We start from the raw sequence: 50358 nt of genomic DNA, 5'->3' as shown, positions 1-50358 counted from the left end.
ACCGGCACAATTGATGGTTTTGGGAGCCCACTTGAGGGTGAATTCTGAATTCTGTACCCGTGCCCAGATGGTGCGGTTCGTGCTGGTTTTAACGCTTTCCGGGATCGGGAAGTTATACCAGTGTTCGCCGTTTCCTTTGCCCGCATCTTTCAAATGCTGCTGGAAGACGTTAGCCACAATAGACCCCAGCGGAGTACCGGCGGCAATCGAAGCGCCCTCAAAAAACTCGATCGTAACGGGGGCGTTGGGCGTCGTCCGGTCCCAGGCCCAGCCTGAAAGCGTGCTACAATTGACTTCCTGCGTCAGATACCCATCCAGGTTGGCGGTCGGTATGGTGGCTGTTCCATTGACCGTCAGCGTGACGAGGGTCGTCACCGCCGGGTGCTGGTTATCCGTGGCCGAATACGTGAGCGAATAGGTTCCGGTAGCGGTTGGGGTGCCCGTAATGGTTCGGTTGGCAGCATCGAAATTCAACGTTCCGGGTAGACCCGCCAGCGAATAGGTCAGCGCGTCGCCTTCCGGATCGGTGAAAGCCGTGAGCGCATTGGATGTGTAAAGGACATTGACCGTAGCCGCATTGAGCGAAAGTGTGCCGGGAACCACCGGAGGCTGGTTGCCGGACGGAGCGGCCGCGGTGGTCGCATTGGCCGTGTTGCTGTTGCCTGAACTGTTTGAAGCCGCATCCCGCGCTACCACATGGAAGGCGTAAGCGGTGCTGGGACTCAGCCCCGTAACGGCAAACGTAGTACCCGAGACCAGGTTGGTATTGATTTTTGTCCCACCCTGGTAGACATCATAGCCGGTTACGCCCACATTATCCGACGACGCGTTCCAGTTCAGTTGCAGCGACGTGGCCGTAATGTTGGAAGCGGCCAGACCGGAGGGGGCCGAAGGATTCTGTGTATCCGGCGTCGAAGGCGCATTGTTGGTTACCATAAAAGACCGCTCGACCGGCTGCGCGTATTTGTACTGACCGTTTCCGTGTTGGGTGGCCCGGATCGTTACCCGGCCAATACCGCCCGTTAACCGGACCTGGCCATTTTCGATGACGGCGGGGCCATCGGCTACATACAGGGAAATGGGCAAACCGGAAGTAGCCGAAACCGGGGGCCTGAACGTCGGGGCGGTGGGAGCTTTGTCGCCAATCGGATCAAAGGTGATGGATTGTTGCTGACCCGAACAGTTCAGGTAAACGTATTTGGTGTAGGTTGTTGTCAGACCACCCCCGTCGGTAACGTCCAGAACCAGACCATACCAGTAGCTGGCTTCGCCGTCACAGTCGCCTTCCGTCAGGGTAACCGTTCCGGTTGGGCCGTTGAAAATAGAGACTGAATGCCGGTGGTCATTGTGGTAGAGATAAACGTTCCACTGGTATTTCAACTGGTCCGCCGGGGTCTGGCTGTCCGTCGCCGTCGCATTCAGGTTGATCGTTTGCGGCAGCGAAATCGAGTTGTAGCCGTCGACACTGGTGGTTTGAATGGTTGGGGGCGTGTTATTGAGCGAAATAACCGTCTGCGTGGTGTTGCTTTTGCCCTGCGCATCCGTCACTTTCAGCGAAACGTTGTAGGACTTTTGGCCTCCATTTGTAAAGGTTTTGGCCGGCGGGTTTTTGGTCAGGTCTTTGGAACTGCCATCGCCAAAATTCCATTCATAACTCAGATTGGTTCCTTCGGGATCATACGAATCATTGGCGGAAAAATTAACGACCAGCGGACTGTTGCCAAACGATTTATCCTGAGTGATGACCGCGGTTGGCGGTTGGTTGGAGGTAAAGGCAAACTGACGGACCAGCGATTTTTCGCCCAGCGTAACGTAGTAAATGTTCCGGTCGTAGGGGTTGAACGCCATGCCCACAATCCGCTCCGAGAAGGGCGTGACGGTCATTTTCGTGGCCATTTTAAAAAGGCTTCCCGCTTCCGGATTTTCGTCATGCCCAAATTTGGCACCCGCAATCCAGCCCGTTCCGTAATCGGCAAAGTAATACGTGTCCTGAAATTCTTTCGGGTAATTTCCGCCACCTTCGTGCCAGACTCCACCGATGATGCAGTTTCCTTCGAGCGGCCGTTTGTCGGAGCTAACGACGGTGTTGCCCTGAATGATTTCCGTGTTCTTATTTTCCCGGTACTGAATCCGGGGTTTGATGGGGTTGGCCGGTTTGAAAACTTCCGTTTTCCAATAACCGATCCGACCCTGAGCGTGGCCTTCGTAGTAGGGCCAGCCAAAATTCTGGCCCGGTGCCGACACCACATTCAGCTCTTCCCAGGACGAAAAACCCACATCGCCGACGTAAAGAACGCCCGGATTGCCGCTGGATGGATCAGGGTTACCTGTATTGGGCCGTACCGACATTTTGAAGGCTTGCCGGAATCCGAGCGCATACACGCGGTTCTGGGCCAGTTTCAGGTCCGAACCGGCGCCTTTGTAGAAGGGATTTGAAGGGTAGCCATCTCCGTTTTCCGGGTTGATCCGCAGAATTTTACCGCAAAGTGAAAACAGGGCCTGCGAACGATAAGCACCGATGTTCTCCGTAATTCGATCCGGGCTATAGGTGTTACAGCCACCGTATCCGTCCGAAGGAATGGTTTTGATGATTTTTCGGTCGATAGCCTGTAGATACCAGGTCGTATTGTTACAGCCGATGTCGACCTCCACAAAGCTGGCGGCATCGCCCGTGCCCAGCAGAATACTGCCATCGGTCCCGGTGGTTAGCCCACCGCCGGCGTGCGAAGCGGTAACAATCGGGATCCCGTCCTCCAAGGTTTCACCGATCAGGATTTTCCGGCTGGCCGGATCGGCCTTGTACTCATTGTTGGGATTGACGGTATACCGGACCAGCCGCCCGATGGTTGCGACATTATCGGTTGACTGGTTGGGTTGATAGCCTGGTTTGCCGACATTATCGTACCAGTATATATCGACGGTGTAGTAAACGAAAAACCGGCCATTCGTCAAAAAATCGCGGTCCAGTGTAAACCCCAGCAGGCCATGGTCGCCATACCCCGCTACTTCTTCCTGAATATCCAGAATAACCGTGGCTTTGGTCTCGCCCCTTTTGACCCGGTAGACCAGTCCATACCGGCACGCAACATACAGGTTGCCGGCTTTATCGAAGACCAAATTGGTGGCGGCTTTGAAACTGACAGCGGGATTCGGAGCGGGGGTAACGGAATTAATGTAATCCTTGTCTTCCATATTTATCCCCACTTGCCCGTATCCGATCAGCGACAGGAATACAGACAATATCAGAGCAGCACAGGTACGTGAAGTAAAGGAGTTGAGCATAGAAAGATGAGTTAAAAAATACCAATAGGCACCTCAGGCAGATAGCGGGACGAATAGAAGAATCTTAATATTTTGGAAAGATAGTTAACAAAAATTGGGCCGCAAAACTTGAAGTTACTTTAACTTAGTATCTGGTTATCCATAATCACCTCAATATATTCCTGTTTTAAGTCGGAATTGGCTGTATTAATGGATTTTATAAAGATAAAAGACGGTTTTTTCATGGGTTGCCAAACGATTTAATGGCAGTGCAGTAACATGCTTTAAATTGGATGGTAAAGGACTTTATCCATCCCGAATCGTGTTGTATTTTTACAAACTGCCAAACGCGCCAAACCATTTTTGGCCAGTTTGCGTTTCGCAAACAAACCTTAAAACCGTGGTGGTGTCGCCCGATGGAAACCCGTCGCCAGAATAACTTTATGACGCGTCGCCGGGAGCCCAAGCGCTTCATGCTGTGGCTGTGCATTGCCGCCAGTGTTTTCAGTTTCACCGTTCTGCTGCTGGCTTACATCGCCCGCAAAGTTAGTTCCGACTGGCGTGATGTTCCCCTGCCGACGGTCTTTCTGGCCAGCACGGGCGTTATTCTGGCCAGTAGTCTGACGTTGCACATTGCCAACGGCGCTTTTCGACACGAGCGGTTTACCCAATACCGGCTGTATCTGGGCACGACGCTTTTTCTGGGCACCCTGTTCGTGGTGTTGCAGATCCTGGGTTGGCGTGAATTGATGCTGAAGGGCGTTTATCTGCAAACCACTCCATCCGGGAGCTTCCTCTTTGTGTTGTCCGGGCTGCATCTGCTGCACATTGTGGTGGGCTTAATTTTTCTGTCCATTGCGTTTGCCGAAGCAATGCGCCGAATCCCCTATGTCGAAGCCTTCGTTTACAGCGTTAATCCGCCCAATCTGCTAAAAATCAAGTTGTTTACGCTGTTCTGGCATTTTGTCGACGTGCTTTGGTTGTGTCTTTTCTTATTTTTATTGTATCACCACGGCGTGTAAACTTCCCCAATCCGAAATGAAGTTCGAACGAATCCAGCCGCCAGCCTGTCTCAAAGACTACGTCCGATACTTCTGGGTTCTGGAAAGCAGCGATACCGACCGGGCTCCCAAAACCTTCCTGCCGCTGGCCGACGGTTGTCCGGGTTTGCTGTTTCAGGAGCCCGACCGGGGCGCTTTTTACGGACCGATGCAGCAGAAGTTACCCGGTATTTTTGTCTACGGCCAAACCGTCAATACCATCGAGCTGTATTCGGTCGGTAACGTGCGGATGATCGGCGTCTATTTCCGGCCCGATGCGCTGAACTCCATTTTCGGGCTCAATGCCAGCGAGTTTACCGACACCTGCCTGGATCTGAATGCGTGGGCCGAAGAGCAGGGCGTTTCATTGCTCGAACAACTGGTTGCGATCCGTTCGACATTGGGTAAAATCGAGCGGCTGTCGGCCTACCTGATTGACCAGGTCAAACGGAATACAGTTCGTCCGGATGCCATGATTCCGTATGCCGTGGCCCGGATCATTCAGTCGAAGGGAACGGTTTCACTGAAAGAACTGCAAAAAACCGCCCACCTCTCGGAGCGAAGCTTCGAACGAAAGTTTAACCAGCGGGTGGGGATTTCGCCAAAAGTTTTTTCCCGGGTATGCCGGTTTCAGGCTTCCCTGAGCCAATTTCGGGCCGATGACTTCAACCGGCTTTCAGACATCGCCTTCGATAATTTATATGCTGACCAATCGCATTTTATCCGGTCCTTCAAGGAATTTTCCGGTTTTTCTCCCAATCAATTCCAAAAGCGGTCGTTCGAATTAGTCGAGAATTTTCCCCAGTTGATTCAGTAGTCCCTGTCGGTTTTGTTCTATTTTTCGCTGGTCAGCCGCCCTAGCTTTGTCGAAAAAAAACAAAACGATGAGCAAGGGCATTGAAAATCCAGCGCAGAAGACGCTGGTATTGGGTGGTACAGGCAAGACCGGCAGCCGGGTTGTCCAACGATTAACAGAATGCAGCTGGCCGGTTCGCATCGGTTCGCGTTCGGCGAACCCCGCCTTCGACTGGCTGAATGAAGCCACCTGGGAACCGGTTCTTCAGGGCGTCGATGCGGTTTACATCACATTTCAGCCCGATCTGGCTGTTCCGGGGGCGGTCGCCAGCATTCAATCGTTTGTCAAAACGGCCGTGGAAACCGGCGTTCGGAAGCTCGTACTGCTGTCGGGACGTAGTGAACCGGAAGCCGAAGCCTGTGAACAGATCGTGATGAAGGCCGGGGTCGACTGGACGATTCTGCGGGCTAGCTGGTTTAACCAGAATTTTAGTGAAAGCTACCTGCTCGATCCGATCCTGGCGGGTTATGTCACCCTCCCGGTTGGTAACGTAGCCGAACCGTTCATCGATGTGGACGACATTGCGGAGGTGGCGGTTGCCGCTCTGACGGAAAATGGGCATACCGGCCAGCTTTACGAACTGACCGGACCCCGGTTGCTGACGTTTGAAGAAGCGGTAGGGGAAATTGCCCGGACAACGGGCCGATCCATTCAATATGAGCCTATTTCGATGAGCGCGTATGCGGCCATGCTCAAAGAATACGATATTCCGGAAGCGTTTGTGGCGCTACTGACTTATTTATTCACCGAAGTGCTGGATGGGCGGAATGCCAGCCTGGCCGATGGTGTCGAGCGGGCGCTGGGTCGGAAACCCACCGATTTTTCCGATTACGTTCGCAAAACGGCTATCGCCGGTGTCTGGAATTGATGAATTCGTAATAGATTAAAAATCAAGGTTATGAGGCCGGTTTCCATGAATGAACGGGGTCGTTTATCCCGTAGGGATTGTACAGCGAAGCGTCGGTAGCAACCGATATCATAAATCACCCCCGCGTGCCGTCAGGTATGCGACCAAGCTGCAAATTGTTGCGTGCCTGACGGCACGCGGGGCTTGGAATAACCTAATTTGCTACCGACGCTGCGCGGTTGAACCCCTGACGGGGTTACTAAAAATCACCCTGACAGCGGTCGAAAGACCCTGTCAGGGTGATTTTTAGTAAGAAAAGAACTCCTTCAGCAAAGTCGCAGCGTTACGAATCCGTATTTTTGAAAACCATCAACAGTTTCAATTTGACCTTTTCATCGACCGGGACCATCATTAGAGACGGTTTTTCCACTTTGTAATCGGACAAATTGATGTCGAATTCTCCTTTGATGGTCACCTGCGCATTGTCGTCCTGCCGGGTTCCCAGAATAACGACCGGTTTGGTGACACCGTGGAAGGTTAGATTGCCTTTAACGGTTAGATTCGCCCCCTGCTGCTGCACATCGTTGCTGGTGAAGGTTACCTTGGGATATTTCAACGCTTCCATTTTTTCCAGTGCGTGGGAGTCGCGGTTGGTGTTATCGCTGTCGAAGCTGGAGACTTTGGTGGCAGCCGCGACGCTCTCGATCTTGTTGGCGTCGTCGATCACCATCACGCAGGCCACATCGCGGCTGACGCCTTCAAAACTGTGCATGGGATGCGACATGGCGTAGGTAATCGTCGATTTGGTTCGGTCGGCCATCAGCTTCCGTTTGGCTGGTGCCGGCGCATAGTCCGGTTGGTGAAACGCCACCAGTCCGGCGCTGACGAGCAATACCCAACCCGTCAGCTTCTGGTATGAAAAAGCAGTCATCGTAGTAATCCGGCGTGAAATGAGTGAACTTACTTGAGTTTGATGGCGATGATTGCGGCCGCATACGCTCCAAACGTGGTGTAGGCGGCTGCCCGGTGGTAGGGCTTTAGGTCGGCATTGCTGCTTACTTTACGAGCCAGAATGTTGGTGGCCACCATGCCCGTCAGGTGAACAACGGCCAGGGCACGGTGCAACTTGATCGAACTGAACCCACGTTTCCGGCTGGCGGTAGGCAAACCCGGTGGCGAGGTGAGCGACAGCAATGCTGTGGTGCCATACGAAAAGTTGATGAGCGTCGCCATCGTTTCGTGCTGCTCCTTGATTCGGGAATAGTCCAATCCTTTGGCTTTATAGAGTTTCGAACCCAGAATGCCCTGGGCCACAAATCCGGCCAGTGTGACAAACCCCAGAACCTGGTGGCTCACCAGAAACGTCCGGCGGATTTTCAACTCTTTTTCGCGGCCCTGGGGCGACAGCGGAGCAATGTTGGTGAGCCGAAGCAATCCCTTCGGCCCCCAAAACGCCCGTTGTGTGAAAACCATCTTTTTGGGTAACAACTCCTGTGCATCCGCTGTACTGTCGCCCAGCTCGGCCAGCAGGTCGTTGGCGTCGGTCGGTTTAATGCTGGTATCAGCCGGCGTTTTTACGCGCGTCGAGTCCTGCGCCCAAAGGGGCCAATAGAGAATGGTAAGCAGGCAAACAATCAACAGGTGCTTCATACGTTAGGCTTCAAATACGCGCAGACTGGTACCGGTCAGGGTTGTGCTATACTTTTTCAGGTTAGCCTGATTGTTGACGACTGGAACGGTAACTTTACCGGCGGAATCGTATTCAGAACCGTGGTTGGGACAATAAAAGTTGTCAACGGTAGGACGATACGTCACCAGATTTCCTTCGTGCGTACAGATTTTGGCCAGCGCAACGTAGGTGCCGTTCTTGATCTGGGCAATCAGCACATCGTCTTTATACACAAACTTCTTGGTGGCATCTTTCAGATCGGCATATGTACTGCTATTGAGGTCAATCGTAAAATCAACTTTACCGGTAGGGGTGGGCGTTGGATCCGGATCGTCAGAACCTTTTGAACAGGAGGTCAGTGTTCCCATGCAGTAAAACGCCATCAATGCCGCACTGCTCAATCCCAGGCTCCGAAGGAACTCACTTCGTTTGATTGGTTCTTGTTGGTTGGTCTCCATAAATTAATGAGTAGGTTGTTAATTAATGTACATACAGTATTTACGACTAACGATTTGGCAACCGCAAAAAGTGTTGATCAAAGCCGGTAGCGCAACGAGAAAAATACGCCGGTACTCGTCAACCGGATTTTACCGTAGCCCAGTTTGGACAGCGGGCTTTTCAGGAACGGTTCAATCTGCCAGGAAAACCGGCGCAGCAGGCCCTCGGAACGGAAATTGCGTTCGTAGCCAACCGATACATTCAAATGGCTAAATCGGTGAAAACCGGTGCTGCCTGACCATTCGACATATTTTGCATTACTGGGGATAACACCAGCGGGATAATTGTATTCGTAGTATTCTTTCTGCATGATATACGACGAAACCCCCGAACTAATAAACAACCGTCGCCGGTTGTTCAGCATCACGTCAAACCGCAGATTGACCGGAATGTCGAGAACCGTACACACCGCACCGACACTTTCGTATTTTGGTCCGTACCAGTGAGCCGGTTTGGCGTAGTCCGACGCCGATGCCGTGTATTTTTTGACGGATCGCAGGACGCCACTCTGGATTGTAAACCGTCGTAAAAAGCGGTATTCGGCCATTATGCCCGTTTGAAAATCTCGGGCTCCCTGACGGCTTTTTCCCACAAAATTCAGATCAGGAGCGGCAACGAACCGAACCGATAGCGCGGGATACCCAATGACCGGAATCGCCGGGGCAACGACTCTGGGCCCAACCGGTGGCCGAACGGGTTCCAGATCCAGTTCCGGCAGCGACGGCAAAACCGGTTTTGCCGGTGGCCGGGCTGGGATGGATGACAGGTTCGCCAGCCAATCGAGGGGCTCGCTTTCCAAAACCGGTACCCCGGTTTCCGTTGGCTGTGCCGAAAACGTTTCACCGGGAACCACTGCCGAATAGGCGGGCTTATTCAAGTCAGAAAACGGTTGGGTTTGGCGACTTTTTGACCTGGACGGAACGGCAGCATAGCCAGCATTTTTGGGTAATCGAATTCGGGTCAGCCTTTTGCTTTTGTCTTCAGAAAGAATCGAAACCGTCTGATCTGCGTTCGTTGCGTTATCTGAAACCGTTGCGCCAGTCCGTTTCCGTACCCCGCGGGCCATTTTCTGCGGACGGTTTTTCAGAACAGAACGGTTTTCATTCGTGGGCTTCAGAGATGCCATTTCAATCGCCTTGCTACCGGGCACTTCCGGAACGGGTGGTCGTACCGTAGAACCTGCACCGGTTTCCAGCGTCGACTCCGTCCGGCCCGAAGCGACTTTTTCAGCCGGTTTTTCGGATAGCGTTTTATCACCAGCCGTTGCCGGATTTACTGCGTCAGTGCCTGGTGCCGAGGGTCGTCCGGTTTCCGTTGCCGAAACCGACTCCGCCCGGGTTCCAGTTTTTGACGCGGGTGGTCGCACGTCGTCCGGCTGCACCACCAGCGAAACCGTGGTCAGCAATAGCAATAGCAGCGGCAGGCCCCAATAAATAAACCGGTAGAGAAACCGCGACCGGTCGTCTTCGTCAAGACGTTGGCGCAGGCTGTTCCAGTCGTCAGCATTGTAAGGCGGTTCAAACTCCTCGGCTGACGACCGGAAGAGCTTATCCAGTTCGTCATCGGGAAGTTCTTGCAAACTCGCCATGGCATCTACGTTTTAATAATTGTTTCAATTGTTCACGGGCACGCGCCAGATTTGATTTGGACGTCCCCATCGAGATATTCAACTGACCGGCAATCTCCTCGTGGGTGTAGCCATCAATGGCGTATAAATTAAAAACCATTCGGTAGGCTGGCGTCAGCAACTGGACGACTTCCATCAATTCCTCATAGCTCAGCTGGTCGAGGGCGCTGGCTTCGACGTCTGGTAATTGACCGGCCTGATCGATGTCTTCGTGGTAACGGTGTTTCAGATTCAGCCGGTAATAATCAAGAGCGGTATTGATCATGATCCGGCGCAACCACATCTTGAAAGGTACTTCGGCGCGGTATTGATCCGAGCGGGTAAACACTTTCATAAAGCCATCGTTCAAAATCTCCACAGCCTCGTCCCGGCTATATGAATATCGCACACAAATTCCCATCGCATACCCATAGAACTGCCGGTAAAGCTGCTCCTGGCTTCTGCGATTGCCTTGCTGGCATTCCTTCAAGAGTCCGGCGATATCTGGGGAGGGAACGGTCATACGTCGGTTTTCAATCGTCAATACGATGATCAGCGCAAATGGGTTGCGTCAATCGGTCAAAATAGTGGCGGTCTTCAGTGAGCAGTTCTCATTTCAGATAGATTGGCAGGACAGAGCAAGATACAAAAAAAGCGAGAACTGACTCACCGAAGACCGCAACTAACCGATCAGGGTGCCGGAGCAACCGGGGTGTCTTTATTGATGATGGGCCACACGCCGGGTTGTGGAAAACTGATGCCTTTGTTCAAACCGCGTTTTCCGTTGTCCTGCTGGAAATAGTACAAGGGCCAGCCTTTGAACGTTAACTGCTGGCGTCCGAAAACCGTAATGCTGCCAAACAGCGTTTTATCGATTGTAGAAGGCACTTCTTTCAGCGTTTCTTCATACAAAGGCCAGACGGCGTTGTTGCTGAAGTCGGATTTGGTGAAGTTGTTCTTCATGTTTTTATCGTTTCTGAAACCGTACAGCGTTCGACCCATGCCGTCGGTAAAATAAATCGTTTTACCGGTTCCTTCCTTGTAATCCGCCGTATAGGATTTGCCATTGTGGCCCACCAACTGGGCGTTGGCGATCATGATGGAGTAATTCGGTTTGGCAACAAACCAGATGTTGCTCACGTTTTCGCCTTTCACATCGCCCGATTTTGCGTCATCCTTGAAGTAGTAGAGTGGCCAGCCTTTGTAGGTGGTTTGCTTCGCGCCGTCGGCCCGGGTAAGGGTTCCGAAATCGGTGGCCGTCAAACCGGCAGCCAGTTTGGGGGTTGCGCGGTAAAATACCGGCCAGTTGGTCAAACATCCGCCGGTGCAGGTCGACGCGCCGGTACTGTCGTAGTCATTCGAAAAGAAATAGAGCGTCCGGCCGGTTTCGTCGGTCATCACGTTGCCCAGTGAGGTGCTGGTCAGATTAATGGCGGGTTCCGGGGGCGTTGGGGTGGCTTCGTCCGGATCATTGTCACACGACTGGGTTAACAAACCGACAACAAGCAACAGGGCGGCCACAGGGGTCGCCATCCATCTTGATTTCATAGCAAATAGATAGAAAGATTAGAATTAGAAATGGTACCTGTCGAATCGATTCGATGGCAGTACGACACCAACTGAGAAAGGGTTGCGTGTCCGGTAAAAAAGGGCAAAAAAAAGCCCGTCAGTCATGACGGGCCACACTAAACGATGGGGGTTGTTAACCGACCTGATCGGTAAAATGACTGAGTTCGTGACCCATTTTGTCCCGCTTGGTTCGTAAATACACTTCGTTATGCGGGTTGGGACGAATATCGATGGGGACGGTTTCGACAATTTCGAGACCATAGCCCATCAGTCCCGCCCGTTTTTTGGGATTATTGGAAATCAGGCGGAGCTTGGTGATGCCCAGATCCCGCAGAATTTGCGCACCGACGCCGTAGTCCCGGGCATCCATCGGCAGGCCCAATTCCAGGTTGGCTTCGACGGTATCGCGGCCCATTTCCTGTAGTTTATAGGCTTTCAGTTTGTTCATCAGCCCAATGCCGCGTCCTTCCTGAAACATATAAAGCACCACGCCTTTGCCTTCCTGTTCCACCATTTTCATGGCGGCATGAAGCTGTTCCCCGCAATCGCAGCGGCAGGAACCAAAGATGTCGCCCGTCACACAGGACGAGTGGACGCGCACCAGCACGGGTTCGTTTTTCTCCCAGGTGCCTTTGATCAGGGCCAGGTGTGTGTCGTCGGTGTTGAGTTGTTTGTAGGCAATCAGTTCGAAATCGCCGTACGTTGTGGGCATGTTCACCCCAATTTCGCGTTTGATCAGGCTTTCCTGTTGCAGCCGGTATTCGATCAAATCCTGAATACTGACCAGTCTCATGCCGAATTTGTCGGCCATCGTCCGCAGTTCAGGAAGCCGTGCCATGGTGCCGTCTTCGTTCAGCACCTCGATCAGCACGCCTGCCGGTTGCAAACCCGCGAGTTGGGCGAAATCAATGGCGGCTTCGGTATGTCCCGCCCGGCGGATGACGCCCCCATCGACGGCCCGCAGCGGAAAAATGTGCCCCGGACGGCCCAGATCTTCCGGTTTGGTTTCCGGATCCACCAGCGCACGGATGGTTTTGGCGCGGTCGCTGGCCGAGATGCCCGTGGTGCAGCCATTGCCCAGCAAATCGACGGATACCGTAAACGGCGTCGTATGAACGGAGGTGTTGTTGCCCACCATCATTTCCAGGCCCAGTTCCAGGCAGCGTGCTTCAGTCAGGGGAGCACACATCAAACCGCGGCCTTCCTTGACCATGAAATTGACCATTTCGGGCGTGATTTTCTCCGCAGCGCAGATCATGTCACCCTCATTTTCCCGGTCTTCATCATCCACGACGATAATGATTTTTCCATCGCGAATATCCTGAATCGCGTCTTCAATCCGATCCAGCAGACTCCCGGGATTGGTATTATTATTGCTCATCATAATTTATAGTAAAGACAAAAGAGGAAAGACAGAGATGTGAGATATAGGACAGCCAATCAGCGGTTTACCCCAGCTTTCCGTCTTTCCTCTCTGGTCTTTTCTCTCACGTCTTTATGAACATTGTTCCACAAAGATACGTTCGATACGCTAAATTTGTGTTTTGCGCGTTTTTATCTGAAATAGCACCTGTAGTTACGAAAAAAACTTTACCCTTGTGAGAGCAGTCAGGAAATGGTCAGCCGGTTTGGTAGGAATGGTCCGGCATCAGGTCCGGTTTTTCCTGCTGGGAGCCTGTTTTGTTCTGAGTTTACATACGTTTGCTCAAACAAACGACTGGTGTGCGACGCCCCCTTCTAATGCAGGGAAAGGCAGTTTCAATGTCTCAGCGAAGAAAGGGTGCGCTCCCATGACCGTGACGGTGAGTAATACCACCGGAATTCCGGATAACATTTTTCTCTACGTATACGACTACAAAGGTGGCGATCCGGTGGCCACCAAATCCGGCGTTGCCGCCACGACTTACACCTTTACGAAACCGGGAAAATACAAAATATTGCAGTTAGGCAGTGTCGGGACCGGCTCCGTGGCCTGTCAGGAAATAGAAGTTCTGGATGCCACACCGCCCAATTTTCGGGCCTTTACCTGTTCCGACCGCCGGGTGCTGGTCGATATCGTTAACGATGCGGTGGCCAGCCAGTACGACGAATTTATCATTGACTGGGGGGATGGAAGTTCTCGGCAAACCGTTCAGAAAACCGCCATTTCGGGGCTTATTCACACCTATTCGTCGCAGGCAACCCGGACGATCAACGTGCAGGGCAATTACCGGGACATTTCGTGCGGGGGCATGACCCAACAGTCGGTAACACCCGGCGGCACCATCATGCGACCCACCGTATCCAGCCTGAAAACCACCGGAACCACGGTGACTCTGCAAATTCAGGTGGCGGCTAATCAGGTGGTTGTCGTCCAGAAAAAAAACGCATCGGGTACGTTCGAGAACACCACCACCACCCGAACCGGCAGCGGTTCAGTCAGCATGACCAACGTAACCAGTCACCCGACCTGCTTTAAAGTCGTGTCGCAGGATGGCTGCGGCAACACCGTGGCGTCGGACGAAGTGTGCAGCATCGGGCTGGAGGTGGAAGCGAAAGATCAGCAGAATGCCGTGGTGTGGACGGTTCCCGGAAGTCCGGTCAATTTTCAGAAATATACCGTCTCCAAAAACGATGACGTCTTTCGCACGTTTACCAGCGTCGGCACCAGTTCCGTCACGGATTCGGAAGGGCTGAATTGTAACGAAGAGTACTGTTATCAGGTAACGGCGCTGGTGGGAACGACCGAAATCATTTCCGACCGGAAATGCGTAACGGTTCGCTCGTCGGCCATACCGCCCGCTTTTTCAACGGTGCAGGTATCGGTCAATGGCGATAACCGGGTCGATCTGCGGGGTTTGCCGCCCGTTCCGACTTCGCAGAGTCCGAGCTATAAAATGATCGTTTTCCGTCGGGATAATCCGGGCGGCTCGTTTGTGCAAACCGGCGAGGAAGTCGACCGGAACATTCACCAGGATGGCGGAGTGCAACCCCAGCAGCAGTCGTACTGCTACCAGTTGGTGTATCAGAATGCCTGCGGGGTGTCGTCAGAACCCTCCAAAATGGTCTGCACGATTTTCCTGACTTCCCATTCCGCTTCCACCATCGACTGGACGTCCGATCCGCCGTTCGCGGACGAAGCAATCGACCGCTATATAATTGAAAAAATCGACGACAGCGGAGTGGTTTGGGAAGAAGTGACCGTTGGCTTGCAAACCTCCTACCGGCCTGCTAATGAGCCGGATAGCCAGCGGTTCCGGTTTCGGGTCAAGGCGGTTTCCAAATCCGGTTCCATCAGTTATTCCAATTTCTACACCTTCGTGCAGGCTTCCCGGGTGTTTGTTCCCGATGCGTTCAGCCCCAACGACGACGGCGTCAATGATCTGCTGGAAGTAAAAGGCAGTACGTATCTGGCATCGATTCAGCTAACGGTTTACAACCGCTGGGGGGAGGTCGTGTTTCGTTCCGAAAGTCGCGAAGGATGGGATGGAAAAATCAGTGGTCAGGCTGCTCCGGCCGGAACCTATGCCTATCGGGTCAGTGCAACCGATCAAAACGGTTTGAAAACAGAAAAGACCGGTCAGGTGTTACTGATTCGGTAAACCACAGAGGAAAGACAAAAGAATGTGGAAAGCAGGGCAGACTGTTCATTCCTTGCTACCTTTGTTTAGACAATCCCATTGTGTTGTTGGTTTTCTCTTGTCTAGTCTCTCACTTCTTTTTTTGTAAGTTATGTTCAATATGATGGATATGTTCGGCAAGGTAAAGGAATTTCAGGCCCGTATGAAAGAAGCGCAGGCCAGCCTGAATACCATTACCGAATCGGGAGAATCAGGTGCCGGCATGGTCCGTGTGACCGTTAACGGGCTGAAACAAATTGTGCGGCTGAACATTGACCAGGATTTGATTCGTCCCGACGATCGGGAGATGTTGCAGGATCTGGTTGTGGCGGCCACCAACAAGGCACTCGAAAACGTGGAACCGAAAATCAAGGCTCATCTTCAGAAAGCAACCGAGGGGTTGTTGCCCAATATTCCCGGTTTCGACCTGGGCAACCTGATGTCGTAAGGAATGGACGAGGTTGCCATCGTGATTCTGAATTACAACGGAAAATCCTTTCTTGAGCAGTTTTTACCTTCCGTTCTGACGCACTCGGAAGGTTGCCCGGTTTACGTTGCCGACAATCATTCTACCGACGATTCGCTGGCACTACTGGAGGGGAGATTTCCGTCTGTCCACCTGATCCGTTTGGCGGCCAATTTCGGTTACGCGGGCGGTTATAACGTGGCGTTGACACAGATCGACGCCACCTATCTTCTTTTGCTCAATTCCGACGTGGAAGTCAGTCCGGGCTGGCTGGCACCGCTTGTGGAACGAATGAAAGCCAATCCCCGGATTGCGGCCTGTCAGCCTAAAATCCGCGCCTTCAAGAAACCGCATTTGTTTGAATATGCGGGTGCTGCCGGGGGCTACATCGATTACCTGGGGTATCCGTTTTGCCGGGGCCGCGTGTTCGACACGGTCGAAGAAGACCAGCAGCAGTATGACGATGCACGGGAAATTTTCTGGGCAACGGGGGCGTGTCTGCTCGTTCGATCGGATGTTTTTCTGCGTTTGGGCGGATTTGATCCCCGGTTCTTTGCCCACATGGAAGAGATTGACTGGTGCTGGCGGGCCAAAAATGCCGGTTACCAGATCTGGTATTGTCCCGAGTCCACGGTGTATCACGTCGGGGGCGGAACCCTTCACAAATCCAATCCGCGCAAGACGTTCCTGAATTACCGCAACAGCCTGGCGATGCTTTACAAGAACTTGCCGACAGGCCACGTCTTTCTCAACATCCTGATCCGGTTGGTTTTAGACGGTATATCCGGGGCGAGGCTCCTGATGGCTGGGAACTGGCGGGATACGCTGGCGATTTTGCAGGCTCACTTTACCTTTTACAGTTGGCTACCCTACCTTCGGAAACAACGGAATGCGCTGGCCGATCTGCGCAACAACCGCATCACCCACCCGCAGATTTATCCGCACAGCATCATCTGGCAGTATTTCGTAAAAGGCCGGAAAACCTTTCGGGAACTGTTGGGAGGAAAAGAATACTAACGAATAAGGCAGGGGCGGATCGCTTCTCTTTCTTCCAGCCTCTTTTTTCTGCGTGTTATAACTCCCAGATGGTCGGGTGATTATGCCGCCGGAGGTGTTTGCTCATTTCCATCCAGAAAGCCATAATCAGATATAACACAACGGGCGAACCCAGCGTGAGACACGAGGTGTAGATAAAATAAAGACGAATGCTACTAGCCGAGATGTTCATCTTCTCACCTAGTTTGGTGCAAACGCCAAATGCCTGACTTTCGACGAAATACCTGAGTTTATTCATAGTAGTAACGCTCCTGATAATCAGTGCTTCGCTGGAAATAGAAAAGGGTACCTGTTAAACCCGTTCCGTAGCTTGCTTCGTTTACCAAAGATACGCGGAACCAACTGCATCAACAATTCAAGTAACGAATTGTTTGTGCTACTTATTTAGCGGTAAGCTCATTTCGTACAATTATCTCTTTAAATAAGGCAATTAAAATCAAAAAAAATTGTTTAAAAATTCGTAACAAATTTTGTTACTTTGTGTTTACTAAGGCGTTGTCTTATAAAAGTTACGTTTTTTTTGCTATTCAACAAAGTCAATGCATAGACGGTGTGTTCCATCCGTATCGCCCATTTCGTGTGTTAACCTGGAACCTGTTTGAAGACTTTTGTTAAGAATACTCCAGTCAGTAATGTTTTATTTTTAATTTTTTAAGTTTTATGCAAACAGGTGTTGTCAAATTTTTCAACGAGAGCAAAGGCTACGGGTTCATCGTCGAAGATGATACGAACCGTGACATTTTCGTACACATTACTGGCCTGAATGGTACCACTATTCGGGAAACAGACCGGGTCTCTTTCGAAGTAATCGAAGGGAAAAAGGGCCTTAATGCTGTGAAAGTTAAAAAAATTGAAGGAGCCTATTGAAAAACCACTCCTTTACAAACATAAAAACCCCGATCGGATGACCGGGGTTTTTGTTGTTTAAGGGGAGATGAAAGCGCCTAGACAAGAGAGGAAAGACTAAAATCGTTACCCATCCCCTCTCTCTATTCGCTTCTCTATGTTCTTTCATCTTACTGCCAGAATTCGGATCAGCTTGCTGTTGAAAACCACTTCGTCACCGGCTTTTGCGTGATTCAGTCGGACGCCAATGGGCGAAGCGGCCGAAACCGCGAAGTAATCGGTTCGGTCCACGGTAATTTTTCCGGCGCTGATGGCGATGAAATAATTCCCCTGACTCGTCAGCACCAGACTCCCCGGCTGAACGGCGGAATGGATTTTGCCCGCGTCGATGCGGGCCAGTTCCTGCTCCAGCTTCCGGGCTTCGGCCAGTTGCTGGGCGTGGTGGTCGCGCTCGATCTGCGCCATCGCCCGACCGGTTTCGTATTTATCGCCCGCACTGCTTTTCGACTCCTCGTTGGCCGCCGACTGTGCGGCTTCCATCGCGGTTTTGGCCGTTTCGATGCGCTGCTCTACGTACTGGCGGCAATGGTCAAAAAGCGTTTGTTTGAGGGGGGCGGAATCGATCATCGGCGGTTTTGAATCATTGGCCCGTCCAGCTTTTCACCTGATCCAGCGTCGGCATCGTCACATCCAGTTTCAGTTTCTTCCGCATCCCGCCCAGATCGTTGAAAATCTTGTTGGCATTGGCACCGTTCAGCTGGCTGACGTGCTGAAAACCCATCTTCTGCAAGGCCGGAATCCAGCCCGCCGGAATGCCCAACTGTTCGTAATCGGCATCGGTCGACAGCTCAATTTTCTTCTCAGGACGCATTTGCGGGAAAAACAGCACATCCTGAATCGACGGCTGGTTGGTCATGATCATCGCCAGCCGGTCAATGCCCAAACCGACGCCCGCCGTGGGGGGCATGCCGTATTCGAGCGCGCGCAGAAAATCCTCGTCCATGGCCATCGCTTCCTCATCACCGCGTTTCGCCAGTTCGAGTTGTTCCTCAAACCGGGCGCGCTGGTCGAGCGGATCGTTCAGCTCCGAATAGGCGTTGGCAATTTCTTTTCCGTTGCAAATGGCTTCAAACCGCTCCACCAGACCCGGTTTGCTCCGGTGTTTTTTAGTCAGGGGCGACATTTCGACCGGGTAATCCGTGATGAACGTCGGTTGAATCAGATTGCCCTCCACGGCCTCACCGAACAGTTCGTCGATGAGCTTCGATTTGCCCATCGTGCTATCGGTTTTGATGCCCCGGCCTTCGGCCACAGCCCGCAGTTCGTCTTCGCCCATCGCCGATACATCGACGCCGGTGTATTCCTGAATGGCTTCGAACATGGTGAACCGCTTCCAGGGGCGCTGGAAATTGATGAGTTTGTCGCCCACCGGCAACTCGGTTTTTCCGTGGAGGTCCAGCGCAATCTTCTCGACCATCTCTTCGATCAGATCCATCATCCAGTTGTAGTCTTTGTAGGCGACATACAACTCGACCTGCGTAAACTCCGGATTGTGAAACCGGCTCATGCCTTCGTTGCGGAAATCTTTCGCAAACTCGAACACGCCGTCGTATCCACCCACGATCAACCGCTTCAGATACAGCTCGTTGGCAATCCGCAAATAGAGCGTCATGTCGAGCGTATTGTGGTGCGTCCGGAAGGGCCGGGCCGCTGCGCCACCGTGAATCGGTTGCAGAATCGGGGTTTCCACTTCCAGATAACCGTGGTTGCTCAGAAACGTCCGGATCGAATTGACCAGTTGCGTCCGCTGAACGAAGGCATTCCGAACTTCGGGGTTCACAATCAGATCGACGTACCGCTGCCGGTAGCGTTGCTCCGGGTCCGAGAAGGCGTCATACGTCTGCTTATTGCCCTGTTCGTCAACCACCTCCTTCACTACCGGCAAGGGCCGCAGCGATTTGGTCAGCAGTTTGAACGCCGTTACGTGGATGGAGATTTCACCGGTTTGGGTCGTAAATACATACCCTTGCACGCCGATGATGTCACCAATGTCCAGCAATTTCTTGAAAACCGTATTGTAGAGCGTTTTGTCGTCGTCGGGGCAAAGGTCGTCGCGCCGGAAATACAATTGAATCCGGCCCGTGGCGTCCTGCAACTCCGCGAAGGAAGCCGAACCCATGATGCGGAAACCCATCAATCGGCCGGCAATGGCAATGCTTTTATAGTCGGTTTTGTTGCGTTCGTAGTTTTTATGGATGTCGGCCGCCGTGACGTTGACTTCGAATAATTCGGCAGGATACGGGTCAATGCCCATCCGCATCAGTTCCTCGCGCTTGTTGCGCCGGTTTATCTCCTGTTCGCTCAGTATCATCTTGAAATAAAAAAGATTTGCAAATATAGGGGATTGGAACACGGATTCAGCGGATTGAACCGATTCGAACGGATTACTTTATCCGACTTCAGAACGCATTCCCCGTAAAAATTCACCGCACATCCGAAATCCGTTGGCTGGGAATCAAAATAATTGCTACTATTGTGATATCAAAATACTATCACAAACTGCCATGAATGAAAAGAACCTTACTTCCCTTTCCGGCTATGTTCTGTTGCTCATAGCCCTGATTTTACTCGGTGTTTCGGCCTACGGATTTTTTTTACGCGCGTTTTGGCTTGGTGGTCTTTCCTTCTTTGTTTCCATGGTTCTGATGAGCGGACTCGCCGTGATCAATCCGAAAGAAGCCGTTGTCACCACGTTTTTTGGTGATTATACCGGAACGATGAAGCAAACCGGCCTTCGGTGGGTCAATCCGCTGTACAGCAAGAAAAAAATCAGCCTGCGCGCCCGCAACCTGAACGGCCAAACGCTGAAAGTGAACGATAAAATGGGAAATCCCATCGAAATTGCCGCGGTTGTCGTGTGGCAGGTGGCCGACAGCGCCAAAGCCTTGTTTGAGGTAGACGATTACACGCTGTTTGTGCAGATTCAGTCGGAAGCGGCTGTCCGGCACCTGGCAAGTACCTGTTCGTATGATAGTATGGAAGACGAAGATGCTCCGGTTACGCTCCGCGACAGCACCGGCCAGATCAACATCCTGCTGGAACGGGAACTGAACGAACGGCTGGAACGGGCCGGGGTCGATGTGCTCGAAGCCCGGATTAGCCACCTGGCCTATGCACCCGAAATTGCCGGAGCGATGTTGCAACGCCAGCAGGCCACGGCGGTCGTGTCGGCCCGGAAGCAGATCGTGGAAGGAGCCGTCGGAATGGTTGAAATGGCCCTGGCGCGACTCGCCGAAAAAGGGGTGGTGCACCTGGATGAGGAGCGGAAAGCCGCCATGGTCAGCAACTTACTGGTTGTTTTGTGCGGAGAAAAATCCGTCAGCCCCGTTGTCAATGCCGGAACCCTTTACAATTAAGAGTGATGAGTTAAGAGTTAAGAGTTGGCTGATGCACTTGTTTTCTGCTTGCGTCAGCCAACTCTTAACTCTTAACTCTTAATTCATCACTAAAGAATGGCTGCGGAGAAAAAAGCATTTGTGTTGCGGATCAATCCCGAAACGCTGAAAGAACTCGAGCGCTGGGCGCAGGAAGAGTTTCGCAGTGTGAACGGACAGATCGAGTATATCCTCAATGAAGCGTTGAAAAAACGAAAAAAAAGCTCGCATTCCGATCCCAATCCCGACGCCGATCCGGAGGTGGGTTAAACCCGCAAACCCACTTCCCGAATGCCGTCCAGGGTTAAATTCGGAACAATAGCCGCAAAATCAGCTTCTAAAGTTGGGATAGCGGTCGCCATGCCACCCGTGGCGATGGCGATGCAATTGCCGTTCAATTCGGCCCGGATGCGGTTGAGGAGCGACCGGACCAGGCCTTCGTAGCCCAGGACCACACCCGCCTGAATGGCATGGGCGGTGCTGGTGCCCAGCGCCGATTCGGGCATCACCAGCGGTACTTCGGGCAACTGCGCCGTGGTGGAAAACAGCGAACGTACGGCGGTTTTTAGCCCCGGTGCAATGGCGACGCCGAGCATTTGACCAGCCGCCGAAACCGTCGTGAAGGTTAGCGCCGTTCCGAAATCGACGACGACACAATTCTCTTTGTAACGAATATGAGCCGCCAGCGCGTTGGCTACCAGATCGGTTCCGATGGCGTAGGGCCGCAGAATCTGGAGTGGCAAGGCGTGGTAGATCGCCGGGCCGACCACGACCGGTTCCAGACCAAAAAGCCGGGCAAGCGTGGTTTTCAGCGTTGGGGTAAGTTCCGGCACCACGCTGCTTATGACAATCGACTGAATCGCACTGAGGGGAATATTGGCTTCCAGAAACCACAAACGCAGCAGTCGCTCATACCGGTCGCGCTCAGCCGGAACGGCATCCGTATCGCCAAATGGTCGGTCACTGAGGTGAAAAGCCATGGGTTCTTCGAGCAACGAACGCGTCCGCCAGACGTGTCGCCATTGCTGCTGATCGTATAAACCAAAAACGGTATCGGAATTGCCTGCGTCGACGGCGAGGAACATAGAGGGTATGGTATTTCAGTAGAATTTGCAAAGATAGCACGAAACCCCGTTCTGAAAATGAAGTGTTTGCGCAATGCTGTTATTTTTGACACCGGATTTGCTCAACAATCGTTTTTACTACGAACCGGAATGACACATGGTATGAAAGGCTTCTGTTGGTTAGTGCTGCTGGGCTTGCTGGTAGCGGGCTGTCGGAAAGGCGATCAGGACGTTACGCCGGACAAACCCCTGACCTGGTTCGACACGTTTGCAAAAGCCCTCGATGACTCGCTGAAAACCAAACAGATCGGCTACGGTTTTGTGATTCTGGAAAAAGGTGACGTGCGGGCGTCGGGCCGTGGCGGTTTGAAGTCCCGAACGACGGAATCGGAAGGGGAGAAAGCTTTTACGCTGGATACCAAAACGCACATGGCCAGCATGAGCAAAACCATCACGGCAATGGCTTTTCTGCACCTGGCCGCAGAGAAAGGCCTGAAAACCACCGATAAAATTGCCCCCTACCTGCCGCCGTCCTGGCCGAAAGGCGAGAATATCGATCAGATTACGTTTCGGGATTTGATGACGCACCGCAGTGGCATTATTGGGTTGGGCAACAATTGCGTCAATGGGGCTTTTTCCGAAAACATCTGGTTCGGGTTCAAACAACTCGTGCAGCAGGGCGTCAAAACCGCCAACCGGGGGAATTATTGTTACCAGAACGCTAATTTCGGTTTGTTTCGGGTTCTGATTCCGGGCATTTTAGGCTATTCGTTTACCGGCGACGACAGCATCGACGATCCGCAAACGCAGCAACGGTACATCGACTATGTCCAGAAAAATGTGTTCGAGAAGGTCGGTCTCACCAACATCCTGGCCAACCATCCGCCCGGTGACCCCACTTACACGTATTCCTATTTGAAGACGGGCATAACGGGCTGGAACCCCGGAAATTTTACCAACACCGTCGGGGCGTATGGCTGGTATATGACACCCACCGAAGCCGGTAAATTGTTTGCCACGGTTCTGTCCACTACCGACCAGAGCGTGCTGACCACCGCCTGGAAAGACACCCTGCTGACGCAGCGGCTGGGAACTTATGCCGGTACGATTCCGGGCGGGTCCATCCAGTACCATGATGGATGGTGGTATCTGAAACTGGCTCAATACCAGGGCGTCCGCACGGTTTGGATGACATTTCCCAATCAGGTAACGGCGGTTCTGTTTGTCAATGCGCTGCACCATTCGCGCGGGAATTTTCCGAGCGACGATGGCACCGATATTGTAACCTATCTGAGTCGTGCGTATACGCTGACCCGGCAGATGAAAGGCGGGCGGAAGTCGGCGGCAAAAGTGATTCTGGAGCACGACGAACCACACTGATTCACCCCAAAAAAGGATGGAAATTAACCCGCTTCGTTGTATCTTTACTAATTGATTTTCAGGAGATGAGGATTGCTTTGCCGATTAAATGAACGGCACCCGGTTACCAGGTAAACAATAAATACGAATCTATGTACCCGGCATTGCTAATTGCCAGACAGTTTATAAACAAGGGCGTTGCCGAAGGCCGTCCCCTGACGCCGATGAAGCTGCAGAAGCTCATTTATATGGCGCACGGGCTGCACCTAGCCCGGCACGAAAAACCGCTGATTGCCGAAAAAGTACAGGCGTGGTCGTATGGCCCTGTGATTCCCGACGTCTACACCCGCTTCAAACGGTTTGGGAATAACCCGATTACAACCCCGATTCCGACCAGCGACTGGGACGAAGAACTGGATCCGCAGGCGCAGGATTCCATCAATTTTGCCTGGGACATTGCCAAAGATTACAACGCCATTCAGCTTTCCAACTGGACCCACGTCGAAGGATCACCCTGGTATCAGTCGGTTAGTCGCAGCGGGGATGGCACACTGGAGCAGGAACCCATCGATAACGACTTGATTAAAGACTATTTCACCGAAATTATCAGACGCGATGTCGGAGAATGAAGGCAGCGAAAAGGCGAAAGAGAACTTCCGGAAACTGATCGAATCGTCGTCGACCAACCCACTCAACAGCGGACTTTCCCAAAACGAGTTCGAGCAATATGACAAGGAAGAACGCCGGACGCGTCTGGTAGGGCTGGCGCAGGACATTCAGGAACGGAAGAAATTCGCCCAATGGATTTTCTGGATGGTGGTTTTCTGGCTGGTTGTGATTCTGGGGATCATCATCGCCGAAGGGCTTCATTATCTGGATATTCCACAGGCCGTCACCATCGCCTTGATCGGTTCTACAACGGTTAACGTGACCGCATTTTTTGTGATCGTCACCAAGTATTTATTCCCCGGAAAATAAGGATTATGGTTCTTAAAATGCCTTTGCTGGCCCGATTGCGGGCTTTCATGGCACTAAATGGCGGCAAAAAGAGTAAAGCGAACCGGAACCTTTGCTTTTGGTTATTTAATCCGCCAGTTATGCTTGTCAATACCGCCGTATTCCGGGTTCGTGCCTTCGTATTCTTTCTGCTGCTTTTCGTTAGTCGGATCGCGGTTTCCCAAACCGGCGCTCCGGCGTTTTCCGACGCAAAAAAGAATGGAAAACCGCTCCATCTGTTCATCATCGGGAACAGTTTTTCGGGCAATGCGGCCAAATACCTGCGGGAACTGAGCGAAGAAGGCGGCCATGCGTTAACCCTGGGCCGGGCCGAGTTAGGCGGTTGTTCGCTGCAACGACATTGGGAAATTGCGGAAGCCGCCGAGGCCGATCCAAACGATCCGAAGGGAAAAGCCTACAATGGCAAGTCACTGAAAATGCTGCTGGCGGAGGGCGTCTGGGACGTGGTGACGCTGCAACAATATTCCATGCTGTCGGGCGACGTGGACACCTTCCAGCCTTACGCGAAGAAGCTGGTCGACTACATTCGAAAGCTGCAACCTTCGGCCAAAATTGTGTTTCATCAAACCTGGGCGTATCGCTCCGATGCCGACGGTTTCGGGCAGATTGCCGCCGGAAAACTGGCACAGAGCGAAAAGGAAATGTGGGCGAAATCACGGGCGGCTTATCACACCATCGCCCGCGAACTGGGCGCGTCCGTCATTCCGGTTGGTGATGCGTTCTGGCGGATCAGTTCAGACCCCAACTGGGCGTACCGGAAAGATGCCCAGTATGATTTTGCCAAACCGCAAGCACCCAATTTGCCGAATCAGGACCATTCTTTGCACGTGGGATATAGCTGGAAAGACAACAAACTGGGTTTTGATTCGCACCACGCCAGTACCGCCGGGTGTTATTTGGGGTCGCTGGTCTGGTACGGTTTTCTGTTCCATGAATCACCCGTCGACCTGAAATTCGTTCCCGAAACGGTTCCCGCCGATTTTGCCGCTCACCTGAGAAAAACCGCCTGGTCGACGGTGAAAAAGACGGGCAAGGGTGTTAAAAATTAGAAATTACTCCGCTCATTCTTTTGGTAACCGTCAGGATTTGAACGCGATAGATCAGGATCTCACCCTGAAAAAGAACCGCTTGTAATTCAAAAATTGTATTCTGCATAACAATCCTCGCGGTCATCTAAACGATCGGTACCTTACAGCCCAATCGGCCGTAGAAGTCCGAATCGTGTTCAACTCATAACCTGACGTGCAATGGATATTCGATCAATTACCCGCTATTTGCTGGTGCTGGTTGCTACGTTCTTTATTTTGAACGGGACGTTTGCCTTACTGAATCAGGCTAATTCTTTCCTGAATTTTGCCGGTTTTGTGCTGATCGCATCCTGGATTCTGCTGGTGGCTGGCACAAAAGGTTTTACAAAACTCCCACTTAAAAATCGAAAACACCACAATGGAAACACTCCCTCGTAAACGTCTGGTTACCATCGGTATAACCGTGGTCGTATGCCTGATCCTTTTCTCGTTTATTGGCCGGTTTTACACCCGCATCGATGCCGGACACGTGGGGCTAAAGATTAACATGTCGGGGTCGGATCGGGGGGTGAGCGACATTACGGAAGTGACCGGTTTTGTGTGGTATATTCCCTGGCTGACTAAAATTGAAGAATTCCCGACCTTTACCCAGACGGTCGATTACCAATCTTTTACGGTGAACACCAATGACGGCGCTTCCTTTACGGTGGACCCGACGCTGACGTATCACCCCAATCCGGCGGAGGTTCCCCAGATTTACCGGCAATACCGCCGGCCGTTGCCGCAACTCGAGCAAACCATCATCCGAAACATGGTATTCGATGCTTACCGACTAACCACCAACGAGTTTAAATCCGATAGTCTGGTGGGGCAACGGGCGCGTTTCGAAGCGAAAGTGGAAGCCGAGTTGCGTAAATCGCTCAAGGAAGACGGTTTTATTTACGAACGGTTGACTTCCGCCGTCACCCCACCGCCTTCTCTTCAGGCTGCGATCGATGCCAAAAATACCGCCGTTCAAACGGCCATGGCCCTTCGGAACAAAATTGAGTCGGAAAAAGCCCAGGCCGAAATTGCGATTACCCGCGCAACCGGAGCCGCCCGGGCGCGGCTGATCAATGCGCAGGCTGAATCCGAAGCCAATACCCTGAAACAACGTACGTTAACGCCCATGCTGATTCAGCAGCAATGGATTGAGAAATGGGACGGCAAACTGCCTACCACCTCGACGGGATCGGCCAGTTTGATGCTCGGCATCAAACCCTGAAACGAAGTTTGGTATTCTGCTTGTAAATTGTCCCGTTCATCTAAAGATACCTGGACACCATAATTCCTTTTTATGAATCAAGTTCCTGCTTCCATTCATCGTCTGGCTAAAAAACTATGGGACTACCACCGGCTACACCAGCCCCTCCAGCCTGCCGACGCCATTTTCGTCCTGTGTAGCTACGATAAGCGGGTCGCAGAACGGGGCGCGCAGCTCTGGCTGGACGGCTGGGCTCCGCTCCTGATCTTTTCCGGTGGCCTGGGCGTGATTACCCGAAACCTGTGGACCGAACCTGAAGCGGATCAGTTTGCCGAAATTGCCCGGAACATGGGTGTGCCGGACGAGGCCATGCTGATTGAAAACCAATCCACCAATACCGGGGAGAATGTCCTGTTTACGCAACAACGGCTTGCAGAGCGCAACCTCGACCCAACTCATTTTCTGCTGGTTCAAAAACCGTACATGGAACGCCGGAGCTATGCTACGTTTCGGAAGGTTTGGCCCCAAAAACAGGTGCGCGTTACGTCCCCACAGGCTTCTTACGAAGAATACCTGGAAATGTATTCAAATCCGGAACTGTCGCCGGAGCAGGTGATTCACATCATGGTGGGGGATTTACAACGGATCAGGGAATATCCTCAGAAGGGGTTTCAGATTCCGCAGGAAATACCACAAGACGTCTGGGATGCTTATGAAGCCCTGGTGGCCGCCGGGTATGACCAGCACCTGATTAAAATGTAACGGTTTTCATAGCTGCCCCCATCTCGCCCAATTCGTCAACGCACAAAAAAGGCCACTGATTCATGGAATCAGTGGCCTAAAGTAATGTCAGTTGCCGGGGAAGGATTCGAACCCTCACAAACAGAACCAAAATCTGTCGTCCTACCCTTAGACGACCCGGCAATTGCGAGTGCAAAGATAGCGGTTCTGTATTTAAAAAAGCAAGAAGCCCTGCAAAAAAGTTAAGAGTTAAGAATGAAGAATGAAGAGTTGGCCGACGCACATTTTTAACGCTTAACTCTTAACTCTTAACTTTTAACTAGTTACGCCCTGCGTTTCGGCAGTTGGAATAATTTTCTTCACCAAACCCTGAAGCACTTTACCCGGACCGCATTCCACGAAAACCGTGGTACCATCGGCGCTCATGGCTTCAACCGATTGCGTCCAGCGGACGGGGGCGGTCAATTGCGCGATGAGGTTGGCTTTGATCGTTTCCACATCCGTGGCGGGTTTGGCATTGACGTTCTGGTAAATCGGGCAGCGCGGCTGGCTGAACGGCGTTGTTTGAATGGCCTGCGCCAGTTCTTCGCGGGCCGGTTCCATCAGGGGGGAGTGAAACGCTCCGCCCACCTGCAACGGCAACACCCGTTTGGCACCAGCTTCTTTCAGTTTTTCGCCCGCCATCCGAACGCCCTCAAGCGAACCCGAAATTACGACTTGACCGGGGCAGTTATAATTCGCCGGAATCACCACTTCTTTAAATCCGGACCCGGCGGCCACTTCCAGACAGATCCGTTCGATGGTGGCATCGTCGAGCCCCAGCACAGCGGCCATCGTCGACGGGTTGAGTTCACAGGCTTTCTGCATGGCACTCGCCCGCTGGGCCACCAGCCGCAAACCGTCTTCGAAAGACAGGCCGCCAGCGGCAACCAAAGCCGAAAATTCGCCCAGCGAATGCCCGGCCACCATATCAGGGGCAAAATCCTCGACGGTTTGGGCCAGAATGACGGAGTGCAGAAAAATGGCGGGTTGGGTCACATTCGTTTGTTTCAGCTCCTCATCGGTGCCTTCAAACATAATCTTCGTAATCTCGAAACCCAGAATGTGGTTGGCCTGCTCGAAGAGGTATTTGGCTTTTTCGGATTGCTGGTATAAACCCAGTCCCATTCCGGGGAACTGTGCGCCCTGGCCGGGGAAAATGTATGCTTTTTTCATGATTGAATAAGGTCGTCTTGAATTGTATTTGCAGAGAGTGAAGGATTCAGAGGATTGAACGGTTTGTCAAGTAATCCTCTCATTCTTTTCATCCATGCAATCCAGTTCAGGGCAAAAGTAACAGCCTTCCGGTAATTATTCCAAAAGTCGCGCTTTTACTGCCGGAGCGGGAAGGAATAGGGTAATCGAAAAAGTTCAAAATTAAAAAGAGGGCAGGAGGAATATACGCTGTTCAGAAAGAGTCTATACGTTTTAATGGCTTAAAATAATCCTATTCAGATCGTCGAATAACAAAACAAAATCGGTTTACAACCCGTTAGCCGGAGAAACGGAACAACGACCTTTTATTAATTCCAAATAAGCGTAAAAATACGGGGTTTTTTTGGTTCGAATCGCTTTGTGCTGTAGTTTTGACCTCTACGAATCGGTTAATTTTCAAGCCGCTTTACTAAACAAAAATTTCTTTACACGCTATATGTCTTGGGTAACAACAACACTTTCCAGCACCCTCGGTCGCAAAGTTGTCATGTCGCTGACGGGGCTGTTTTTGTGCTCGTTCCTGATTGTTCATTTGGTTGGGAACCTGCAATTGTTCAAAGGCGACGAAGGCCGGGCCTTCAATGAGTACAGCTACTTTATGACCCACAATCCGATCATAAAGACCATTTCCTACTTACTGTACAGTTCGATCATCGTTCATGCCCTGATGGCGCTGGTGCTGACGCGCCACAACCAGGCTTCGCGCCCCGTTAAGTATGCCTACGCAAAACCGGAAGCCAACAGCCCCTGGACCTCTCGCAACATGGGTATTCTGGGAACGATCATTCTGGTTTTCATCATCATCCACATGCGGACGTTCTGGTACACGATGCATTTCGGGCCGGTGGTGTTAAACGGCGAAACGATTACGGCCGGGAGCATTCCGCAGGTAACGTACGACGGCGAACCCATCAAGGATCTCTACGCCGTAACCGTCTTTGCCTTTTCCTACCTGTGGTATGTCGCGCTGTATGTGGTGTCGATGATCGCCCTGTCGTTTCACCTCGTACACGGTTTTCAAAGTGGTTTCCAGACGCTGGGTCTGCGCCACAAGAAATATTCTCCGCTTATTGAATTTTTGGGTACCTACGGATTTGGGATCGTCATTCCGGCTTTGTTTGCCGCCATGCCGGTTTACATTTATCTGAAAGCGCACCATATTCTTTTTTAATCAGAACAGGGTTTTATCGTACAAGTATTGAACCGTATCTGTCTATGTTAGACGTATTAGAAGAGAAAGAAACCGGGATGAAGCTGGAGTCTAAGGTTCCGGAAGGCCCCCTCGCTGAAAAGTGGGCGAAGCATAAATTTAATCTGAAGCTGGTCAATCCGGCCAACAAACGAAAATACGAGGTCATCGTGGTCGGCACCGGGCTAGCCGGGGCCTCAGCAGCGGCCGCTTTGGCCGAACTGGGCTACAACGTCAAGGCGTTTTGTTTCCAGGACAGCCCCCGTCGGGCGCACAGTATTGCGGCCCAAGGCGGTATCAACGCGGCTAAAAACTACCAGAACGACGGCGACAGCGTTTTCCGGCTGTTCTACGACACCATCAAAGGCGGTGACTACCGCGCCCGCGAAGGCAACGTTCACCGGCTGGCCGAGGTCAGCGTCAGCATCATCGACCAGTGTGTGGCGCAGGGTGTCCCCTTCGCCCGCGAATACGGTGGTGCCCTGGCCAACCGCTCCTTCGGTGGTTCGCAGGTATCCCGGACGTTCTACGCGCGGGGCCAGACCGGGCAGCAGTTGCTGCTGGGTGCCTACAGCGCGCTGAGCCGGCAGGTTGCCAACGGAAAAGTGAAACTGTATCCGCGTACCGAAATGCTCGATCTGGTGATCGAGGGCGGTAAAGCGCGCGGGATCATCACCCGAAATCTGGTTACGGGCAAAATCGAATCGCATTCAGCGCACGCGGTTTTGCTCTGCACCGGGGGCTACGGCAACGTCTTTTACCTGTCGACCAACGCCATGGGTTCCAACGTAACGGCAGCCTGGCGGGCCCACAAAAAGGGAGCCTTGATGGCAAATCCGTGCTTCACCCAGATTCACCCGACCTGTATTCCGGTGAAAGGAAACTACCAGTCGAAACTGACGCTGATGTCGGAATCGCTGCGGAACGACGGCCGGGTTTGGGTGCCGAAAACGAAAGAGATTGCCGAGAAAGTCCGGAAGGGTGAAATCAAGGCGAAAGATATCAAAGAAGAAGACCGCGATTATTTTCTGGAACGCCGGTATCCGTCGTTCGGAAACCTCGTGCCACGCGACGTCGCTTCCCGCAACGCGAAAACCGTCTGCGACGAAGGCCGGGGCGTTGCACCGACGGGTCTGGCGGTTTACCTCGACTTTGCCGATGCCATCAAGCGGGACGGCCGGAAGGTGATTGAGGCCAAATATGGCAACCTGTTCGAGATGTACGAGAAAATCGTGGACGACGATCCGTACGAAACGCCGATGAAAATTTACCCCGCGGTTCACTACACGATGGGCGGTTTGTGGGTCGACTACAACCTGATGACCAACGTTCCGGGCCTCTACGCCCTCGGCGAAGCCAACTTCTCCGACCACGGTGCCAACCGACTGGGTGCTTCGGCGCTGATGCAGGGGCTGGCCGACGGTTATTTCGTTATTCCGTATACCCTGGGCGACTACCTGGCAACGATTGGTCCGGCGGACAAAATCGCGGTCACGCACCCGGTTTTCAAAGAAGCGGAGCAGAAGGTGCAGGACACGATTGCGCGCATGTTGGCCATCAAGGGCGAGAAAACCGCCGAGGAATTCCACCGGCAGTTGGGCCACATCATGTGGGAATACTGTGGAATGGCGCGGAATGCAGAAGGGTTGAAAAAAGCCAAGAAGATGATTCAGGAGTTGAAAAAAGAATTCTGGAGCAATCTGCGCGTCACCGGCACCGATCTGGAACTGAATCCGGCCCTGGAACAGGCTTCACGCGTGGCTGATTTCATCGAACTGGGGGAACTGATGGTCGACGATGCATTGAACCGGAACGAATCCTGCGGAGGACACTTCCGGGAAGAATATTCGACCGAAGACGGTGAAGCCAAGCGTGATGATGAAAATTACACCTATGTAGCCGCCTGGGAATACAAAGGCCCGGGTCAGCCCGAAAAACTGCACAAGGAAGAGCTGAAGTTTGAAACCGTCAAGCTGACACAGCGGAGTTATAAATAAGGATTTAACGTTTGGGGTTTAAGGTTTAAAGATCGATCCGGCAGGTATCCTCTTTAAACCTTGAACCTTAAACCTCAGACATAAAAAGAAATGGATATTGCCTTAAAAGTCTGGAGACAAAAAAATAGCCAAACACCAGGCAAAATGGTGGATTATAAATTGTCGGATATTTCGCCGGATATGTCTTTCCTGGAAATGTTCGACGTGTTGAACGAAGACCTGTCGCACAAAGGCGAAGAACCGGTTGCGTTCGACCATGATTGTCGGGAAGGAATCTGCGGATCCTGTTCCATGTACATCAACGGTCGGCCACACGGTCCGCAAACCGGCACCACAACCTGCCAGTTGCACATGCGGAGCTTCAACGACGGCGACACCATTGTGGTGGAACCCTGGCGGGCGCGGGCTTTTCCGGTTCTGAAAGACCTGATTGTGGATCGCGATGCCTTCGACCGCATTGTGCAGGCTGGCGGTTATGTGTCGGTCAACACGGGTTCGGCCCCGGATGCCAACGAGATTCTGATTCCGCGCGAAGTGGCTGACGAAGCCATGGATGCGGCTCAGTGCATTGGTTGCGGAGCCTGCGTTGCGGCTTGTAAGAATGCGTCGGCGATGTTGTTCGTAGCCGCGAAAGTGTCGCACCTGGCGGTTTTGCCGCAAGGCCAGGCCGAGCACCAATTGCGCGCTGAGCGCATGGTCGCGCAGATGGACGCCGAAGGATTCGGAGCCTGTTCATTCACGGGAGCGTGTTCGGTGGAATGTCCGAAATCAATTTCACTGGATCACATTGCCCGGCTGAACCGCGAATACCTGGGTGCCAAACTGGCTTCGAATAACGTATAGATTTCGATTTAAAAGCAAAATTCAAACGCCCGGCCGTCATGGTCGGGCGTTTTTTGTTACCAATTCAAGTAAATTATAACTTAATATGTGACTTCAGGAGGTATTCTGCGTCTGGATTACATAAGCCACTCGGATGAGTGGACGCAAGTAATTCACCGTAACTAAACACATCGCTCTGAAGTCATGGGAATCCTCGTTACAATTTTAGTGGGTGCCGTTGCCGGCTGGCTGGCCGACCTGGTTTTCAAACGGTTTTCGTTTTCGATCTGGCTCCAGATTTTAATTGGTATCGCCGGCAGTTTTGTCGGCAGTTGGGTGTTGGGCAATGACTTGCAGGTCATGTTCGGCCTGCCCGACCTGCTCGCCCGTATCCTGACGGCTTTCCTGGGAGCGCTGGTGATCCTGGGTATCGTGGCTTTCTTCAAAAGCAGACAGAATAGCTGATCATCTTATTATAAGGAAGACCGGAAGATTTCTGTAACTACTATGTGACTTTTCCCGACGTCCTGCGTCTGATTAGTGACTGAGAAAGCTAACAATCTTTACCAATGGAAAAAATCAAACGCAATCGTGCGCAGACTTCGCAGAGAATCATCAATGCCCTGGAAGATGTTATCGCAGAAAAAGGCATTGACGGAATCGGAATTAACCGGATTTCCGAAAAAGCGGGTGTCAGCAAAGTCCTGATCTACCGCTATTTTGGTGGGTTGGATGGCTTGCTGACGCATTACATCAAAATGGGTCGCTTATTCCCGTTACTCAGTCCGGCTACGCTGGAGCAACTGCGCCCGGTTCATGAAAATGATTTATCCAAACTCTGGTACAAACAACTCATCCATACCTACCGGTTTTTTCGGCAATTCCCGGCGGCTTTTCAGGTATTGAAAGCAACCGTGGCCGAAACCAGTCCAATGGCTGACGAAGCCAGTGCCGCTTACGATGAAGAGCTGACCCGCATGGTGGGGCAACTGGCGTACATCAAAGGAGCCGACTACCAGGCGGTTTCGGCCATCATGGCCGGAGCGATGTCGTATCTGACGTTGCTGTCAAAAAATAACCGCACCATCGTTGGCATCAATTTAACCACCGAAGAGGGCTGGAATCGGGTTGAGGATGCCGTACGAATCATCTACACCGCCCTGAACCGGATGGCGGTTCAATCGGATAAAGTATCGCTCGAGGTGCATCAAACCGGCATTCCTACTAATTTCTGGTAATACGTAGATTCACCCCAGTTTCAACTGGGGGCTACAAGATGCGTCATCCCTACGGGATTTAACCCGCCGAAAGGATTATCAAGTCCAACGAATCCCGTAGGGATGGATCATTTTGTAGCGGTGGGTTTGAACCCACTGAAAGTAGGATGAATCCCGTAGGGATGACCGATTGAAAGTTTCTTGAAGATATAGGTGCGTTACTCTTCCCAGGACGAACGGTAATACGAGCGGATGAACAAAACCGCAGCCGCCACCAAACCGGTGGCGGCCAATCCCCATACGGGTAACCGGTACATTATCAGGAGGAAGCACCCAATGAGGGGCCAGAAGAGCTGCGACATAAACCGGTCGCGGGGCTGATGGCGGGTCAGCAAGGCGGCATATTGCAGGAAAAGCAGACTGAGGCCCCAAAGCCACACGCCAAGTATTGCCGGAACCGTGACGTCAACCGGGTGATTTTTCAGCAGCAAAACCGCTTCCGGGCTGATTACCAAAGTAAGGATTCCTGTATACCGTAGAAACCGGCCGGAAAGAGAGACTGGTAAATTCCGGAGCAACAGCAATTGAGTGGCTTCAAACCGGTATAATTCGAAGACAATCCCGGCGTGTAAAGCCGCTGACAGCAACATTCCCAACGACAGCAGCCGGATGTCGTACTCGTCGGTAGGATACAGAGCCAGCACGCCAATCGTCACCAGACACGAGCCAACTTTGGTTAGAAACAGCGTGGCCGGTTGTTCACGGAAAAGATAGCGGATAAAAAAGAGGAGATAGGGCGTGGTGAACCGCTGCCGAAGCCAGGCTCCAATGTGGCCCGCAAACTGCTCCGGGTTGGGATGTCGCAAAGCCCGTTCCACAAACGGAAGCGGCAAAACCGACAGCAAGCCCATGAACACAACCACCACGACATTGGCAGTTGTTGTGCCATGCTGATTGCCAACCCAGACCATAAAACCGCCATAGAAAACGACGGGAGCCAGCAATTGAAAGTGCAGGAAATACAGAATGGCGACTCGTTTGAAAGACGGAATGAGCCGGAAAAGCTGGAGCAGATCGGTTTTCTGAAAAACCTGCAAACTGAACCGGATCGTGTGAACCGCATACATTACCCAAATAATGCCGTAAGCCGCCAGAAAAGCCCAGTCGTGCACGGCGTAACTCGCCAGCGCAATGTGCTCGGCTGAACTCAGAAATCCGAAGGCCAGCATCATCACGACCAGAAACAGACCGGTATTTTGCAGATAGAATTGCCTGACAATCAGCTTTTCCGGTACGGTCCACAAAGCACTCATAAACCAGCCGGTTGGGTGATGGATTCCAGCGACTGATTTTGAACGACCCAAACAGAATCGACTGGCAGTTCAGCAGCGTCGACGTCCTGGTGCGATGACAGCAGAAAGCTGGTGCCTTGTTCCCGGCTTTGCCGAATGCGGTCGATCACGGCTTTGGTGGTCGCGTGATCGAGGGTAATCAATGGTTCATCGAGCAAAATCAGGCTGGGTTTTCCCAGAAAGGCCAGCACCAGCGACGTCTTTTTGAGCATCCCGCTTGAATAGGTTCCGATGGGGGTTTTGATGAAATCCCGGATTCCGAACAGGTCAATCAATTCGTCGATCTGTTGCGTCGGTGCCTGTTTGGTCGTTGCTACCCAGCAGATCAATTCCCAGGCCGTTAGAAATTGGGGGTAAAGCGGTTCGGCTTCCCCGTAATTGACCCGAAGCCGGTAGTCGACTGGTTGCCGCCGAATGTCATATTTTGCCTCCAAAACCAGACTTCCGTCGAAGGGCAGTAACCCGGCAACCGACCGAAAAAAGGTCGTTTTTCCGGAGCCATTGCGGCCCTTCAGCCAGTGAATGCCCGGAGGAAAATCCGCCTGTGGAATCGCCAGCACCAGCCGGTTGTGGTATTCTTTGCGGAAATTTTGGACGGTGAGCATCGATTCCCGGTTACTTAGGCGCTACCGCCACCTCTTTCTTCGAAGTCAGTTTTTCCACCACGTATTCACCCACTTTTCGCCCCTGGATGTTACCGAGTTCCAGCGCATCCCGGAAGTGAATACCGCCGTATAACCGGCTATAAGAGGCTTCCACGGCGGCTTCGCGGAACGATTTAAACGAACGAACGCCGTGGCCGTACGGATTTTCGGTCGAGTCCGTGAACGCGATGTTGTCGCCGTAGAGGATGGTCAGCACCTCGGCGGCAGCGGCCGAAATCACACTGTGTCCGCTGGTATATTCCGGAAATGGGGGCGTTTGCAAATACGGCGTCCACTTCGGATCGATAAATTTGTTGATGACGGTTTCGGGCCGGATGCGGTTGCTGCGGTATTTTTCGTCCCAGCAACTGATAAAACCGTCGGCTAACGCAAAGGACGTTAACGTATAGGCTTGTACCGTTTGGGCAAAATTGGCCTTTTGCTGACGGGATGCCGTGGCTGCGATGGCCAGCCAGTGACCGCCCGGTGTCATTTTTTTGGATGCATACGAAACGTGACCGGCGACGTTCATCACGAAGGCATTATCGTCCCAGAAAAAAGCGATTTTCCGTTCTTCCTCGGTTTGGCGAAGGCTCATTTGATAGACTTCATCCGCCAGTTTATAAAAAGGACTCCCTTTCGTCATGTTATACGGAATGGCCGGCGGAGGAATAAACTGCGAGCAGGTATCCATCACCCAGCAGCGAATTTGCATCCACTTCGGCTCGGCGGCTTCCATGTAGGCTGGGGGCGTCGGCACCCAGGTTCCTTCGGCGTTGGTCACGGTATGCTTGAATCCGCGCGTTTGCTTATACGAATCCTTGCCCGCAAACTCCATGATGTGTTTGGCCACCGCTTCACCATACGCCATCGAACGTTCCATCACGTCGTCGGGAATTCCCATGGCCTTGTATTGCTCGTAAAAGTCTTTTTCAAAACCGTCGAACATGTCCCCGGAAAACGTCAGATTGCGACCAACCGTCAGAAACGCCCGGGTGCTGGCCAGCGGAAAGCAGTATTCCTGACCCGGTTCCGGTTTGGGCGGAGCGGTAAATTTCCGGAGTTTGCCCGCCAGCGATTCATAACCGGGTTGTCCCGGTAACATGGCCTCGTAACCGGCCAGATTGGCATATCCATAAATCCGGCTGGCGACCGGCGGAGAGAAAATATCGTGAATAATCACATCGGTCAATTGCTTGACACACTGGTGATAACGCTCCGGTTCAGCAGCTTTGGCATTGTATTCTTCCGGAGTGGCTTTGGGTTGGCAACCGGCAAAACTCCATAGGCCGCCAAGAAATAAAACCCACAGGATTCGATTTTTCATAAAGAACGCTGGCAATTAATGGTACAAGAGGACTACAAATTTACCTTAAAAAAAGTATATCCTGTACGCGTCTGTGGATTGTTTACGGTTTTCCGGCGAGGCCAGTCCGAACGAGCTTTGCTTTTTGAAACACCTGAATCGTTGTATCGTTGCGGGCGACCAACCAGCGTAGCGCCCCCGCTGCCCGAATCGGTTTGATATCGCGCACTTCGCCATCGAGCCGAAAACCGCTGGAGATCGGCGAAAGCGCTATGAATCGAGCGGTGTTGCTGGCTGTCTTGCCCGTGTTTTGGAGCATCAGCCCATCATTCGCGTCGTAACGCCCCTGATAGGTGCTGACGCCGTAGAAATTGCCACCCGCCAGAATATCGGGGTAACCGTCGTTGTCAATGTCATCGGTTCGGAGCGCAAACAGTTTGGAAACCTGGGCCAGCATCGGCAGTGGGTGAACCACAAAACGCCCGTCTCCCGTGTTTTCCAGATACACCGAGGCAAACTGGTTGACTTCGTATTCTTCGGCCCCGTTCAGTTCTTTTTTCTCAAACAAATCCTCCACCGGTTTTCCGGCGAATGACGTATAGTTGGTAAACCGTTTGTTGATAATACCGGGCATCTGTCTGCCCAAGTCATCCTTGAAATTAACGGGATACCAGTCTTTTCCGTCGCGCTGGTAGGCCAGAAGCTGCTCAACGCTGCTGTTATTGTCAAAATCCTTCACCCACATTTTCAGCCGGGGTTCGGTCTGTTTGATGAATTTGGTGTTCAAGCCCAGATTCCCGGCCAACAGATCCAGATCGCCATCGCGGTCGAAGTCGGCGGCAGACAGGCACTGCCAGAAACCGTTCAGGGGTGTCTTCTCGTCGGTGATGCGTTGAACCGCTTCCAATTTACCGTTCTGATTGGCGAACACCCGAATCGGCATCCAGTCGCCAGCCACGACCAGATCCAGGTCCTTGTCCTGATCATAGTCCATCCAGAGGGCGTCGGTCACCATCCCGGCTTTGCGGAGTTCGGGGGCGAGCTGGTCGGTTTTGTCCGTAAAACGCCCTTTGCCATCGTTGATCAGGAGATACGAATTCGGAATCTTTCCGTAGGCAAAAGGAATAACCCGCCCGCCCACGAACAGATCCAGATCACCATCCTGATCCAGATCGACCGGACGAACGCAGCTTTTGTTGGTGTACATGGGCGGCAATCCGTTCGAGCGGGTGAAGTTTCCCTTGCCATCGTTCAGATACAGCCGGTCCAACTGTTCGGGCATTCTCTCGAAAAACTCATTGCCGCCTGAAACCACGTATAAATCCACATCCTTGTCGCCATCGGCGTCGAAGAAAACCGCATCGACATCCTCGTACGTTGAATCGACCCGAAAAGCCGGTTGGTTGCTTGGCAAAAACCGGCCACCGGGTTGCTGAATCTGCAAACTGCCGGCCTGCCATTTGGCACCAGCCGCGTAAAAATCGTCCAGCCCATCGCCATTGACATCGCCGACCGCCAGCTTCGGCCCTTCCATCGACACCTTGAACGGCATCAGCGATTCCCGGACAAAATCGAAATAGGTATTTTCCTGGTGCTGGTACACCATTGGCGACTGGCTCGTGATGTCTTCAAACAGGGGTTGAGGATCGGGAGCCGTGAACCGGAAATTGCCAACATCCTGTTGAGCCGCCGTTTGTTTTAGCGTCAGCGTCTGGTTGGTCTTCACACCGGTCTGAATTTGCATCTTCTGGTTCGGCCAGATCACGATCAGCGAGTCAACCGTGGCAGTTTCGCCTAATCCAAACGTCAGTACCGGCTCGACGGACGATTGAAAACCGCGTGTCGGCATCAATTGCTGGAGTTGCAGACCGGTTTTTGTTTTCAAGACGACTTTGGCCCCCACCCCAAAAGTATTCGCCGACTCGCCCTGAAGTTTGATTTTCAGATACGTATGGGTTGGGAATACTTCATTCGCCTGATTCTGGTAGACCCCCGCTGGATCGTTGATGTCGTTGGTCACCAGATCCAGATCGCCGTCGTTGTCCAGATCGGCATATACCGCGCCACTCGAAAACGTCGGTTTTTCGAACCCCCACGCCAGCGATTTATCCGCAAATTTCAGCTCTTTCGACCCCTGATACAGGTAATTATGCACCTTGCCTTCGGGCATCAGCGAAATCGCTTTTTGATCGATGGCTTTAGACGTTTCCATCGCATACCGCAGCGAATCGTCGGACGCGTACTTCACGTAATCGAGGTCGTTGGGTCGCCGGACGATGCCGTTGGAAATGAACAGGTCCTTGATGCCGTCGTTATCGTAATCGGCCAGCAGGGGCGACCAACTCCAGTCGGTGGCAGCAATCCCGGCCATCGCTCCAATTTCCATGAATTTCTGGCCCGACTGGCTGATTTGCAAACAGTTGCGGCTATACTGATTCATGTAGCCAAAACTCAGTTTATAGAGGTAAATGTCCAGCGGATCTTCGCCCAGCGACATTTTTTCGATCCGTTCGTCTTCGGGATACATGTCGAGCGTGACCACATCCGGGTAGCCGTCGTTGTTGACATCCGCCACATCATTCCCCATCGAAAACCGGCTGGCGTGGGCAAACGCCTTTCGCATGCTTTCCGTAAAACCGCCTTTGCCGTTGTTGAGGTAATAGTAATCGTCTTCGTGAAAATCGTTGGAGACGTAAATATCTTCCCAGCCGTCATTGTTGAGATCCGCCACCGAGATGCCCAAACCGTAGCCCATAGCCGCGCCGAAAATCCCGGCTTGCTCGCTGATGTTGGTAAAACGAGCCTTCGGATTTTTCGTGCCGTTGCTGATCAATTCGTTCCGGTACAGGTAATCGCCCGATTCGTTTTGTCGCAGATTCCGGGCTGTGACGCGGTCGTAACTGCGGGAAGTATGCACGGCGTGGTTGAGCAGATACAGATCCAGATCACCGTCGTGGTCGTAGTCGAAGAAAGCCGCCTGGGTCGAAAAGCCGGTAAAGTCTAATCCGTATTCGGCGGCTTTCTCGGTAAAGGTGCCGTCCTGATTATTGATATACAACTCATTGGAGCCTTCCAGGCCTTTGAAGTTGCCGACCGCGCACACGTAAATGTCGAGCCAGCCATCGCCGTTGACATCCGCCATCGTTACGCCGGTTTGCCAGTCCGAAAACCCTTCGACTCCGGCTTTTTCGGTAATGTTTTCAAATTTTAGTCCGCCCTTATTCTGGTACAGCGTATTTTTTCCCTGATTAGAGACGAAATACAAATCGGTCAGGCCGTCGTTGTTGAGGTCACCAGCCGCCACACCCGCCCCGTTGTAGAAATACAGGTAGTCGATGATGTTGAATTGGTCCGTATTGCGAACCTGATTGACAAAACCGATGCCCGTCCGGGTCGAATCCAGCACCTGAAACAGCGGTTTTTCGGAAGAACTATTCAGTTGTTTACAGCCCGTAAAGAACAGCGTTACGGCCGCAAAAAAGATACTAATTCGTTTCATAGGTTGATTTCTGAACCGGAATTGAGCTGATTTGACTGATTAAGTTGATAAAAACCGAATAAGAACAATTCGTTTAATCAGTCAAATCAGCTCAATTCCGGCTGTAGACTTGCACTTTATCCTTATTTTTCCCTAACACAAACTGTCCCTGTTTCAGCCGCGCGAGTTGCCGGACCTGCCCGTGAACGATGAAGCCGGAAACCGCCGGGTCGAGGGGCTTCCAAACGCCGTTGCCTTTTCCGAGCAGCACCAACCCGTAACTGGCATCATAGCGGCCAATTTCCGGCAAAACATCGTAAAAGTTTCCGGTTAATACCAAATCCATCTTTTTGTCGCCATCGACATCCGTAATTTCAATACCGCAAACCGGTGAGAACTGCGCTTCTTTCGGCAGGGCTTGAATGGTGAATTTTCCTTTTCCATCATTCAGCAAAATCACCGATTCGCCCGTATACGCCCGTTGCACCACAGCACTTTGCAACTGCTTTTCGTCCAGAATTTCGTTCAGTTTCTTGCCCGCATAATCCGTAAACTTGAGGTATTTCTTTTTAATGGAAGGCATCTCTTTCTGCAAATCCTGCTTCAACACCATCGGATACAAGGTTCCGGTTTCGTCGGCGCAATTGATGATTTGCTCCAGGCTGCCATTTTGGTCAAAATCAGCCGTGTAGAGTTCCGCCGGGATTTTGGCCGTTGCCTTGATCCGGGAATTAAGTCCCAGATTGCCGACCACCAGATCAATATCCCCGTCATCATCGACATCCCCGGCTTTGACGCAATTCCACCAGCCGGAAGCTGGGGTAGTCGAATCCGCCAGTTTCGGCGTTTCAGAAGTGGCCAGTTTTCCGCGCTGGTTTTGAAAAACCGTAATCGGCATCCAGTCGCCGACCACGATTAATTCAGGGTAACCGTCGCCGTTCAGATCGCTCCAAGTCACATCGGTCACCATGCCCAACTGATCAGCGTTCGGCAGGTAACGCCGGGTGTAGTTCTTGAAATTGCCGGTGCCGTCGTTGGTCAGCAGATAACTCGCCGGATTGAAACCGTATTTTCCCGGAATCAGCCGGGTTCCGACAAACAGATCGATGTCGCCGTCGCGGTCATAATCGGCAGCCGCGACGCAGGAACCGCTGGCTTTCAGGTTCGGCAAACGGTCGTCGCGGACAAAACCGCCTTTGCCGTCGTTCAAATACAGCCGGTCGAGCAATTCGTCGGCTTCGGCTTCAAACTCGTTGCTGCCCGAAACGACGTAGAGATCCAGGTCTTTGTCGCCATCGGCATCGAAGAAAACCGCATCGACGGCTTCGTAGGTCAAGTCCTGTCGCAAAACCGCCGGGGTTTTATCCACAAACCGGCCGTTGGACTGTTGATAAAACAGATGATGCGGTTTTCCGAAGGCACCACCAAAAAACACATCATCCAGCCCGTCGCCGTTGACATCGCCTGTCGCCATTGCCGGGCCTCCGGTCGAGAGCATCTGTTTCAATAATGGGTCGCGGTTATAATCCACAAACGGACTTTCTTCATGGGTATAATCCAGGCCGGAAACTGTGGTAATGTCCTGAAAAAGAGCTGGTGAGGGTGCTTTGGCTCTCCAAATGGCAGTAGCTTCCGGCTGTTTCAGCGTCAGCAATTGATTGGCTTTGGGCTGTCGTAGGGTTTGCATCCGGTCGTTCGGCCAGACCACCGTTACCGAGTCGATCACGTTGCCGGTTCCCAAGCCAAATAGCAGATTCAGGTCAACGGACGACTGAAAACCGCGGTTGGGCATTTGTTGCAACACCTGCATCTGGCCTTTCTGATACAAAAACACCCGCGCGCCGATGGCATTGCGGTTTTTGGCCTCACCCACCAGTTTGACCCGCAGGAAGTTGCTTTTGTGGTTCTCGACCGATAAATTTTTGAAAACCGATACCGGAGAGTTGACGTTGTTGACCACCAGATCCAGGTCGCCGTCGTTGTCGAGATCGCCGTAAGCCGCGCCGTTTGAGAAATTCGGTTCGCCCAGGCCCCAGTTGGCGGCCTGGTTGGAAAAAGTCAGGTTGCCATCGTTTCGAAAGGCGTAATTGGGAATGGGTTCCGCGGGTGCCTTATCCAGAAACTCCTTGAAGTTGAAAGCGCGCTGACGGGCAATCTGGGCCATGTTTTCCCGGTCGGCCAGGAAGTGAATAAAATCCTGATCGGTCACTTCTTTGGCAATGCCGTTGGCGACAAAAATATCTTTCCGGCCATCGTTGTCCATGTCGAAAATCAAGGCGCCCCAACTCCAGTCGGTGGCGTGAACGCCCGAAAACCGGGCGATGTCGCTGAACATCGGAATGGCGGTTTTTCCGGTTTTTGCTGGTTCGTTGCCCTGATTCAGATGCAGCATGTTCTGCATATACTGGTAGTGGAAATCCCGCGACAGTTTGATTTCCTGCAAGTCGTAATTCTCGAAGGACGAATTCTTTTTCAAGCGAACATCGTTGCCCGGCAGCATATCTGTCACGAAAATATCCAGCCGGCCGTCGTTGTTGATGTCGGCCACATCGGCGCCCATCGACGACAGGCTGAGGTGCGGCATGGCGTCTTTCACCGATTCCCGAAAGGTGCCGTCGTGGTTATTCAGGTAGAGGTAATCCCGTTCGTAAAAATCGTTCGAAATGTAAATGTCCAGCCAGTTGTCGTCGTTCACGTCGCCAATGGTGATGCCGAGGCCAAAACCGATCAGGCTGCCGTAAATACCGGCTTTCTCGCTGACGTCGGCAAAGCGTACACCGTCGTTCCGGAATAACTTATGACCGCCCAGTGAATCGCGTTCGGAACGAATGTTAGCGTAGCCCAATTTCCCGACGGGCATGAAGCTGTTGTTGAGCAGATACATGTCCAGATCGCCGTCGCGGTCGTAATCGAAAAAGGCTGCGTGGGTCGAAAAACCGTGGTCATTCAGGCCGTAGTCGGCGGCTTTTTCGGTGAAGGTCACTGTGCCATTTTTGCCAATTCCATTGTTGATAAACAGCTCATTGCCCCGATCGTCGCCGGGACGAATGCCGGCGTTGCAGACGTATAAATCCAGCCAGCCGTCGCCATTGACATCGGCAAAGGTCGCGCCGGTGCTCCAGGCGCGTTTGCCGGCGACACCGGCTTGGGCCGTAATATCTTCAAATGCCAGTGAAGTGGCACCCGGTTTTCCCTGGTTGAGATACAGGCGGTTTTCACCCATGTTCGCAATCAGGAAGACGTCCGGATAGCCGTCGTTGTCGACATCCCCGATGGCGACGCCCCCGCCGTTGTAGAAATTCCGGTAGTTAAAAATGTTGAACTCCGGGTCGTCGACGACCGAATTGGTGAAATTGATGTGGGTTATTTCCGGCGATAGTTTTTCAAAAAGCCGATCTTCCGATGGCGTATCCACAGCACCACAACCGACAAGAAAACCTACTATTAAAAAGAAAACCAGATAGCGCATGAACTGTAGCGAACTGTCGAATGACGTCTTAAAGGTACTCAATAAATTGCTTTTGGTTGGCGGTTTTATCCTATTGAACGCCAATACTCCGGAATGGATTAAAACAGAAAAAGCCCGGAAACCCCGGGCTTTTTACAGGAAAAGGCTTTTCACTAATTGTAACCTGGATTTTGCTTTAAGTTGGGGTTCAGCGAAATCTGATCTCTCGGAATGGGAAACAACTCCCGGTATTTTTCCGAAGCGGGTTTGAAACGCCACGCTTTGGTGAACTGCCCAAACCGGATCAGGTCCTGACGGCGGTGGTATTCCCAGGCCAGTTCGCGGCCCCGCTCGGCCAGAATTTCATCCAGTGTGAGTTGAGCGGCTGTATAGTCCGGCACACCCGCCCGTTTGCGGATCACGTTGAAATCCGCCAGCGCATTGGCCGTTCTGCCCAGCCGGAAATTGGCTTCTCCGCGCATCAGATAGACATCCCCCAAACGGAAAATAACGAAATCGTTACTCATGTCGTTGGTGGTGTTGTTTCGCTGAATCTCGTATTTCTGGCTCCGGGCTCCGGCCAGACGACCCGCGGGACCCGCTGGCATTTCGAAAGCCGGAATTTCGGGGGTGATCACCATCGGGATGCCATCGTCGTCCATGGGTGCTCCGGTTGCATCATACTGCTGACCAACGATCCACATTTTTTTGCGCAAATCCTGCGCCGTGAACGAGTTGTAAAACTCAACCACGGTTGCGTAGCCATTCCAGGGAGAAGCCGGAAGGTTATAGGTCAACTGGTGCTTGTAGTGCAGGGTTGCCATATGGACGTTGAATCCACCCCGTTTCGAGTTATCGAAAGGCGTTGCCAGGATAATTTCCGGTGAGTTCTGATTCTGCACTTTGAAGTTGTCCAGCAAATCAGCCGTCAGGGAAAACTTACCCGACATAATAATGCTATCACAACGTGTAACCGCATCCGCCCAGCGGGCCGTGCCGGTATAGACCTGCGCGTTGAGATACATCTTCGCCAGAATCATGTTGACCACCGGTTTGTTGAAACGGCCATAATAGGCACCGCCCACGGTTGAACTCAATTTGGGATACACCTCCAGCAATTCCTTCTCGATCCAGTTAAACACCTCGGTCCGGGTTTTCTGAGCCGGGGTGGAGGTTCCCACCTGATCGGCGATGATCACATTGCCGAACATATCCATCGCCTTGTAGTGGAAGAAAGCCCGCAATGCCCGAAGCTCGGCTTTCACGTTTTCGTCCGTAATGGAACCCAGTTGCTGGTTGATGGACGTGATGTTGTTGTAACACCAGGTCCAGGGGCCGTTGAACTGGCCGTTGTCGGTCGTCGGGTCCCAGGTATGCTGATAAAGCCGTTTCCAGTTGTCGCCGTCTTTCCAGTCACCACCCCGCGTCGGAACAATCTGTTCGTCCGTTACCGCGTTCAAACCGGCACTGTTGCCGTAATAATCGGCCAAACCACTGTAGAGTGGACCGATCAGCGCAGCTTGCTGAGCCGCTGTCTGGCCAAACTGGTCGGTCGGAATAACGTCGTAGGTTTTTTCGTCGAGGTTCGTACAGGCCTGGCCTGCCAGCAGCAGAGCCAGACAGACGCCCCAAACTCGTATGGTTGAATTAAACATCTTCGTAGTTGGTAGTTAGTTGATTAACAACGGTCAAAACGTCAGGTTAAGGCCCAGTTGGAACGAACGGGTTTTTGGATAGATATTGCTAAAATCCATCCCGATGTTGTTGGGTGCTTGGCTTTCGTTCTGCAAATCCGCTTTCACCTGAAGTTCCGGATCGACCCCTTTGTAGCTCGTCAGCGTAAACAGGTTGTTACCACCGAGGTAGACCCGGGCGGCCGACAGGTATTTGCCACCAGTCCGGATGTTGTACCCGATTTGCCAGTTATCTAGACGGGCATAGGTTCCGTTTTCGAGCCAATAAGTCGACAACACGTTGGTGCCATACCCACTCGGAAGATCCGCTACGCCTTGCAGCATGTTGGTTTCCAGGATCGACCCCGGAATCAGGAGGTTCGAGCGCAGGTTGTTCAGGATTTTGTTGCCAAACGAACCCCGAATCTGGAAGTTCAGGTCGAATCCTTTGTACGTAAACGAGTTGATGAAAGAGGCCGTCAGGAAGGGTTGCGGGTTGCCCTGGGAGATGGGGTTCTGCGTGTTGATTCCCGTAGCCGCATCGGCCTTGCTCACATCGGTGGTGGGCTGATCGCCCGTTCCCGGTTTCAGCAGCACTTTGCCATCGGCGGTATAACTCACGAACGTTGGAACGTTGTTGAATTCTCCCAGCGGACGACCCGGCCAGAGGTAGGATGCAAACACATCCGACAGACCACGGCCACCAAACGCATTGAAACGGATCAGACCGGAGTCGAATTCATCGCTTTTCAGGTTGACAATCGTGTTTTTGTTATACGCCCCAACGATGCGGGAAGTCCAGCTAAAGTCTTCTTTCTGGATGAGGTCGCCCCCGAACGACAGCTCGATACCCCGGTTCCGCATGGTGCCTACGTTGGCCCAGATGAAGTTGGTGAAGTATTTAACCCCATCCGCTGGCACCGAATACCGGTACAGCATGTCCTTGGTCGTCTTGCTGTAGAACTCCAGCGTACCCGAGAAACGGCCGTTCAGCAACTGAAAATCCAACCCGGCGTTGGACGTTGTCAGCACTTCCCATTTCAGGTTCGGATTGGCATTCTGGGTAATCCCGTAGCCCGGCAGGAAGTCGGCTACCCCACCATCGTAATACGTGCCTTTCTGACCATACAACTGGAGCGACTGATACGGTTTCAAGCCTTCCGAATTTCCGGTTTGTCCCCAGCCCAGGCGCAGTTTCAGGTAGTTCAGCGTGGTTGATTTCGGGAAGAAATCTTCGTTCGTCAGCGTCCAGCCTGCACCCACCGATGGGAAAAGTCCCCATTTGTTGTTGGCCCCAAATTTCGAACTTCCATCGCGCCGTACCGTGGCTGTCAGGTTGTACTTGTCGTTCATGTTCACCGTAGCCCGGGCAAAGAAAGACGCCAGCGTGGTGGCATTCCGGTAGGAGGTCGCGTAGTTGGACGCCGGACTCAGCAGCGTACCGGCCCCCAGCCCCAGATTGTCATACGAGAGCGTATTGGTCAGAAACTGGGCGTTACGGGCCTGAAAACCGTCATAAACAATGTTCTGGTACGAGTAACCGCCCAGTACATTGAAGTTGCTGTTGTTCTGGCCGAAGGCTTTGGTATAGGTCGCAGTCAGTTCCAGCAGCTTGTTGTTGACCTGATCCATTTTCCGGTAGGCTTCGCCATTGGTCGTCTGGAAGGCCTTGATGCTGCGGTCGCGCGAGCGGCTTTCGTCGGTATTCTCGTTCTGGAAAGCGCCGTTAACGCCCAGGGTCAGCCCGTCGATGATCTCGTAGCGCAGGTTGACCCCACCGATCAATAATCGCTTTTGCTGATCGAATCGCTGGTTGTTGAGCATGGCAACGGGGTTGAAGAGGTCGAAACTACCGCCTACTTCGTAATAACCGCCCACGTTGTTGGCCCCCGTCGGATCGGTAATGGGCAGGGTTGGCAGGAACGTAACCGCCCGGGCGATGATAGCGTCGTCGTTCAGTTTGGAGTTGGTGTTGGTCACCGACAGGTTATACTGGATGTTCAGGCGGTTATCGAGCGCCTTTTGATCCAGGTTGATGCGGGCTGTTACCCGATCGAAGCCCGTGTTTTTAATGATCCCTTCGCGGCCAATGTAGTTGAGAGAGCCCCGGTAACTGAAGGCTGGTGATCCCCCTGAAATGGCCAGGTCGTGGTTGGTCGTCACGCCCATCCGGGTGATTTCCTTCACCCAGTCGGTGTTGTAGTTGCCGGCAGGAAAACGGAGCCGGTCCAGACTTAGTGTAGAGTCTCCTTTCAGGGTACTGACGGCCGCCCGATAACCGGGGCCATCCAGCAAATCCAGCCGGTTCGAAATGGTTTCAACGCCAACATAATTATTGAAGGTGATCGTGGTCTTGCCGGATTTTCCGCGTTTGGTCGTCACGATGATGACACCATTGGCCGCCCTTGAACCGTAGATAGCAGCTGCGGAAGCATCTTTCAGGACGTCCATCGACTCAATATCGGTTGGTGAAACCGTCTGAATGGGAACACCGATCACGCCGTCGACCACATACAGGGGATCACTGCCACCCGCCAGCGAGGTATAGCCCCGCAAACGAACGGTCGGCGCCTGGTTGGGGTCACCCGAAGGCATCGTAATCACCAACCCGGCTACTTTGCCCTGAATGGCCTGCAGTGGGTTGGGAACAATACCAGGGTTGAACTCCTTGGCGGTTACCTGCTGAACCGAACCGGTCAGGTCTTTGCGCTTGGCCGTACCGTACCCCACGACGACGACTTCCTCCAGCGATTTGGTGTCGGAAGTCAGAACGGCATCGACAACGGAGCGGTTGCCTACCGCGATCTCCTGGTTTTGGAGCCCGATGAAGCTGAAAACCAGCGTGGCATTGTCAGGAACGTTGGTGAGGGAATATTTCCCGTCGGCGTCGGTATTGGTGCCGCGGGTTGTTCCTTTGATTTGAACAGTAACACCGGGTAATGAAACCTTGTCTTCCGACGATGTAACGGTTCCGGTGACCGTCCGCTCCTGAGCAAATGCCTGGCTGAAGCCCAGGCTGAGAATGAACGCAAATGACAACAGAAAGGCTGGGAGCAACGCTTTCTTTCTGACTTGAAACACCCGGTATTGGCGCGGGCCGTTTACTTCTTTACGTTCATGATTGAATCTGATAAAGTGATCCATCATAGGTTAACAAATTAGAATAGGTGAACTGAAATTGGTAAGCAGATGCAGAACCATGATACAATGAAATTTCAGCGCAGTACAAATGAGGAAAACCCAATCAATCAGTAGGGTTACTGTTCGACCGGGTCTCTGTCATTTTTTTACGTATATAGTACCGTGATGATATTTTATAGAACATATTTCTGAACTGATTAAGCAAATTACAATAAATAATCTTTATAATACAATGAAGGAAAGCTGAAAATTATCTACTGAATTGTTATGGTAATGAACGACAGGAATTCCCTTCGGCAGGCATCCAGAAGGTGCAGTAGCCTAAATTGCATAGTGGTCAGTAGTTAAATACGGTAAAGGGCTCGCTATGAAGCGTTTCCTGGTAGGCTAGGTCGGGGATTAAATAGCACTATTTAAATACGAAGTCCTGTCTGGTATTTACCGGTTTGGGACTCTGTACTGGAAAAATTTGTACCTTTAAGGTCGGGAACCCGATTTTTTTTGCAAATTAACTTTGTCCGGTCTTGGACGAAGACTCTTATGGTCAATCAGGAGACGCTACAACAACTTTCTGCTCAGTTAGACGGTGAATTTTACACCGACAATACCCAACGTACATTGTATGCTACCGATGCGTCGGCCTACCGCGAAATGCCGCTGGCGGTCGCCATTCCGAAGTCGATCAATGATCTGAAAACGCTGATTGCCTTTGCCCGTGAAAACCGCACTTCGCTCATTCCGCGTACGGCCGGCACCTCGCTGGCCGGACAGGTGGTCGGCAACGGAATTATCGTCGATGTTTCCAAAAACTTTACTAAGATCCTCGAAATCAACGAGCAGGAACGCTGGGTGCGCGTGCAGCCGGGCGTAGTTCGCGATGAATTGAATTTCTTTCTGAAACCGTATGGCCTGTTTTTCGGGCCGGAAACCTCGACGGCCAACCGGGCGATGATCGGGGGCATGGTCGGGAATAATTCCTGTGGATCCAACTCGGTCGTGTATCGCTCAACGCGGGAGCATGTCCTGTCCGTCAAAGCGCTGCTGGCCGATGGGAGCGAAGCCGAATTTGGCCCTTTGGAAACTACTGCGTTTGCCCAGCGGATCGACGCGGGTATGCACAAAAATGGCAGTGCGTCGCTGCTGGATAAAATTTACCTGAAAACCAACGAGATCCTGGCGAATCCGGACAACCAGGCCGAAATCCGGCGGCAGTTTCCCAAACGCAGCATCGAACGGCGAAACACGGGTTATGCGCTGGATGAACTGCTGGAAACGGCCCCCTTTACAGAAGGTACCGAGCCGTTCAACTTCTGCAAACTCATTGCCGGTTCGGAAGGAACACTTTGCTTTCTGACCGAAATCAAGCTGAATGTGGTGCCGCTGCCTCCCAAAGAACTGGGGCTGGTGTGTGTGCATTTCAACAACGTGGATGAATCGTTGCGGGCCAATCTGATTGCGCTGAAATACCAGCCCCGCGCCGTCGAACTGATCGACCATTACATTCTGGAGTGTACGAAAGACAACATCGAGCAGCGCAAAAACCGCTTCTTCGTTCAGGGCGATCCAGGCGCCATTCTGGTGGTAGAACTGGGGGCGGCCAATCGGGAAGACATTGCACAGCGTGCGGTTGAAATGGAA

General features: G+C 52.4%; 42 protein-coding genes and 1 tRNA gene (1 of these 43 running past the window's edge). 22 read left to right on the top strand and 21 right to left on the bottom strand.

Annotated features, from left to right (window positions below):
• A partial coding sequence (locus FH871_RS26550; protein ID WP_171062959.1) for a PKD domain-containing protein occupies window positions 1-3240 on the bottom strand: 3240 nt, incomplete at its 3' end.
• Between the two features lie 314 nt (window positions 3241-3554).
• Between FH871_RS26550 and FH871_RS26545 the strand changes: the two genes are divergently transcribed.
• From FH871_RS26545 to FH871_RS26535, 3 genes are all read left to right on the top strand, one after another.
• Window positions 3555-4283, top strand: coding sequence for a cytochrome c oxidase subunit 3 (locus FH871_RS26545; RefSeq protein ID WP_306439254.1), 729 nt, complete (start codon window positions 3555-3557; stop codon window positions 4281-4283).
• A gap of 16 nt (window positions 4284-4299) precedes the next feature.
• On the top strand, window positions 4300-5118 hold the full coding sequence (locus FH871_RS26540) for an AraC family transcriptional regulator (RefSeq protein ID WP_138994434.1): 819 nt from the start codon (window positions 4300-4302) through the stop codon (window positions 5116-5118).
• A gap of 67 nt (window positions 5119-5185) precedes the next feature.
• Entirely contained in the window at window positions 5186-6025 is an 840-nt protein-coding gene (locus FH871_RS26535; RefSeq protein ID WP_138994433.1) for an NAD(P)H-binding protein, read from the top strand.
• Window positions 6026-6347: 322 nt separating this feature from the next.
• Here the strand turns inward: FH871_RS26535 and FH871_RS26530 are convergent, their stop codons facing one another.
• The 7 genes from FH871_RS26530 to FH871_RS26500 form a co-directional block, all read right to left on the bottom strand.
• Window positions 6348-6935, bottom strand: coding sequence for a YceI family protein (locus FH871_RS26530; RefSeq protein WP_138994432.1), 588 nt, complete (start codon window positions 6933-6935; stop codon window positions 6348-6350).
• Window positions 6936-6964: 29 nt separating this feature from the next.
• The gene (locus FH871_RS26525; RefSeq protein ID WP_138994431.1) at window positions 6965-7654 is read right to left on the bottom strand and encodes a hypothetical protein; all 690 of its coding nucleotides are present in this window, start codon (window positions 7652-7654) and stop codon (window positions 6965-6967) included.
• A gap of 3 nt (window positions 7655-7657) precedes the next feature.
• Window positions 7658-8131, bottom strand: coding sequence for a ubiquinol-cytochrome c reductase iron-sulfur subunit (locus FH871_RS26520; protein WP_138994430.1), 474 nt, complete (start codon window positions 8129-8131; stop codon window positions 7658-7660).
• Between the two features lie 77 nt (window positions 8132-8208).
• Window positions 8209-9759 (bottom strand): hypothetical protein, encoded by a 1551-nt coding sequence (locus tag FH871_RS26515; RefSeq protein ID WP_138994429.1) that lies wholly within the window; start codon window positions 9757-9759, stop codon window positions 8209-8211.
• Window positions 9731-10300 carry an RNA polymerase sigma factor gene (locus FH871_RS26510; RefSeq protein ID WP_138994428.1) on the bottom strand — a complete coding sequence of 190 codons (570 nt, stop codon included), beginning with the start codon at window positions 10298-10300 and terminating at the stop codon, window positions 9731-9733. The genes FH871_RS26515 and FH871_RS26510 overlap by 29 nt, the downstream gene beginning before the upstream one ends.
• A gap of 167 nt (window positions 10301-10467) precedes the next feature.
• The gene (locus FH871_RS26505; RefSeq protein ID WP_212768268.1) at window positions 10468-11325 is read right to left on the bottom strand and encodes a hypothetical protein; all 858 of its coding nucleotides are present in this window, start codon (window positions 11323-11325) and stop codon (window positions 10468-10470) included.
• A 154-nt stretch (window positions 11326-11479) separates the two neighbouring features.
• Window positions 11480-12727 carry a bifunctional 3,4-dihydroxy-2-butanone-4-phosphate synthase/GTP cyclohydrolase II gene (locus FH871_RS26500; RefSeq protein ID WP_138994443.1) on the bottom strand — a complete coding sequence of 416 codons (1248 nt, stop codon included), beginning with the start codon at window positions 12725-12727 and terminating at the stop codon, window positions 11480-11482.
• A gap of 217 nt (window positions 12728-12944) precedes the next feature.
• Here FH871_RS26500 and FH871_RS26495 point away from each other — a divergent pair, with 217 nt between their 5' ends.
• The 3 genes from FH871_RS26495 to FH871_RS26485 all read left to right on the top strand — a co-directional run bounded on the left by FH871_RS26495 (window position 12945) and on the right by FH871_RS26485 (window position 16428).
• Window positions 12945-14927: a gliding motility-associated C-terminal domain-containing protein gene (locus tag FH871_RS26495; RefSeq protein WP_138994427.1), complete on the top strand. Its 1983-nt coding sequence runs from the start codon at window positions 12945-12947 to the stop codon at window positions 14925-14927.
• A gap of 130 nt (window positions 14928-15057) precedes the next feature.
• Window positions 15058-15393, top strand: coding sequence for a YbaB/EbfC family nucleoid-associated protein (locus FH871_RS26490; protein WP_114410022.1), 336 nt, complete (start codon window positions 15058-15060; stop codon window positions 15391-15393).
• A 3-nt stretch (window positions 15394-15396) separates the two neighbouring features.
• Entirely contained in the window at window positions 15397-16428 is a 1032-nt protein-coding gene (locus FH871_RS26485; RefSeq protein ID WP_138994426.1) for a glycosyltransferase family 2 protein, read from the top strand.
• Between the two features lie 55 nt (window positions 16429-16483).
• Here FH871_RS26485 and FH871_RS26480 read toward each other — a convergent pair whose 3' ends face one another.
• Window positions 16484-16705 carry a PspC domain-containing protein gene (locus FH871_RS26480; RefSeq protein WP_138994425.1) on the bottom strand — a complete coding sequence of 74 codons (222 nt, stop codon included), beginning with the start codon at window positions 16703-16705 and terminating at the stop codon, window positions 16484-16486.
• Window positions 16706-17127: 422 nt separating this feature from the next.
• Here FH871_RS26480 and FH871_RS26475 point away from each other — a divergent pair, with 422 nt between their 5' ends.
• On the top strand, window positions 17128-17334 hold the full coding sequence (locus tag FH871_RS26475) for a cold-shock protein (protein WP_114410025.1): 207 nt from the start codon (window positions 17128-17130) through the stop codon (window positions 17332-17334).
• Window positions 17335-17478: 144 nt separating this feature from the next.
• Here FH871_RS26475 and FH871_RS26470 read toward each other — a convergent pair whose 3' ends face one another.
• Window positions 17479-17940 carry a 3-oxoacyl-ACP synthase gene (locus FH871_RS26470; RefSeq protein ID WP_138994424.1) on the bottom strand — a complete coding sequence of 154 codons (462 nt, stop codon included), beginning with the start codon at window positions 17938-17940 and terminating at the stop codon, window positions 17479-17481.
• A gap of 13 nt (window positions 17941-17953) precedes the next feature.
• On the bottom strand, window positions 17954-19684 hold the full coding sequence (gene lysS / locus FH871_RS26465) for a lysine--tRNA ligase (RefSeq protein ID WP_138994423.1): 1731 nt from the start codon (window positions 19682-19684) through the stop codon (window positions 17954-17956).
• A gap of 193 nt (window positions 19685-19877) precedes the next feature.
• Between lysS and FH871_RS26460 the strand changes: the two genes are divergently transcribed.
• Together FH871_RS26460 and FH871_RS26455 are read left to right on the top strand one after the other, a co-directional pair.
• The gene (locus FH871_RS26460; protein WP_138994422.1) at window positions 19878-20729 is read left to right on the top strand and encodes an SPFH domain-containing protein; all 852 of its coding nucleotides are present in this window, start codon (window positions 19878-19880) and stop codon (window positions 20727-20729) included.
• A gap of 96 nt (window positions 20730-20825) precedes the next feature.
• On the top strand, window positions 20826-21017 hold the full coding sequence (locus FH871_RS26455) for an Arc family DNA-binding protein (protein WP_138994421.1): 192 nt from the start codon (window positions 20826-20828) through the stop codon (window positions 21015-21017).
• On the opposite strand, the gene FH871_RS26450 is transcribed toward FH871_RS26455, so the two are convergent.
• Entirely contained in the window at window positions 21014-21832 is an 819-nt protein-coding gene (locus FH871_RS26450; RefSeq protein WP_138994420.1) for a type III pantothenate kinase, read from the bottom strand. The genes FH871_RS26455 and FH871_RS26450 overlap by 4 nt on opposite strands.
• A 141-nt stretch (window positions 21833-21973) precedes the next feature.
• Here FH871_RS26450 and FH871_RS26445 point away from each other — a divergent pair, with 141 nt between their 5' ends.
• The 7 genes from FH871_RS26445 (at window position 21974) to FH871_RS26415 (ending at window position 27220) form a co-directional block, all read left to right on the top strand.
• The gene (locus FH871_RS26445) at window positions 21974-23191 is read left to right on the top strand and encodes a serine hydrolase (RefSeq protein WP_229317594.1); all 1218 of its coding nucleotides are present in this window, start codon (window positions 21974-21976) and stop codon (window positions 23189-23191) included.
• Window positions 23192-23322: 131 nt separating this feature from the next.
• Window positions 23323-23799: a Panacea domain-containing protein gene (locus FH871_RS26440; protein ID WP_138994418.1), complete on the top strand. Its 477-nt coding sequence runs from the start codon at window positions 23323-23325 to the stop codon at window positions 23797-23799.
• Window positions 23786-24148 carry a hypothetical protein gene (locus FH871_RS26435; RefSeq protein ID WP_114410033.1) on the top strand — a complete coding sequence of 121 codons (363 nt, stop codon included), beginning with the start codon at window positions 23786-23788 and terminating at the stop codon, window positions 24146-24148. The genes FH871_RS26440 and FH871_RS26435 overlap by 14 nt, the downstream gene beginning before the upstream one ends.
• A 119-nt stretch (window positions 24149-24267) precedes the next feature.
• A complete protein-coding gene (locus FH871_RS26430; RefSeq protein ID WP_138994417.1) occupies window positions 24268-25236 on the top strand; it encodes a DUF4886 domain-containing protein in 969 nt (322 codons plus the stop codon).
• Window positions 25237-25434: 198 nt separating this feature from the next.
• A complete protein-coding gene (locus tag FH871_RS26425; protein ID WP_138994416.1) occupies window positions 25435-25653 on the top strand; it encodes a hypothetical protein in 219 nt (72 codons plus the stop codon).
• The gene (locus tag FH871_RS26420; RefSeq protein WP_138994415.1) at window positions 25634-26479 is read left to right on the top strand and encodes a prohibitin family protein; all 846 of its coding nucleotides are present in this window, start codon (window positions 25634-25636) and stop codon (window positions 26477-26479) included. Before FH871_RS26425 ends, FH871_RS26420 begins: the two co-directional genes overlap by 20 nt.
• Window positions 26480-26551: 72 nt before the next feature.
• On the top strand, window positions 26552-27220 hold the full coding sequence (locus FH871_RS26415; protein WP_138994414.1) for a YdcF family protein: 669 nt from the start codon (window positions 26552-26554) through the stop codon (window positions 27218-27220).
• A 91-nt stretch (window positions 27221-27311) separates the two neighbouring features.
• On the opposite strand, the gene FH871_RS26410 is transcribed toward FH871_RS26415, so the two are convergent.
• A tRNA-Gln gene (locus tag FH871_RS26410) sits at window positions 27312-27382 on the bottom strand.
• A gap of 132 nt (window positions 27383-27514) precedes the next feature.
• Window positions 27515-28414 (bottom strand): ACP S-malonyltransferase, encoded by a 900-nt coding sequence (gene fabD / locus FH871_RS26405; RefSeq protein WP_138994413.1) that lies wholly within the window; start codon window positions 28412-28414, stop codon window positions 27515-27517.
• 475 nt (window positions 28415-28889) lie between these two features.
• On the opposite strand from fabD, the gene FH871_RS26400 reads away from it, so the two are divergent.
• The 5 genes from FH871_RS26400 to FH871_RS26380 all read left to right on the top strand — a co-directional run bounded on the left by FH871_RS26400 (window position 28890) and on the right by FH871_RS26380 (window position 33699).
• Complete coding sequence (locus tag FH871_RS26400; protein ID WP_114409977.1) at window positions 28890-29624, top strand: succinate dehydrogenase cytochrome b subunit; 735 nt, start codon at window positions 28890-28892, stop codon at window positions 29622-29624.
• Window positions 29625-29701: 77 nt separating this feature from the next.
• A complete protein-coding gene (locus tag FH871_RS26395; protein ID WP_138994442.1) occupies window positions 29702-31639 on the top strand; it encodes a fumarate reductase/succinate dehydrogenase flavoprotein subunit in 1938 nt (645 codons plus the stop codon).
• A gap of 90 nt (window positions 31640-31729) precedes the next feature.
• Window positions 31730-32482 (top strand): succinate dehydrogenase/fumarate reductase iron-sulfur subunit, encoded by a 753-nt coding sequence (locus FH871_RS26390; RefSeq protein ID WP_114409974.1) that lies wholly within the window; start codon window positions 31730-31732, stop codon window positions 32480-32482.
• A gap of 183 nt (window positions 32483-32665) precedes the next feature.
• On the top strand, window positions 32666-32926 hold the full coding sequence (locus FH871_RS26385; RefSeq protein WP_138994412.1) for a GlsB/YeaQ/YmgE family stress response membrane protein: 261 nt from the start codon (window positions 32666-32668) through the stop codon (window positions 32924-32926).
• A 104-nt stretch (window positions 32927-33030) separates the two neighbouring features.
• Entirely contained in the window at window positions 33031-33699 is a 669-nt protein-coding gene (locus tag FH871_RS26380; protein WP_138994411.1) for a TetR/AcrR family transcriptional regulator, read from the top strand.
• 197 nt (window positions 33700-33896) lie between these two features.
• Here FH871_RS26380 and FH871_RS26375 read toward each other — a convergent pair whose 3' ends face one another.
• The 7 genes from FH871_RS26375 to FH871_RS26345 all read right to left on the bottom strand — a co-directional run bounded on the left by FH871_RS26375 (window position 33897) and on the right by FH871_RS26345 (window position 48726).
• Complete coding sequence (locus FH871_RS26375; RefSeq protein WP_138994410.1) at window positions 33897-34991, bottom strand: hypothetical protein; 1095 nt, start codon at window positions 34989-34991, stop codon at window positions 33897-33899.
• The gene (locus tag FH871_RS26370) at window positions 34988-35635 is read right to left on the bottom strand and encodes an ABC transporter ATP-binding protein (RefSeq protein WP_138994409.1); all 648 of its coding nucleotides are present in this window, start codon (window positions 35633-35635) and stop codon (window positions 34988-34990) included. The genes FH871_RS26375 and FH871_RS26370 overlap by 4 nt, the downstream gene beginning before the upstream one ends.
• A gap of 10 nt (window positions 35636-35645) precedes the next feature.
• Window positions 35646-37001, bottom strand: a complete 1356-nt coding sequence (locus FH871_RS26365; protein WP_138994408.1) for a vanadium-dependent haloperoxidase — start codon at window positions 36999-37001, stop codon at window positions 35646-35648.
• 82 nt (window positions 37002-37083) lie between these two features.
• On the bottom strand, window positions 37084-40479 hold the full coding sequence (locus tag FH871_RS26360; RefSeq protein WP_138994407.1) for a VCBS repeat-containing protein: 3396 nt from the start codon (window positions 40477-40479) through the stop codon (window positions 37084-37086).
• 91 nt (window positions 40480-40570) lie between these two features.
• Window positions 40571-43927 carry a VCBS repeat-containing protein gene (locus FH871_RS26355; RefSeq protein WP_138994441.1) on the bottom strand — a complete coding sequence of 1119 codons (3357 nt, stop codon included), beginning with the start codon at window positions 43925-43927 and terminating at the stop codon, window positions 40571-40573.
• A 152-nt stretch (window positions 43928-44079) separates the two neighbouring features.
• Entirely contained in the window at window positions 44080-45561 is a 1482-nt protein-coding gene (locus FH871_RS26350) for a RagB/SusD family nutrient uptake outer membrane protein (protein ID WP_138994406.1), read from the bottom strand.
• 33 nt (window positions 45562-45594) lie between these two features.
• Window positions 45595-48726 (bottom strand): TonB-dependent receptor, encoded by a 3132-nt coding sequence (locus tag FH871_RS26345; protein ID WP_138994405.1) that lies wholly within the window; start codon window positions 48724-48726, stop codon window positions 45595-45597.
• Window positions 48727-49260: 534 nt separating this feature from the next.
• On the opposite strand from FH871_RS26345, the gene FH871_RS26340 reads away from it, so the two are divergent.
• A protein-coding gene (locus tag FH871_RS26340; protein WP_138994404.1) for an FAD-binding and (Fe-S)-binding domain-containing protein crosses the window boundary here: on the top strand, window positions 49261-50358 show its 5' end (the start). 1848 nt of this gene lie beyond the right edge of the window; the window shows 1098 of its 2946 coding nt (coding positions 1-1098); its start codon is at window positions 49261-49263; the stop codon falls past the right edge of the window.

The organism is Larkinella sp. C7, from assembly GCF_006149005.1.
Lineage (GTDB): Bacteria > Bacteroidota > Bacteroidia > Cytophagales > Spirosomataceae > Larkinella.
This window is presented reverse-complemented; position numbering and strand designations above follow the sequence as displayed.

Bases quoted from the DNA above. Each gene is read 5' to 3' on its own strand.
- FH871_RS26545 (WP_306439254.1), top strand. From the start codon at position 3,555: ATGGTAAAGGACTTTATCCATCCCGAATCGTGTTGTATTTTTACAAAC.
- FH871_RS26540 (WP_138994434.1), top strand. From the start codon at position 4,300: ATGAAGTTCGAACGAATCCAGCCGCCAGCCTGTCTCAAAGACTACGTC.
- FH871_RS26535 (WP_138994433.1), top strand. From the start codon at position 5,186: ATGAGCAAGGGCATTGAAAATCCAGCGCAGAAGACGCTGGTATTGGGT.
- FH871_RS26530 (WP_138994432.1), bottom strand. From the start codon at position 6,935: ATGACTGCTTTTTCATACCAGAAGCTGACGGGTTGGGTATTGCTCGTC.
- FH871_RS26525 (WP_138994431.1), bottom strand. From the start codon at position 7,654: ATGAAGCACCTGTTGATTGTTTGCCTGCTTACCATTCTCTATTGGCCC.
- FH871_RS26520 (WP_138994430.1), bottom strand. From the start codon at position 8,131: ATGGAGACCAACCAACAAGAACCAATCAAACGAAGTGAGTTCCTTCGG.
- FH871_RS26515 (WP_138994429.1), bottom strand. From the start codon at position 9,759: ATGGCGAGTTTGCAAGAACTTCCCGATGACGAACTGGATAAGCTCTTC.
- FH871_RS26510 (WP_138994428.1), bottom strand. From the start codon at position 10,300: ATGACCGTTCCCTCCCCAGATATCGCCGGACTCTTGAAGGAATGCCAG.
- FH871_RS26505 (WP_212768268.1), bottom strand. From the start codon at position 11,325: ATGAAATCAAGATGGATGGCGACCCCTGTGGCCGCCCTGTTGCTTGTT.
- FH871_RS26500 (WP_138994443.1), bottom strand. From the start codon at position 12,727: ATGAGCAATAATAATACCAATCCCGGGAGTCTGCTGGATCGGATTGAA.
- FH871_RS26490 (WP_114410022.1), top strand. From the start codon at position 15,058: ATGTTCAATATGATGGATATGTTCGGCAAGGTAAAGGAATTTCAGGCC.
- FH871_RS26485 (WP_138994426.1), top strand. From the start codon at position 15,397: ATGGACGAGGTTGCCATCGTGATTCTGAATTACAACGGAAAATCCTTT.
- FH871_RS26480 (WP_138994425.1), bottom strand. From the start codon at position 16,705: ATGAATAAACTCAGGTATTTCGTCGAAAGTCAGGCATTTGGCGTTTGC.
- FH871_RS26475 (WP_114410025.1), top strand. From the start codon at position 17,128: ATGCAAACAGGTGTTGTCAAATTTTTCAACGAGAGCAAAGGCTACGGG.
- FH871_RS26470 (WP_138994424.1), bottom strand. From the start codon at position 17,940: ATGATCGATTCCGCCCCCCTCAAACAAACGCTTTTTGACCATTGCCGC.
- lysS (WP_138994423.1), bottom strand. From the start codon at position 19,684: ATGATACTGAGCGAACAGGAGATAAACCGGCGCAACAAGCGCGAGGAA.
- FH871_RS26460 (WP_138994422.1), top strand. From the start codon at position 19,878: ATGAATGAAAAGAACCTTACTTCCCTTTCCGGCTATGTTCTGTTGCTC.
- FH871_RS26455 (WP_138994421.1), top strand. From the start codon at position 20,826: ATGGCTGCGGAGAAAAAAGCATTTGTGTTGCGGATCAATCCCGAAACG.
- FH871_RS26450 (WP_138994420.1), bottom strand. From the start codon at position 21,832: ATGTTCCTCGCCGTCGACGCAGGCAATTCCGATACCGTTTTTGGTTTA.
- FH871_RS26445 (WP_229317594.1), top strand. From the start codon at position 21,974: ATGAAAGGCTTCTGTTGGTTAGTGCTGCTGGGCTTGCTGGTAGCGGGC.
- FH871_RS26440 (WP_138994418.1), top strand. From the start codon at position 23,323: ATGTACCCGGCATTGCTAATTGCCAGACAGTTTATAAACAAGGGCGTT.
- FH871_RS26435 (WP_114410033.1), top strand. From the start codon at position 23,786: ATGTCGGAGAATGAAGGCAGCGAAAAGGCGAAAGAGAACTTCCGGAAA.
- FH871_RS26430 (WP_138994417.1), top strand. From the start codon at position 24,268: ATGCTTGTCAATACCGCCGTATTCCGGGTTCGTGCCTTCGTATTCTTT.
- FH871_RS26425 (WP_138994416.1), top strand. From the start codon at position 25,435: ATGGATATTCGATCAATTACCCGCTATTTGCTGGTGCTGGTTGCTACG.
- FH871_RS26420 (WP_138994415.1), top strand. From the start codon at position 25,634: ATGGAAACACTCCCTCGTAAACGTCTGGTTACCATCGGTATAACCGTG.
- FH871_RS26415 (WP_138994414.1), top strand. From the start codon at position 26,552: ATGAATCAAGTTCCTGCTTCCATTCATCGTCTGGCTAAAAAACTATGG.
- fabD (WP_138994413.1), bottom strand. From the start codon at position 28,414: ATGAAAAAAGCATACATTTTCCCCGGCCAGGGCGCACAGTTCCCCGGA.
- FH871_RS26400 (WP_114409977.1), top strand. From the start codon at position 28,890: ATGTCTTGGGTAACAACAACACTTTCCAGCACCCTCGGTCGCAAAGTT.
- FH871_RS26395 (WP_138994442.1), top strand. From the start codon at position 29,702: ATGAAGCTGGAGTCTAAGGTTCCGGAAGGCCCCCTCGCTGAAAAGTGG.
- FH871_RS26390 (WP_114409974.1), top strand. From the start codon at position 31,730: ATGGATATTGCCTTAAAAGTCTGGAGACAAAAAAATAGCCAAACACCA.
- FH871_RS26385 (WP_138994412.1), top strand. From the start codon at position 32,666: ATGGGAATCCTCGTTACAATTTTAGTGGGTGCCGTTGCCGGCTGGCTG.
- FH871_RS26380 (WP_138994411.1), top strand. From the start codon at position 33,031: ATGGAAAAAATCAAACGCAATCGTGCGCAGACTTCGCAGAGAATCATC.
- FH871_RS26375 (WP_138994410.1), bottom strand. From the start codon at position 34,991: ATGAGTGCTTTGTGGACCGTACCGGAAAAGCTGATTGTCAGGCAATTC.
- FH871_RS26370 (WP_138994409.1), bottom strand. From the start codon at position 35,635: ATGCTCACCGTCCAAAATTTCCGCAAAGAATACCACAACCGGCTGGTG.
- FH871_RS26365 (WP_138994408.1), bottom strand. From the start codon at position 37,001: ATGAAAAATCGAATCCTGTGGGTTTTATTTCTTGGCGGCCTATGGAGT.
- FH871_RS26360 (WP_138994407.1), bottom strand. From the start codon at position 40,479: ATGAAACGAATTAGTATCTTTTTTGCGGCCGTAACGCTGTTCTTTACG.
- FH871_RS26355 (WP_138994441.1), bottom strand. From the start codon at position 43,927: ATGCGCTATCTGGTTTTCTTTTTAATAGTAGGTTTTCTTGTCGGTTGT.
- FH871_RS26350 (WP_138994406.1), bottom strand. From the start codon at position 45,561: ATGTTTAATTCAACCATACGAGTTTGGGGCGTCTGTCTGGCTCTGCTG.
- FH871_RS26345 (WP_138994405.1), bottom strand. From the start codon at position 48,726: ATGATGGATCACTTTATCAGATTCAATCATGAACGTAAAGAAGTAAAC.